Origin of the sequence: Micromonospora sp. NPDC005413, assembly GCF_040606435.1 — a bacterium.
Taxonomy (GTDB): domain Bacteria; phylum Actinomycetota; class Actinomycetes; order Mycobacteriales; family Micromonosporaceae; genus Micromonospora.
On record NZ_JBEXEV010000041.1, the window covers coordinates 1 to 54,380 of the forward strand.

The window sequence follows — 54,380 nt, forward strand, 5'->3', positions numbered from 1 at the left end:
GGGGGGGGGGGGGGGCTTCCGGGGGGGGCCCCCCCCGGGGCGCCCCCGCCGGCGGAGGCGGGCGGCGGCCCCGGTCTGTCCAGCGAGGGGTGGCACCAGCGAACGTGAACCGAATCGAGGAACCTGTGGATATCGCGGAGGTGGCAGCGGCACGGCCGGCGGCACCCGCCCGGCGAGCCGCCCCACTGCGCCGGGCGCTGCGCGAGCTGGGGCTCGTCGCCGCGCTGTTCCTCGCCTACAAGGCTGCTCGGGTGGCGGGAGCCGACCGGGTATCGACCGCGGTGGGAAACGGGGAATGGATCTGGCGTGTCGAGCGCCTGTTCCACCTGCCCAACGAGGCCGCCTTCCAACGTCCTGTGCTCTCCCACGACCTGTTGGTGCACCTCGCCAACAGCTACTACGCGTACGTGCACTTCCCCGCCACGGCCATCTGTCTGATCTGGCTGTACGTGCGGCACCCGGTGCACTACCTCTGGACGCGGAGGATGCTCGCCGGGCTCACCGCGGCGGCGCTGGCGCTGCACCTCCTGGTCCCACTGGCACCGCCGCGACTGACCGCCCTGACCGGCATGGTGGACACCGGCAGCCGTTACGGGCCCGCCGTCTACGGCCCACCCGACACGGACGCGTTGAGCAACCAGTACGCCGCCATGCCCTCCCTGCACGTCGGATGGGCACTCGCCGTCGCCGTCGCGCTCATCGCGGTGACCGGCGGGCGCCTGCGGTGGCTGTGGCTGGCACACCCGCTCGCCACCCTGCTGGTTGTCGTGAGCACGGGCAACCACTACTGGCTCGACGGCGTCGTCGCGGCGATGCTGCTCACCGTCGTCTGCCTGGTGCTGCCCACGCCCCGCACCGGCGGCCGGTCGATCCACCCGCCACCGCAGCGTCCGGCCGGATGGCCGCGCCAGCGCGTACGGTCCGGCCACCTGCCCGCGCGCGTCGACGCCGGTGCCGTCCTGAAAACGCCATCACCGGCCAGGAGCCGGCGCCGAGTACCGGCCGGCGCTAGCCTTGGGGCGGCTCGAAACCGGCATCCGACCGTCGTGGATACCGCGCAAACCGTCGGGCCGACGGCTCTGAACGGGGATGAGGATGCCTGCACCGCGCGCCTTCTGGCTCGACGAGCAGTTCGACCGCGAGCGCGGCGCTGACGGGCGAGGTCGCTACGAGGCTGAGGTGCTCGGTCGGCTCGACGAGTTCACCGACACCTGGGGCGACATCGCACCGGTCGCCTTCGCGGCGACAGCGTGGCGGCTGGCCAGCGAGTTGTCGCCTGGTTTCGTCCGCTGGCACCGGCGGATCGTCTCGGCGACCTGCACGCGCAGCCCGTGGGACGGAAGCATGGTCTGCGCGGTAACGGTGATCTCCCGCTGGCCGGCTGAACTCACCTGGACGAAGCAGTGGCAGCGCGACCGTGGCTGGCGGGACTGGCCCCAGTTGTTCGGCCAGTACACGACCCCCTCGGAGCAGGATCAGACGCGCAGCCCGCACCTACGCGCGATGCTTCAGGTGGACGCGCCGGTCCCACTCGACGATCTCCCGCCAGCTCCCGACGGTCCGGACGATTCCGTGGCGCTCGCGGCGCGCAGAGCCGTCACGGTGCTGACTCGGGAACTCAACGAACTCCTCGCGCCGATGATCGGCCAGCTCGAAGCCGGGGTGCCAGCGGGCTCCTGACCTGCACCCTGCACCCCTCAGGCTGGGAACCTGTCACTCGGGTTCTCGTGCCTGCCAGTTCAGGCGGTCCCGGTGGAGCCGTTCCATGACCATCCAGCCGAGCGAGAACGGTATGGCGCCCATGGCGACGACACCCAGGACGTCAGATCCGGTCACCTCGAAGACGGCCCCCACGTCGCCGAACGAGCCGGAGGACGTCCGGGTAGCAGACACGTCAGGCTCGCTCTCCCACACCGCACGGCGGACCTCTCGGCAAGGCGCAGCGTAGCCACCGGCGTCAACGGGGGACCGTGGTCACGGCCAGCAGTCGGCGTACCAGCGGAGCATGGTCTGGGGCCGTCAGCGACCGAGGACGAGGTAGGCGAGGCCGACGACCTCGCGATACCCGCCGACGTACTGGCGCAGCCGGTCGTCGAGTTCCGCGCGGACGTCGGCGGCGCGGGGATCCTCCGGGTACGTCAGCAGCCACTCCTGCCGGCCCGCGAGCCAGGTGGACTCGAAGTCGTCCCACTCCCGCTGGTCGGCGGTGCTCAGGTGCAGCACTCGCCAGCCCCGTTCGCGGGCAGCCTCGATGAGACCCGGGAGGTCCATGACGTCCGTGCCGAAGATCTGCTCGACCTCCGCCGTGGGGGGACGTTCCCAGAACGCGTCGCCGAACAGCAACCGCCCACCGGGTCGGACCACGGTGGCGAGCGCGTCGAGGGCCGCGCCGGTGCCACCGAAGGCGTGCGCCGAGCCGATGCAGAGGACCCGGTCGGCGGGCTCCTGCCAGGCCGCCGCTTCCCCCATCACGAAGGCGACGTGCCGGTTCAACGACCGACCGGTGGCCAGCCGTCGCCCCCGGGCGAGGGCGGCGTCGTCGGTGTCGACGCCGACGCCCCTCGTCGCGACCGGGGCGGCCACACCACCGGCGGCGACCGCCCGCAGCAGCAGCTCACCCCAACCGCAACCGAGGTCGAGTACGCGCGCACCCGGTCGGACGTCGAGTCGTTGCAGCAGCAACGCCGCGTGCTCCTGTGACAGCGGCGTGTTCCAGCGCATCCGCGCGTAGCGGCTGGCGGCGAGGTGGTCGGTTGGCTGCATCCGTTGAGGGTGTCAAGTCGTGATCGTCGTCGTGCGCCGGGTCCGGCACCCCGACGTACGGCAGGATCGGTGGGGTGGGCGCGGAGCATGCGGGGCCGTTGCGGCGACCAACCCCGCAGGAGGTGGCGGCGGCTGCCGGGCAGGGCCTGGTGGACGTGATCGGTCCCGGCCTGCGCGTGCTGTTCTGTGGCTTCAACCCGGGTCTCTACTCGGCCGCGGTGGGGGAGCACTTCGCCCGCAGGGGCAGCCGCTTCTGGCCGGCGCTGCATGGTTGTGGCTTCACCGACCGGGAGCTGTACCCGTGGGAGCGTGACGAGTTGTTGCGGCAGGGCCTGGGCATCACCAGCCTCAGCAACCGGGCCACCGCCCGCGCCGACGAGCTGACATCGGCGGAGCTGGTGGCCGGGGTCACGGGGTTGGCGGTGAAGGCCGAGCGGTACCGGCCGCGGTGGGTGGCGATCCTCGGGGTGACCGCGTACCGGATCGCCTTCGCCCGGCCCCAGGCCGGGCTGGGGCCGCAGCCGGATCGGCTGGGCCCCGCCCGGGTCTGGGTGTTGCCCAACCCCAGCGGCCTGAACGCGCACTTCCCGCTGCCGGCGTTGACCGCCGAATTCGCCAAGCTGCGGCGGGAGATCGATCCTTAGGCGCTCAGTGTGGTGGCAGCCTCGGCGGCCAGCGCCTGGTAGTAGGGCTGCATCGCGGGGTGGTAGTCGTCGAACTCGGGCCGGGCTGAGCCGTCCCGCGAGGCGACCAGCATGTCCAGGTAGTACTCCCAGCCCGCGCCCACCTCGGCGATGCCCTCCAGGCTGCTCAGGTGCTGGACGAACCGCAGCTCGGTGGTGCCGTCGGTCTCGGTCAGCGTCAGCTCCAGGAGCCAGGTGCCGTAGCTGTCGATCATCGACACGGCGAGGCGCTGCCGGGGTTCGCACGCCTCGATGCGCACGTCACACCAGGGCTGCTGCTCCTCGTACGCCATCTGGACCCGGATGGTCCGTCCGGGCGCTGAGTCGCCCTCCCAGGGGCCGAACCAGCGGGCCGTGCGCTCCGACTCGGTCAGGCTGGCCCAGACGTCCGCCGCCGGGGCGCGGAACGTCCGGCTGAGGACGAGGTCGTGACCGGTGGCGGTGCGAAACAGGCGTCCGGCGGGTGTACGGGTCATGCCGTGTGCTCCCTTCGGTGCTCCGCCGGGCCGCGGCTGCGGCGCTCTCGGCGGGTGCGATAGACCTCGGTTTCCAACGCGTCGAGGTGCCGCTCCCACCGGTCGGTGGCGGCGAGTGCGGCAAGCCAGTCGACCAGCGGGGCGAGCGGGCGCGGATCGAGCCGGTAGATCCTCTTGCGGCCGATCAGTTCGTCGAGGACCAGCCCGCTCTCGCGCAGCAACCGCAGGTGGCGGCTGATCGCGGGTCGGCTGATCACGAACCGCTGGGCGATGTCGCCCGCGGACATTGGTTCGTCGCGCAGCAGGGTCAGGATGTGCCGCCGCACGGGGTCCGCGATCGCGGTGGCCACCTCATTCACCCCGGAAGCGTAACTGATGAGTTACGGATTAGCGTGGCGAAGACCACCGACACCTGTATATCGCTGCTTCGATGGTGGGCACATGATCACTTGACCTGGCACTCTGTATGTCATGGCCGCCCTCCTTCGCTCCCGCATGACCGACTGGACTTTTGTCGTACCCGTGCTCGCCGTCCTGGTGCTCATCGTCACCTGGGGGCGGAACCTGCCCGGGCCTGTCATCGTGGTGGTCGCGGTGCTGCTCGGCGGCGCTGTGCTCGCGGCCGTGCACCACGCGGAGGTGGTGGCCCACCGGGTGGGGGAGCCGTACGGCTCGCTGGTGCTCGCCGTCGCGGTCACGGTGATCGAGGTCGCCCTCATCGTCACGCTGATGATCAGCGGGCCGGAGAAGACGCAGTCGCTCGCCCGGGACACCGTCTTCGCCGCCGTCATGATCACCTGTAACGGGATACTCGGCCTCTCCCTGCTACTCGGGGCGCTGCGCCGACGGGTCGCGGTGTTCAACCCGGAGGGCACCGGCGGGGCGCTGGCCACCGTGATCACCCTGGCCACCCTGAGTCTGGTCATTCCGACCTTCACCACGGCTCGGCCCGGCCCGGAGTTCAGCCCGGCCCAGCTCGCCTTCGCAGCCGTCGCGTCGCTGGCGCTGTACGGGCTGTTCGTGCTCGTGCAGACCGGCCGGCACCGCGACTACTTCCTGCCGGTCGACAGCCGGGGTGAGGTCATCGAAACCGAGGAGCACGCGAGGCCGCCGACGACCCGCGCGGCGCTGGTCAGCCTGGGGCTGCTTCTGGTGGCGCTGGTCGCGGTGGTCGGCGACGCCAAGACCGTCTCCCCGACCATCGAGGCCGGCGTCGCGGCGGCGAACCTGCCGCACGCGTTCGTCGGCGTGATCATCGCCCTGCTCGTGCTGCTGCCGGAGACCCTGGCCGCCGCCCGCGCGGCCCGCCGCGACCGGGTGCAGATCAGTCTGAACCTCGCGCTCGGCTCCGCGATGGCCAGCATCGGCCTGACCATCCCGGCCATAGCGATCGCCTCGATCTGGCTGGACGGGCCGCTGCTGCTCGGCCTCGGTGGCACCCAACTCACGCTGCTCGCGCTGACCGCGGTGACCGCGGTGCTGACCGTCGTGCCGGGCCGGGCCAACGTGCTGCAGGGTGGCGTACACCTGGTGTTGATGGCCGCCTTCGTCTTCCTGGCCGCGAGCCCCTAAACCGTTCTGCCGCACGGAAGGGCCACGTGTTGACGCCAGGCGGCGTCAACACGTGGCCCTTCCTTCATCAACTGCCGATGGGTCGTCGACCAGGCGGTCCGCGCGGGCGTGCAGGTAGCGCTGCTGCGCCAGGTTCGTCGACCGGGAGGCCGCCATCCGGTACGCCTCCCGCGCCGCGACCCGCTCGCCGATCAACTCCCACAGGTGGGCGCGGGCGGCCGGCAGTCGGGGGTCGTCGGCCAGTCGGGTGTCATCGGCCAGGTCGGCGAGCAGCGCCAACCCGGCCGACGCGCCGCGGCTCATCGCGACCGCCACCGCGTGGTTGAGCGCCACGACCGGGTTGTCGTTGATGCCCAGCAGCACCTCGTACAGGGCGGTGATCTGCGCCCAGTCGGTGGCCGCCGCGCTGGGCGCCTCGTCGTGCACGGCCGCGATGGCCGCCTGGAGCTGGTACGGCCCGACGACCCCGCGCGGCAGCGCCCCGGTGATCAGGTCGACCCCCTCGGCGATCTGGTCGACCCGCCACCGGCCGCGGTCCTGCTCAGCCATCGGCACCAGCTCGCCGTGCGGGCCGATTCGTGCCGGAGCGCGGGCGTCGGTGAGCAGCATCAACGCGAGCAGCCCGGTGACCTCGGGATCCTCGGGCAGCAGGCGGTGCACCAGGCGGGTCAGCCGGATCGCCTCAGCGGTCAGGTCGGCGCGCAACAACCCGGGGCCGGCGGTGCGCGCGTACCCCTCCGTGAAGATCAGGTAGAGCACGTGCAGCACGGTGGCGAGCCGGTCGGCGCGCTCCGCGCCGGTGGGCGGCGCGAACCGCAGCCCGCTGTCGCGGATGCGCTGCTTGCCCCGGCTGATCCGCCGGGTCATCGTCGCCTCCGGCACCAGGAACGCGCGCGCCACCTCGGCGGTGCTCAACCCGCCCACGGCGCGCAGCGTGAGCGCGATCTGCGACGCGGGCGACAGCGCCGGATGGCAGCACAGGAACACCAGGATGAGCGTGTCGTCGGCGTCCGCCGGCGGTCGATCGGCCGCCGGGGCACGCCACTGCTCGGGCAGCACCCACCGGGCCACGGTGTCCTCCCGCCGCATCCGAGCCTGCTCGCGGCGCAGCAGATCGGTCAGCCGGCGGGACGCGACGGTGATCAGCCAACCACGCGGATTCTCCGGTACGCCGTCGCGCGGCCAACCGCCCGCAGCGGCGATCAGCGCCTCCTGCACCGCGTCCTCGGCGGTGTCGAAGTGCCCGTAGCGGCGGACCAGCGCGCCGAGGACCTGCGGCGCCAGTTCGCGCAGCAGGTCCTCGACAGATGTGTCCACCGGTCAGCCGGTCAGGTCCTCGAAGCCACCCACCACCGGCCGTACGTCCACGTACTCGCCGGGGGCATCCGGGTTGACCAGCCCGGCGGCGATCTCGGTGGCCCGGTCGAAGCTGGCGCACTCCACGATCGTGTAACCCGCGAGGACCTCCTGCGTCTCCGGGTACGGGCCGTCGGTGACCACGGGCGCGCCCTCGCGGACCTGCACCCGGCGGGCGTGCACCGGCTCGCTCAGGCCCCGGCCGTCGACCAGCTCCCCGGACTCGGCCAGCGCCTGGTGGAACGTCTCCATGTGCTTGTGCATGGCCGCGATCTGCTCGGCCGACATGGCCGGTCGGTCGGTCGCCCGGCCGGACAGCACGTCGTAGTCCTGCTGCGACCCATAAAGCAAAATCATGTACTTCACAGCGCTCTCCTCCTGTCGCTGGTGCCGCCCCCGGCACCGCCTCACAGAAACGTCGAAGCCCAAACCCCCACCCGGACACGCCCACCCCGACCCGATCTGTCGATCAAGAAGTTTGCGTCACGACACGCCGGGCGGGGTGACGCCAACCTCTTGATCACGCGCAGGGGAGGGGTGGTGGTTGGGGGTTAGGTTGGCGGGATGGGGACTGTGTGGGTGGTCGTTGGGGTCTTTGCGGCGGTGGCCGGTGCGGCGTTTGGGGTTGTGCTTTGGCGAGGGCGAGGGCGAGGGCGAGGGCGGGGGCGGGGGCGGGGGCGGGAGGCTGGGCGGGTTGGCGACGATCGTGCGGCTGGGCGGGATGCCCGGGGCCGGCAGCAGCGGTACGAGGCCGAGCGACACGGCGACCAGGGCGACACCTGGCAGCGCGGCCGTGAGTCCAGTGGCTGACCGAGGTCACTGACCGTAGGAGCGGCGGAGCCGGCCATTGATCAGGTAGTTGACCCGGTACCGCAGGTACCCGAGGGTGCTCTCGCTCGGCAGGTCCCCGTCGGTGGTGAGCGTCCAGCGCAGCGCGCACTCCTGGCCCTGCGGCGCGGCGGCCAGGTCGAAGCGGAGGCGGTCCCGTGGCCGGTGCGGCCACAGCGATGACCACACCAGCAGCACGGGCGCGTAACCCGCCACCACCCGGGGCGACACCTCGTCGTCGCGCAGCTCCAGCCACGGCCGGCTGCCGGCCTCGTACGGGTCGCGCAGCGACCGCCACACGATGTGCGGTGGCGCCGGCTGACGTCGCAGGCGGCTGCCCAACTCGTGCACGACGACGCTCCTCCCCGGACGGCCGCACCCGCCCCCGAGCCATTGTGGCGGCCCGGCGCCAGCGCCGTGAACCGTCCGGCCCGGCCGTGCGTGAATCCGGTGCGTGGGCGTGGCGGTCGTATCGTCGGGGTACTGCGCAGCGCGAGCACCGATGTCAGGGGAGGCACAGTGGGGACACGGTCAGGACGCGACGCCCGGGTCCCGTTGGCGGGCCTGCTGGTCGCAGCGCTGGTGTCGCTCGCCTGCGCCGGAGGCGGGTTGGCCGAGCCGGAGGGTGAGCGCCCGGCGCCGGACCGGTCGCAGGCATCCCCGGGGCCGGGCACCACCCGGGCCGACAGCACCACCAGCGTCGCCGAGTTCGAACAGGACGTCGCCGACGCGCAGGCGATCGCCGAGCGGTACTGGGCGGCCCAGTTCAAGGCGTCCGGGCAGAGGTTCCAACCCGTCCGGCGGATCACCCCGTACCAGCGGGCCGGTGAGGTGTCCTGCGGCGGCCAGCCGTTGCCCCGCAACAACGCGGTCTACTGCTCGCAGGGCGACTTCATCGCGTACGACGTCGCCTGGTCGGTCGCCGCGTTCCGTCAGGTCGGCGACGCGTTCGTGTTCTACCTGCTCGGCCACGAGTACGCCCACGCCATCCAGGTGCGGCTCGGTATCAACTACAGCTTCACCATTCAGCAGGAGTTGCAGGCCGACTGCATGGCCGGGGCGTACCTCGGCGACTCGGTCCGTTCCGGCACCCTGACCCTGGCCGAGGGCGACCTGGACGAGTTCCGGGAGGGGGTGGCGGCAGTCGGCGACGACCCGGACCAGCCGTGGTTCGCGGAGGGCTCGCACGGCACCTCCGAGCAGCGCACCGATTCGTTCTTCCGCGGCTACGAGCGCTCACTGGAGGCCTGCGACCTGGGCTGAGCGGGTTGCCCGGATCACGTCGGGGCCCATCGCGGTCACCGGCGATGGTCGGGCCTGGCAGGATCGCCGGTGTCGGCCACGACCCTGGAGGATCCGCTGAACAGCCATCACCCCGCCGCCGTGCTCTTCGACATGGACGGCACGCTGGTCGACAGCGAGAAGCTGTGGGATGTCGCGCTGCAGGAACTCGCACGGGAGTACGGCGGTGAACTCTCCGCGGACGCCCGCCGGTCGATCGTCGGCACCAGCATGGCCGACTCGATGCGCATCCTGCACGACGACCTGGGGCAGCCCGAACGGGACCCGGCGATCAGTGCGGCGTGGATCAACACCCGGATCCTGGAGCTGTTCCGCACCGGTCTGCGCTGGCAGCCGGGCGCGTTCGCCCTGCTGAGCGCGGTCCGCGCGGCGGCGATCCCCACCGCGCTGGTCACCTCCAGCGGTCGGGCGCTGGTCGAGATCGCCCTGGACACCCTGGGCCGGGACAACTTCGACGTGGTGGTCTGCGGTGACGAGGTGGTCGCGGCCAAGCCGCACCCCGAGCCCTACCTGACCGCTGCCCGACTGCTGGGCGTGCCCATCGAGCGTTGCGTGGCGATCGAGGACTCGTCGACCGGGGTGGCCAGCGCGGTCGCTTCCGGCGCGGCGGTGCTGGCCGTACCGGCGGAGGTGGCACTGCCGAGCACTGCCGGCGTACACCAGGTGGAGAGCCTGGCCGGCGTGGACCTGGAGTTGCTCGCCGAGCTGTTGACCGACCGGGCCGCAGCCTGAGAAAGACCCCTGCCACGCACATGGCGCAGCAGGGGCCCTTCTTCCACCTCAGTCGTGGGCGATCGCGCCCAGGACGTTGATCCGAGCCGCCCGGATGGCCGGGAGCACCGCGGCGACCACGCCGATGATCGCGGCGAGACCGAGGAAGACACCCATCTGCCCCCAGGGCAGGACCAGGTCGGTGATCCCCTCGTCCTTGAGTGCCTCGACCACCGCGGCACCGAGGCCGGTGCCCACCACCACGCCGAGCAGCGCGCCGAACACGGAGATCACCACCGCCTCCACGGTGATCATGCCCATGGTCTGCGACCGGCGCAGGCCGATCGCCCGCAGCAGACCCAACTCGCGGGTCCGCTCCAGCACCGACAGCGCCAGGGTGTTGATGATGCCGAGCACGGCGATCACGATGGCCAACGCGAGCAGGATCTGGATCATCGTGAGCAGCCCGTCGAGCGAACTCATCTGCTGCTCGATGAACGCCTCCCGGTCGGCCACCGACACCTCGGGGCTGTCCGCGAGCAACGTCTCCACCTGCGGCTGCACGTCGGCTACCCGGGCTCCGGGGGCCAGTTGGATGAAGCCCTGGATGGGCTGCGGGATGGCGAAGTCCTTCGCCGCCGTCACCGGCAACGTCACAGGATTGGTCAGCTGGGACGACTCGTAGATGCCGCTGATCGTGAACGTGCGCTCCTCGCCCCGGGTCAGCTGCACCTTCACCGTCGAGCCCAGCGACCAGCCACGGGATGTGGCCGTGTCCGAGCTGGCCAGCATCTGCGTCGGCCCGAGCCGATCGATGTCACCTGCGGTGGCCTTCGCGCCGAAGATCTGCCGCAGCGACGCGACGTCGCTGCTGGCCGCCACCCAGGTGGCTTCGCCGTCGATCCTCGCCATGTCGCCGTACTCGCCGTCGACCATCCGCACACCGGGCAGGGCCTTGGCCTGGTCCAGCACACCCGGGTCGAAGGTCGGCGGACGCGGGCCACTCTGCTGCCCGGCGATCACCAACTCGGCCTTGATGGTGTCCTGGGCGAGCGCGCTGATGCTGCCCTTGGCCGAGTCGAGGATCACCGTGACGCCGGTGACCAGCGCGATGCCGACCATCAGCGCGGCGGCGGTGATCGCGGTACGGCGAGGGTTGCGCCCGGAGTTGAGCCGGCCCAGCTTGCCCGGCACCGACCAGGAGAAGATCGCGCCGAGCAGGCTCACCACCGGCCGGCTGATCAGCGGGGTCAGCAACGCCACGCCGATGAAGGCGAACAACACCCCGCCGAGGATGGTCGACAGCGTCTGACCGCCGGCGTTGCCGCTGAGCCCGAGGAAGAGCAGCACCGCGCCGACACCGGTGACCAGCGACCCGGCCACGGTGACCTTGGTCAACGGCCGGTCCGGCGTGGCCACGTCCTGCATGGCCGCGATCGGCGGGATGCGGGATGCCCGCAGCGCCGGCAGCAACGCCGCCACCACGGTGATCACCAGACCGACGGCGAACGACCCGATCACCGCGGCCGCCGGCACACCGATCCCGGCCAGGGTGAGCCCACCGGCCAACTTGCCGAAGAGGAACGCCAGCAGGGCGCCCACCCCGATGCCGGCCGCCAGGCCGAGCACCGACGCGATCAACCCGACCGCGATCGCCTCCAGCACCACCGAACCGATGATCTGCCGGCCGCTGGCCCCGATGGCACGCATCAGCGCCAACTCCCGGGTCCGCTGCGCCACGATGATCGAGAAGGTGTTGAGGATCAGGAACGTGCCCACCAGCAACGCCACCGCGGCGAAACCGAGCAGAATCTTGTTGAAGAAGGACAGGCCCTCCTTCAGGCTGGCCGAGGCGTCCGCGGCCACCTGCTTGCCGGTCTTCACCTCGTAGTCCGGGCCCAGGGTGCGGGCCACGTCGTCGCGCAGCGTCTCGTCGGAGACCCCACCGGCGGCCTGCACGGTGATGCTGCTGAACACGTCCTGTTCGCCCAGCATCAGCCGCTGCGCCACCGGCGTGGTGAAGAAGACCTCGTTGACCCCGCCGATCGAGTCCCGGTCACCGCTGTAGCCGAACACGCCGACCAGGGTGAAGTCCCGCTTCTTCGACTCGAACGCGGTGAGTACGCCGACCTTCTGGCCGACCTGCACCTTCGCCGCCGTGGCCAGCGCCTTGTTGATGACGATCTCGTCCTCGGCCTGCGGCGCACGCCCCTCGCGCAGTTGCAGCAGCTCACTCTCGCCGGTCCAGTTCTCGCCCAACTGCGGCGGACCGAACGACGTGACGACCTTGCCGTTGCTGCCGATCACCCGGGCGCCGTCGGCGTTGACGACGCCCGTCGCCGAGGCCGCCCCCGGCACCTGCTTGACCCGGTCCACCATGGCGGCCGGCAACGCGGCGGCGGTCTGCTCGCCCTCCATCTCGTTGATCTCCACCTTCGGCTTCGCCGCGACGTTCACGTCGATCTCGGAGAAGCCGTCGGCGAAGACCGAGTCGAAGGAGCGGCCCAGCGTGTCGGTGAGCACGAAGGCACCGGAGACGAACATGACCCCGAGCACCACCGCCAGCCCGGACAGGATCAGCCGGACCTTACGGGCCAGCAGACTCTTCATCGTCGCGCGGAACATCAGTTGCCCACCTCGGCCGCAGTGTCCAGCTTCTTCATGGTGTCCAGCACCGTCTCGGCGGTCGGCTCGATCAGCTCCGAGACGATCTCACCGTCGGCCAGGAAGACCACCCGGTCGGCGTACGCGGCGGCGGTCGGATCGTGGGTGACCATCACGATGGTCTGGCCGTGCTCCCGCACCGAATCGCGCAGGAACTTGAGCACCTCCGCGCCGGAGCGCGAGTCCAGGTTGCCGGTCGGCTCGTCCGCGAAGATCACCTCGGGGCGGGAAACCAGCGCCCGGGCGCACGCCACCCGCTGCTGCTGCCCGCCGGAGAGCTGCGCCGGCCGGTGGTCCAACCGGTCCCGCAGGCCGACCGTGTCGATCACCGTGTCGTACCAGGCCGGGTCGGGCTTGCGGCCGGCGATCGACAGCGGCAGCAGGATATTTTCCTTGGCGGTCAGCGTGGGCAGCAGGTTGAACTGCTGGAAGATGAAGCCGACCTTGTCGCGGCGCAGCTTCGTCAGCCCCGCGTCGCCCAGCCCTGTGACTGTCGTCTCACCGATCGCCACCGTGCCCCGGGTCACCGAATCCAGGCCGGCCAGGCAGTGCATCAGCGTCGACTTGCCGGAACCGGACGGCCCCATGATCGCGGTGAAGCGACCGCGTTCGAACTCCGCGCTGACCCCCCGCAGCGCGATGACCTGCGCCTCGCCGCTGCCGTACACCTTCCACACGTCGTTCGCCCGGGCCGCGGCCTGCGCCTGCTGGCCTACCGTCGCGGTCACGTCATCTACCTCTTCCGTCTCTGCCAATACGCGCCGCCCCCCGATGGTCCGGCGCGACTGTTCCCATCATCGGCGCTGCACGCGCCCGACCCGTCCGCCCACGGGGGGACCCGGCGCGGATTTCCCGCTGCGGGTGCACCCCGATGCCGGGTCAGGGTTGCCCCTGACCCGACTGCCGGTCGACCTGTTTTCTCGACCGGCGAAACGCTGCCGGACCCGACGCTAGGAGCTGACCCCACGAGAGGGTCAACCGCGCCAAGCCATCTCCGGTCACGGTAGGTGACGACGGCAACGGCAGCCGTCCCCCCACGGAGGGATCTTCGAGTACGCCGTGGGAGGTATCCGGACCGGCGGAGGCTACGCCCGGGGACGGACCAGCCCCGACTCGTACGCCAGCACCACCGCCTGCACCCGGTCGCGCAGCCGCAGCTTGGTCAGCACGTGCCCGACGTGAGTCTTGATGGTGGTCTCGCTGACCGACAGCACCGCCGCGATCTCGGCGTTGGACAGCCCTCTGGCGACCTGCACCAGCACCTCACGTTCCCGGTCGGTGAGCCCGTTGAGCGCCGCCGACGGGGTCGCCGACGGGTCGGGCAGCAACTCGGCGAAGCGGTCCAGCAGTCGCCGCAGGATCCGGGGCGCCACCACCGCGTCGCCGCCGGCCACCGTGCGGATCGCGGTGATCAACTCCTCGGCCGGCACGTCCTTGGCCAGGAACCCGCTGGCCCCGGCGCGCAACGCGCCCACCACGTACTCGTCCAGGTCGAACGTGGTCAACACCAGCACCCGCACCGGCAGGCGGGCGTCGACGATCGCCCGGGTCGCGGCCACCCCGTCCATCCGGGGCATCCGGATGTCCATCAGAACGACGTCGGGCAGCAGCCGGCGGGACAGCTCCACCGCCTCCAGGCCGTCACCGGCCTCCGCCACCACGTCCAGGTCGCCCTCGGTGCCCAGCACCATCCGGAAGCCGGTACGCAGCAGCGGTTGGTCGTCGGCGAGCAGGATCCGTACCGGCCGCGCCGAGGCCACCCGATCGGTCATCTCGTCTCCCGTCCCCGCGCCGACGCCGTGCTGCCGCACCGGTCATCCTCGCGCACCCAGGCCGGTGCGTCGCGGACCACGGTAGAGGCCGGCCCGTCGCCCTGTCCCGACCGGCGCGGGACAGCTTCGGTCGGGTTGTGTGGCGTCGGCGTGGGGCACGCTCCCGCGGCCGGCGTGAGCGGTCAAGGCCGTCGGGGCCGGGCCGCCCTCACCGCGCCGGGCGTGAGCGCCGCCCAAAGGCTGTCACTCGTCGGCGCCCGGGGCCAGCCGTCACTCGTCGGCGCCCGGGGCCACCGGAGCGGATCGGGAGTCACGCAGCGGATCGGCGTTCGCCGCCGCGACCGGGAACGGCGGCGGGGTGCCGCCGAAGGTGGGGCACAGGGCCTGGTGGCTGCACCAGTCGCAGAGCCGGCTCGGCCGGGGCCGGAAATCCTGCCGGGCGGTGGCCTGCTCGATCGCCCGCCACAGCGCGACCACCGTGCGCTCGAAGCGGACCAGCTCGTCGGCGTCCGGCGTGTAATCCAACACTTCGGCGTCGCGCAGGTAGAGCAGCCGCAGCACCTTTGGCACCACCCCCCGGGTGCGCCACAGCACCAGCGCGTAGAACTTCAGCTGGAACAGCGCTCGCGCTTCGAACGCCTCCCGTGGGGCGCCACCGGTCTTGTAGTCGACCACCCGCAGCGCGCCGTCCGGAGCGACGTCCAGCCGATCGAGGTAGCCCCGGATCAGCAACTCCTCGTCGACCACCGCCGAGATCAGGCTCTCCCGTTCTGCCGGCTCCAGCCGGGTCGGGTCCTCCACGGCGAAGTAGCCCTCCAGCAGCCCGGCGGCGGACCGCAGGAACTCCACCGGGCCGGCCGGCTCCGCGCCGTCGAAGAGCCCGGCCAGCTCCGGCTGCTCGGTGACCAGCCGGTCCCACTGTGGCGCCACCAGATCGCCGGCGGCCGCTGGCGTGCGGCCCTGCGCGGGCAGGTCGAACAGGCGCTCCAGCACCGCGTGCACCAGCGTGCCCCGGGCCTGCTCGACGGTGGTGCGTTCGGGTAGCCGGTCGATGCTGCGGAACCGGTAGAGCAACGGGCAGGTCTTGAAATCCGCCGCGCGTGACGGGGACAGCGAGGCCCGCACCGTCGGCGGCGCCTGCGCCGGGGAGGAGGGTTGGGAGGTGGTGACCGATTCCGCCGTCATGTCGGCAAAGGTTAGGGCACCGGTGTGACACCGACCGCCGCCCGCCCCGCACAGCGACGGTCCGTAGCATCGTGCCGATGGAGCAGACATCCCGGCCGCCGCGCCGACCCGACCGGCGTCTCGGCCTGAACGTCGGCCGGGTGTTCGGGGTGCCGCTGCACCTCAACGGTTCCATGGTCCTGCTCGCGGTGCTCATCGCCGTGTTGTACTCCGAGTTCGCCCGCCGGCAGCTGGACCTGTCGCAGATCGGCGGCTACCTGATCGGCTTCGGCTTCGTGGTGTCGCTGCTCGGCTCGGTGCTGCTGCACGAGCTGGGCCATGCCCTCACCGCCCGGCGGTACGGCATTGGTGTGCGCGGAATCACCCTGGAACTGCTCGGGGGCTACACCGAGATGGACCGGGACGCCCCGTCGCCCCGCGTCGACCTGCTGGTCTCGCTGGCCGGCCCGGCGGTCTCCGCGGTGCTCGGCGTCCTCGCGGTCGCCGCCACGCTCGCCCTGCCCGAACAGACCGTGGCCCACCAACTCGCCTTCCAGCTCGCGCTCAGCAACGTCATCGTCGCGCTGTTCAACAGCCTGCCCGGGCTGCCCCTGGACGGCGGCCGGGCGTTGCGCGCAGCCGTGTGGGGGTTGACCCGTGACCGGCACCTCGGCACCGAGGTCGCCGGCTGGGCCGGCCGCGTCGTCGCCGTCGGCACCGCAGCCCTGGTCCTGCTCCTCACCCTCGCCGACTACCTGGCGCCGTTGGCGCTGCCGCTGATGCTGCTGGTCGCCGTCACCCTCTGGCGCGGCGCCGGGCAGTCGATCCGGGCCGCCCGGGTCAGCCGCCGCTTCCCGTTGATCGACCTGGCCCGGCTGGCCCGGCCGGTCTGGCCGGTGGCCACCGGTACGCCCCTGGCCGAGGCCCAGCGCCGACGCGCCGAGGGCGGGCGGCCCGGCTCCGCCCTGCTGGTCACCGACTCCACCGGCCGGCCGGTGGCGCTGGTCGACCCGGCCGCCGCCGGGGCGGTGCCCGTCGAACGCCAACCGTGGCTGGCGGTGGACGCCGTGGCCCGGTCGCTGGGCACACTTCCCACGCTGCCGGTCGGGCTGGACGGCGAGCGGGTGATGGAGGCCGTACAGACCCACCCGGGCGCGCAGTACGTGGTGACGTCAGGCGAAGATGTCGTCGGCATTCTGCACATCGCGGACCTGGCCCAGCTCCTCGAACCCAACCGGAAGATGACACCGTGACCGCAACTCCCTCCACCGTCCCGGCCGACCCCGCCACCCCGGTGCTGACACCCGTGCACCGTGGGCCGTTCCGGCCCGGCGACCGGGTCCAGCTGACCGACCCCAAGGGGCGGATGCACACCGTGACGCTGGAGCCGGGCAAGGAGTTCCACACCCACCGCGGCATCCTGGCGCACGACACGCTGATCGGGCTCCCCGACGGCAGCGTGGTGACCACCTCCGGCGGCGGCACCGCGTTCCTGGCCCTGCGGCCGCTCCTGTCGGACTACGTGCTGTCCATGCCGCGCGGCGCTCAGGTGATCTACCCGAAGGACTCGGCGCAGATCGTCGCGATGGGCGACATCTTCCCCGGCGCGAAGGTCCTCGAGGCCGGCGCCGGCTCCGGCGCGCTGAGCTGCTCCCTGCTGCGCGCCGTCGGCACGGAGGGCGAGCTGCACTCGTTCGAGCTGCGCGACGACTTCGCGCAGATCGCCAAGCGCAACGTCGAGGCGTTCTTCAACGGGCCGCACCCGTCGTGGAACCTGCACGTCGGTGACGTCGCGCAGTGCCAGGAGACCGGCTTCGACCGGATCATCCTGGACATGCTGACCCCCTGGGAGACCCTCGACATGGTCGAGCGGGCGCTGGTGCCCGGCGGGGTGTTCATCGGCTACGTCGCCACCACGCCGCAGCTCTCCGAGCTGGTGGAGGCGCTGCGCGAGCGCGGCGGCTGGACCGAGCCGCGGGCCTGGGAGTCCATGGTGCGCGACTGGCACGCCGAGGGCCTCGCCGTCCGGCCGGATCACCGGATGATCGCGCACACCGCGTTCCTGGTGTCCGCGCGCAAGCTGGCCCCCGGGGTCACCGCGCCACCGCGTCGCCGCAAGCCCAGCAAGGGCACCGAGGCGTACGTGCAGCGCCGCCAGGACCTGCGCGAGGCGGAGGCGGCCCGACAGGCCGCCGCCGCCCAGGCGGCAGGCGCGCAACCCAACGGTACGGGGGAGATGGACCGGCCGTGACCAATGAGCTGGGCGTCGGCACCGCCGAGCAGGGGGAGGCGCTGGCATGAGCCGACCGGGCTATGGCGGCGGTGACCTCCCCGCGGTCTTTCCCGACTGGTCGCCCTACCAGGACCTGGAGTCGGCGGCGCGGGCCTACCTGCGCGACCCGGACGTCGCCCTGGAGGCGCTCGGCGGCGTGCTGCGCGGCGCGTCGGTGCTCGGCTTCACCCTCGAACGCTTCGTCAACGAGGTCAACGGCGTGTGGCAGGAGGTCGTCGTCTGCGACGGCAGCCGGCTGATCCTCTGGCACGGCGAGGACGTGCCGCCGGAGGAGGGCCCGCCGGGCTCGATGACCTCGTCGCTGCGGGTGGTGCCGGTCTCCACCGTCACCGAGGTCGGCTGCCGGCGGCGGCTCAACCGCTCCGACAGCGGTGAGATCCGGGTCGACAGCATCGACGTCTACCTGCTGCTCACCTCGTTGGACGAGGCGCCGCCGAGCGAGGAGATGGTCGGCACGCCACGGCACGACGCGCTGCGCTTCGGCAAGACCCTCGACGACGGCGGGGCTGGGCAGATCGCCCGGCTGGAGGAATTCGCGCGGCTGGTCGCCTCGGTGGTCGGCCGTCCGATGCTCTGAGGCGTACCCCTCTCGGGTCCGGCCGGGCCGCGCGGCCCGGCCGGCGGGTGGTTCAGTCGTCCTCGGCGTCCGGGCCGGCGACCTCGACGCCGTCGCCGCGCACCACGTGGATGCAGTCGCCCGGGCACTCCTTCGCGGAGTCGATCACTTCGAGTCGCAGGTGCTCGGGCACGTCGACCCGGCTGCCCGGTGCCATCAGCAGCTCACCGTCGGCGCCCTTGACGTATGCCAGGCCGTCGATGTCGAACTCGAACACCTCCGGCGCGTACTGCACGCAGAGCCCATCGCCCGTGCAGAGATCCTGGTCCACCCAGACCTGCAGCTGGTCAGTCGCGACCTCGGCCACTGGTGCACCCCCCATGTTCTCGCGTCCTACGCTTCGACGGTACCTGAACGCCGGTACCGGCCCGTCAGGCCACCCTTGGCGATCAAGGTTCGGTGACGAGGGTGTTGCGTGGGACCGAATCGGCCTCATAGCGGCTAGTGTTAGGGCAGAACGTTCAAGCCCCCCGGGGAGGTGGGACGTGGCACGCAGCGACGACGCGGACTCGCGCGCCGCACGGTGGGAGAAGGAAGCCCACGATCTCTCCACGCAGGTCGCGTTCCTGCAGGAGGAACTCGCCCTGGTGCGGCGCAAGTTGACCGAAAGCCCCCGACACGTCCGTCAGCTCGAAGAGCGGCTGGCGGCCACCCAGGCACAGTTGGCGCGGCTGACCGAGAACAACGACCGGCTGGTGAGCACCCTCAAGGAGGCTCGCACGCAGATCGTGACGCTCAAAGAGGAGATCGACCGCCTCGCGCAACCGCCGAGTGGCTACGGTGTCTTCCTCGCCAAGCACGACGATGGCACGGTGGATGTCTTCACCGGCGGCCGCAAGCTACGGGTCTCGGTCTCGCCCTCGCTGGACGTGGGTGACCTGCGCCGCGGCCAGGAGGTCCTGCTCAACGACGCACTCAACATCGTCGACGCGTTCGGCTACGAGCGGGTCGGCGAGGTGGTAATGCTCAAGGAGATCCTGGAGGGGCCAGACGGCGGGCCGGGTGACCGGGCGCTGGTGGTCTCCCACTCCGACGAGGAGCGCATCGTGCACCTCGCCGAGACGCTCATCGGCTCGGCGATCCGAGCCGGCGACTCGCTCATGATCGAGCCCCGCTCGGCGTACGCGTACGAGCGGATCCCGAAGAGCGAGGTCGAGGAGCTGGTCCTGGAGGAGGTGCCCGACGTCGACTACGGCGACATCGGTGGCCTCCAGTCGCAGATCGAGCAGATCCGCGACGCGGTGGAGCTGCCCTTCCTGCACGCGGACCTGTTCCGTGAGCACCAGCTCCGCCCGCCCAAGGGCATCCTGCTCTACGGCCCGCCCGGCTGCGGCAAGACGCTCATCGCCAAGGCGGTGGCCAACTCGCTGGCCAAGAAGATCGCCGAACGGCAGGGCAAGGAGAAGCACACCAGCTTCTTCCTCAACATCAAGGGCCCCGAGCTGCTCAACAAGTACGTCGGCGAGACCGAGCGGCACATCCGGCTGATCTTCCAGCGAGCACGGGAGAAGGCCGGCGAGGGCACCCCGGTGATCGTGTTCTTCGACGAGATGGACTCGATCTTCCGGACCCGCGGCTCCGGTGTCTCCTCCGACGTGGAGAACACCATCGTCCCGCAGCTGCTCAGCGAGATCGACGGCGTGGAGGGGCTGGAGAACGTCATCGTCATCGGCGCCTCCAACCGGGAAGACATGATCGACCCGGCGATCCTGCGTCCCGGTCGGCTCGACGTGAAAATCAAGATCGAGCGACCGGACGCCGAAGCGGCCAAGGACATCTTCTCGAAATACATCCTCGCCGGGCTGCCCCTGCACCCGGACGACCTGGCCGAGCACGGGACCGACCCCCAGGCCACCGTCGCGGCAATGATCGACGCCGTGGTGCTGCGGATGTATTCCGAAACCGAGGAGAACCGCTTCCTTGAGGTCACCTACGCCAACGGTGACAAGGAAGTGCTCTACTTCAAGGACTTCAACTCCGGCGCGATGATCCAGAACATCGTCGACCGGAGCAAGAAGATGGCCATCAAGGAGTTCCTCACCTCCGGCCGCAAGGGGCTGCGCCTGCAGCACCTGCTCGACGCCTGCGTCGACGAGTTCCGCGAGAACGAGGACCTCCCCAACACCACCAACCCCGACGACTGGGCGCGCATCTCCGGCAAGAAGGGCGAGCGGATCGTCTACATCCGCACGCTCGTCTCCGGGGGCAAGGGCGCCGAGGCCGGCCGCGCGATCGAGACCGCCAGCAACACCGGCCAGTACCTCTGACCGCCAGCGGCGGCACCGGACCTGTCCGGTGCCGCCGCTGCGTGCGTTTCGCCGCGTCGCTGCTCTCCCCGGTGGTCCGGCCCGGCACATCTACCGTCGCTGTCTTCGGCGGGCCCGCCCGGCCCGAGGCGATCCCGCGTCGTGGCCCAGCCCGCCGTGGCCGACCCTGCCGCCCAGCAGGCCATCGACGGGATCCGCACGGTGCACCCGCCCCTCCGGGCGGGCCTGACCGTGGTGCCACTCAAACCCGCCAAAGCCCGGTAGTCACGCCGCGCCGACCGACAGCGACGGGCGGTGGGCCACCGCGCAGACTAGTCTCGATGGTGTGAGCGGCGGGCACGCCGGCTCCGTGGGCGAGCGAAGCGAGTGGTCGCATGACGGTACGTCGGATCATGGGCACCGAAATCGAGTACGGCATCTCCGTGCCCGGGCAGGCCGGAGCCAACCCGATGGTCACCTCATCGCAGGTGGTCAACGCCTATGGCGCACGCCCAGAACTCAACCGGGGCGGGCGAGCCCGCTGGGACTACGAGGAAGAGTCGCCGCTGCGCGACGCGCGCGGCTTCACCTACTCCGGAGCCGCCTACGACCCGGCGGAGGCGTTGGCCGACGAGGACCTGGGCCTCGCCAACGTGATACTCACCAACGGTGCACGGCTCTACGTCGACCACGCCCACCCCGAATACTCCACCCCGGAGGTCACCACCCCCCGGGACGTGGTGCGCTGGGACAAGGCCGGCGAGCGGGTGATGGCCGAGGCGTCCCGCCGGGCCGCCACGATCCCGGGCAGCCAGCCGATCCACCTCTACAAGAACAACACCGACAACAAGGGCGCCAGCTACGGCGCTCACGAGAACTACCTGATGCGCCGGCAGACCCCGTTCGCCGACATCGTGGCGTACCTGACGCCGTTCTTCGTCACCCGCCAGATCGTCTGCGGCGCCGGCCGGGTCGGCATCGGCCAGGACGGCGGGCAGAACGGCTTCCAGATCTCCCAGCGCGCCGACTTCTTCGAGGTCGAGGTGGGCCTGGAGACCACGCTCAAGCGGCCGATCATCAACACCCGCGACGAGCCGCACGCCGACGCCGACAAGTACCGCCGGCTGCACGTCATCATCGGTGACGCCAACCTCTCCGAAATCTCCACGTACCTCAAGGTCGGCACCACCGCGCTGATCCTCACCATGATCGAGGAGAAGGCGCTCGGCGCCGACCTCGGCATCGCTGACCCGGTCAGCGAGCTGCGCGCGGTCAGCCACGACCCCAGCCTGTCGCACCGCATGCGACTGCGCGACGGTCGCCGCCTCACCGCACTGGACCTGCAATGGGCGTACCTGGAGCGGGTGCGGTCCTTTGTCGACGACCGGTACGGCACCGACGTCGACGAGCAGACCGTCGACGTGCTCGACCGTTGGGAGAGCGTACTGGACCGGCTCGGCCGTGATCCGATGCTCTGCGCCGACGAGTTGGACTGGGTGGCCAAGCTGCGGCTGCTTGAGGGCTACCGGGAGCGTGAGAAGCTCGGCTGGGGCTCGCACAAGCTCCAACTGGTCGACCTGCAGTATTCCGACGTCCGGCCGGAGAAGGGTCTCTACCACCGCCTGGTCGCCCGGGGGGCGATGAAGACGCTGCTCACCGACGAGGAGAGCCGCACCGCGATGACCGAGCCGCCGGAGGACACTCGGGCCTACTTCCGCGGCCGCTGCCTGGCCCAGTACGCGTCCGAGGTCGTTGCCGCGAGCTGGGATTCGGTGATCTTCGACGTGGGTCGGGAGTCGCTGGTCCGGGTGCCGATGATGGAGCCGGAGCGCGGCACTCGCGCGCACGTCGGAGCACTGTTCGACCGCTGCGCCAGTGCCAAGGACCTGCTGGAGACGTTGACCGGGCGCTGAACACGCGTCCGGATGCCCGTCGTGTGCCGCAGGCCGGCGCGCGGCGGGCTTTTCGTCGCCCGCGCGAGGTAAGTTCATCGCAGACGATCGTGGAGGAGGCAGCAATGGCCACTCATGACAGCGGCGGCCAGTCGCAGTCCGGCAAGTCCCGTCAGGGCGAGGAAATCGAGGACGTCACCACCGAGGCCAACCCTGAGGTGGCTGAGCGGCACGCCGAGATCACCGAGGACGTCGACGACCTCCTCGACGAGATTGACTCCGTCCTCGAAGAGAACGCAGAGGAATTCGTGAGGGGATACGTGCAAAAAGGGGGCGAATAGAGCATGCCTGCATAAATCAGACATGCTCGTCCTCTCGATGATCGAGACGGCCACCGCCGCTGTCGCGACTGCGGCGAGTGGCTGCCCCTCGATCAGTTCTGTGGCACCAGCACGCGGCCGGACGCCGCACCGGATGGCCACCGGCGATGCCCGGGCTGTGGTGCCACCAAGCCCCTTGCCGACTTTCCGCGGAACGGCTCCGGCCGTGGAGGTTACGGCCGATACTGCAAGCCTTGCCGCAACGAAATGGGCAGGGAGAGCACGCTCCGTCTGCATGGCGGGTTCCGCGAGCACCACCGGCGGCGGCGGGGGAGAAGGAGTTTCCGGAGCTCCTGGCCGAGCAGGGCGGGGTCTGCGTGATCTGTGGCGGCGCCGACCCGCAATATCTGGACCACGATCATCGCACCGGATGGGCGCGCGGGATACTCTGCTTCAACTGCAACGGTGGTCTTGGCCAGTTCCGTGACAGTCCCATGAGGCTGGCCAGGGCGATCACGTACCTGAGAGGAACCACGTGGCAGCGGGCTTTGATCCATCCGGGCGTCTACCAGATGTGTTCACCAACGCGGGGACGTCCTCCTTCACCACGTTTCTGAGCCGGGTGGCCCCCGAGATGCTGCCCGGCCGACGACCGCTGCCGCCGGGCATGGCCGCCGACCTGGCACCACACGCGACGACCATCGTGGCCATCGCGGCCGCGGAGGGCGTGGTGATGGCCGGCGACCGACGGGCGACCATGGGCAACCTGATCGCCCAGCGCGACATCGAGAAGGTGCACCCCGCCGACGCGTACTCGCTGGTCGGCATCGCGGGCACCGCGGGCATCGGGATCGAGCTGATGCGACTGTTCCAGGTGGAGTTGGAGCACTACGAGAAGATCGAGGGCGCGATGCTCTCGCTCGACGGCAAGGCCAACCGGTTGGCCTCGATGATCCGGGGCAACCTGGGCGCGGCCATGCAGGGGCTCGCCGTGGTGCCGCTCTTCGCCGGCTTCGACCTGGCTGCCACCGACCCGGCGAGGGCCGGTCGGATCTTCAGCTTCGACGTGACCGGTGGTCCGTACGAGGAGACCGGTTACGACGCGATCGGCTCCGGCTCGCTCTTCGCGAAGTCGGCGCTGAAGAAGCGCTTCCGGGCTGGTCTGTCGGTCGATGACGCGACCCGGCTCGCAGTCGAGGCGCTCTACGACGCGGCCGATGACGACACCGCGACCGGCGGACCGGATCTGACCCGCCGGATCTATCCGGTGGTGATGACCGCTACCGCCGAGGGCACCCGCCGGCTGACCGACGCCGAGACGGCGGCGATCGCCGAGGGCGTGGTCGCCGGCCGGATGGAGAACCCGGGCGGTTGAGCCCCGTCCACCCCCACCAGTCAGCAGTCGTCAGCACCGCGCCGTAAGGAGAACCGCCGCCGTGGCCATGCAGTTCTACGCCTCGCCCGAACAGATCATGCGCGACCGCTCCGAGTTGGCCCGCAAGGGCATCGCTCGGGGTCGCAGCGCGGTGGTCCTCAGCTACTCCGGCGGGGTGCTCTTCGTCGCGGAGAACCTCTCCAGCGCCCTGCACAAGGTCAGCGAGATCTACGACCGGATCGGCTTCGCCGCGGTCGGCCGATACAACGAGTTCGAGAATCTGCGCCGGGCCGGGGTGCGCATGGCCGACCTGAACGGGCTCAGCTACGACCGCCGTGATGTCACCGGCCGGGCCCTGGCCAACGCGTTCGCGCAGACGCTCGGTGCCATCTTCACCGAGCAGTCGAAGCCGTTCGAGGTGGAGATCTGCGTGGCGGAGGTCGGGGCCACTGCCGACGAGGACGAGCTGTACCGGTTGACGTACGACGGCTCGGTCAACGACGAGCCGGGGCGAATGGCCATGGGTGGCCAGGCCGAGGCGATCACCGGCGTGCTGAAGGCGCAGCACCGGGCGGACATGTCCCTCGCCGAGGCGGCCCGGGTGGCGGTGCAGGCGTTGAGCACGGTTGGTGGTGAGGGCGGCGCCGCCCGGACGATCGCCGCCAACCAGTTGGAGGTGGCGGTGCTGGACCGCCACCGGGTTGGGCGGACGTTCCGTCGGATCACCGGCGCGGCGCTGACCGCGTTGCTGGACGGCGATGTCGCGGCTGCCGAACAGCCCGCGTCGGCGGGTGGCCCGGACACGCCGACAGCGCCGGCGACGGAGTCGCACAAGCCGACGACGTCGGCGGGGTCCGCCGACCTGGAGGACAAGCCGGCGGACGGCAAGTAACACCGGCCAACGCGGCGGGCGGCATGAGTTCCTGGCTGCCCGCCGCAGCATGTCCAGCACGTGGGCGCCGGCGTATCCGGGTGGGCGAGGCCAACCACCGAGCTGCGGGCGGTCAGTGGCGCTTGAGCAGTGGCTTGGCGAGTGCCCAGTAGCTCCCGGCCAGCATGTTGAAGACGCCCAGGCCAGAGGCGGCGACGTTGGTGGGAGCGAGCCGGCCGGTCATCAGCTCGGCGATGACGCCGTCGGGCACTCGGCGTTCGGCCTGGAGCTGCCGGCGGCGGGTACGCAGCCAGCCCCGGTGCTGCCACAGCCAGCGCCACCCGCGGATCTTGTGTCGGGCCCAGCCGCCGGTCAGCGCCTTGGCGAGCATCGCGGCCTCGGTGAGCAGCAGGGCGGGGGCGAGCACCACCAGGGTGCGCGTCTGGTACGTGGTGAGCAGGGTGACCAGCCGGTTGCGTTCGAGCAGGTAGAACTTGAGCGCGTTGCGGGAGAACTCGTAGTGGTGACGCACCACGGCGTCCGGCACGTACTCCAGACGCAGGCCGCGCTGGCGCAGCCGCAGGCTCAGCTCGGTGTCCTCGTGGTAGGCGAAGTACTCGCTGGCGAAGCCGCCGAGCTCGCGCCAGAGGCGCCGGTCGATGACGAAGCAGCAGCCGCTCAGCGATGGCACGGAGCGCCGGTGAGCGTGGGCGGTTGCGGGTTCGCCGTTGCCGCCGGCCCAGGAGAGGCCGGCGAAGTGCAGGGGGTTGCCGGCGGTGTTGATCAGGTCGGGTCGGTCGGCGAGGCGGATGGACGCCATGGCGGCGCCGACGCCCTCCTCGGCGGCCACGGCGGTGGTCTTGGCGAGGGCGTCGGGCGCGACGATCGCGTCGGAGTTGACGAAGGCGAGCCAGTCGCCGGTGGCCTCGGCGGCGCCGACGGCGCAGCCGCCGGAGTAGCCGGTGTTGTGCTCGGGCCGCAGCACCCGTACCCCGGGGAGATTCGTGACGGTGTCGATGCCGTCGCCGGTGCAGCCGTTGTCGACGACGATCAAGTCGACCGTGACGTCGGTGCTGGCGAGCACGGCGCGGGCGGCGTCGACCAGGTACGGCTCGGGGCCGTAGGCCAGCATGACCACGGTGATCCGAGGTGGCGCCATGATCAGGTCCCTCCGGTCACTCCAGGCGTGACAGCCTCGCGGGGAGGGGCCTGGGCGGGGGCCGAGCCGGCGCTGCGGGTGCGCAGCAGGACGATCATGGTGGCGGCGACCACGACGGAGCCGACGGCGTAGCCGAGCTCGACCCGCAGCGCGGTGGCGACCGGGGCGAGAGTGGCGACGACCAGCGCGGCCACGCCGATGGCCCACGCGGCGGCCTGCGCCCGGTGCCGGTCGAGGGCGAGCAGTCCCTGGCCGAGCACCATCGCCCACAGGTAGGCGAGGGTCGCCGCGGCGAGCCAGGCGAAGTCCCCGTGGCCGAGGACGTCCGGCGCGTCGAAGAGGGTCTGCACCAGCCAGGGGCCGAGCAGCACGGCGAGCACGGCGCCGGTGAGGCCGAGCGCGGTGACGATGCCGAGTGCCCGGCGCAGCAGGTTGTGGAAACCGGTCACGTCGCCGGTGGTGGCCGTGGTGGCGAGACCGGGCAGCAGCGATGCCTGCAGCGACGCGAAGACGAACAGCGGGATCCGGACCAGCACCAGCGCGGAGAGCAGCGCGCCGGCGGTGGCCACGTCGGACGGGTCCAGCACCTTCACGTTGATCACGCCGATGTTGACGACGACCTGGGCGAGCAGGCTGGACAGGGTGAGCAGGCCAAGGCCGCGCAGCAGCGGGGCCCAGGCCACGGGGGCGCCGCCGCCGATGGCCCGCAGCACCGGCGGGGCGGTGAGCAACACGCCGATCAGCGGCGCGACGATCAGCACCGCGCCGAACCAGACGGGGGAGGTGACCCCGGTCAGGCCGAGCACGGCGACGAGGACGATACGCAGACCGCCGTCGACACCGAGTTGGGTGCCGTACCAGGGGAACAGTTGCAGGCCGGAGAGCACGCCACGGGTGGTGTGCGCGACGGCGAGCGCGACCAACGACCCGATCAGCACGGTGACCATGCTGCTGTCGCCAGCGAACAGCCGGTCGGCGAGCGGCGCCCGGACGACGATGATCAGCGCGACGATGGCGACGAGCAGGCCGAGGGCCAGGGCGGCCCCCCGGGCCAGTACCGGCCCGGGAGGTAGGCCCTGGCTGTGCCGCCCGGCGACGAGCCGGGCGACCTCCTGCTCCACGGGCATGAACAGGCCGATGCCGAGAGTGAAGACGATCGACCAGAGCACCGAGAGGGACGAGTAGTCCGCCTCGGTGAGGCTGTGCCCGGCGACGGCCAGGTGGACGTATGAGGCCAACCCCAGCAGGGCGAGGCCGGCGCCGACGGCGACGGTGCCCGGTGGGACCAGATTCAGGAGCCGACGGATCACCGGCGAATGAGCGCCAACGTGAGGACGGCGAAGGCGCGGCCGAGATAGATCATGGCCTTGGCGGGGGAGTGGCTGGGGGTGCCCGCCATCCGCTTGCGCATCGCCACCGGCACCTGGCGGATGGTGTAGCCGCGTCGGGCGGTGTGCACCAGCGTCTCCACGGTGTCGCCCAGGTACTCCACCGGGTACCAGGTGGCGAACATGTCGATCACCCGGCGGTTGGCGGCCCGGAACCCGGAGGTCGTGTCGGTGAGCTTGGTGTGGGCGACGCGGGACAGCACGGCGGAGAGCATGACCATGGCCCAGCGGCGGGGGCCGCGGACGTTGTAGTCACCCTCGCCGGCGAACCGGGCGCCGATCACCAGGTCGGTCTCGTCGAGCAGGTCGACGAGCTTCGGTACGTACCGGGGGTCGTGCTGGCCGTCCGCGTCGACCTGGATGGCGACGTCGTAGTCGTGGTCGCGGGCGTACCGGTAGCCCAGCCGCATGGCGCCGCCGACGCCGAGGTTGTACGGCAGTTTGGCGACCCGCGCGCCGGCTGCGGCGGCGACCGCTGCGGTGCGGTCGGTGGAGCCGTCGTCGACGACGAGCACGTCGACGCCGGGCAGTTCGCCGCGGACCTCTTGGACCACCTCGGCGATCGAGCCGGACTCGTTGAGCGCCGGAATGATGATCAGGACCCGCTTGCCGTTAACCATCGGTGGGCACCAGTTCGTCTCGGGCCGCCCGGTCCGCGTCGATTTCCGCGCGGAGCAGGGCGAAGTCTTCTGCCAGGGTGCGGGTCTCTTCTTCCAGGTGGCTGACCTCCCAGCTGAGGTGCACGCAGACCAGCAGCAGGAAGACGATGCCGAGGAAGAGCACGAGGCTCACGCCGGAGGCGACGCCGAGCAGTTCGGCGACGTTGTCCAGCAGGCGGGGGAAGAGCGACAGGGGGATGACGATCACCAGGACGCCGAGCCAGAGCATGCCGTACTTTTCGCGGAGCTGGCGGCGGCGCAGCAGCTCGACGATCGTGGCCAGCAATATCAGGCCGGTCAAGCCGGTGACGAGGGTGAGCTTCATGCGACCTTCCACGGGGCGGGCGGAGCGGCGGAGGCGAACGCAGCGGCCAGGGTGGTGTGCCAGTCCGAAAGGGGTGGCAGACCCGCGGCGGCCCAACGGCCGTGCCCTAGCACACTGTACGCCGGTCGGGCGGCGGAACGGGGGGACCGGTCGCTGGTGATCGGCCGGATCCGGTCGGGGTCCAGGCCGTGCAGCGCGAACACCGATCTGGCGAGGCCGTACCAGGTGGTTCGGCCGGAGGCGGTGCCGTGATAGACGCCCGGCGCGGCCCGGCCGCTGAGCGCGGCACCCACCAGCCGGACGAGTTGGCTGGCCAGCGCCCGGGACCAGGTGGGCTGGCCCTGCTGGTCGTCGACCACGTCGAGGTGCTCGTGCTGCTCGGCCAGGCTCAGCACGGTGGCGACGAAGTTGGACCCGTGCGCGCCGTAGAGCCACGCGGTGCGGACCACGTAGCCGGCGTCGGGCAGCAGCCGGACGACGGCGTGTTCGCCGACGAGCTTGCTGCGGCCGTACGCGTTGATCGGGGCGGGCGGGGCGTCCTCGGCGTACGGGGCGCGGGAGTCGCCGGGGAACACGTAGTCGGTGGAGATCTGCACCAGGAGGGCGCCGGTGGCGGCGCAGGCCTGCGCCAGGTGGGCGACGCCGGTGCCGTTGACCGCGGTGGCGGCCGCCTCGTGCCGTTCGGCGGCGTCGACGTCGGTCCAGCTCGCGGTGTTGATCACCACGTCGTGTCCGGCGACGGCGGTCGCCACGGCGGTGGCGTCGGTGATGTCGAGGTCGCTGCGGATGGCGGCGGTCACCGTCACGCCCGGCTGGGCGCGCAGCTCGGCGAGCAGGTCCTGACCCAGCATCCCGCCGGCGCCGGTGACGAGCACCCGGATCATGCGGCCGGTGCCGCCTTCAACGGCTCCCACCAGGCCCGGTTGTCGCGGTACCACTGCACGGTCTGCGCCAGGCCGTCGGTGAGATCGATGCTCGGGGCGTACCCCAGCTCTTGATTGATCTTGGTGATGTCCAGCGAGTAGCGGCGGTCGTGGCCCTTGCGGTCGGTGACCGGTACGACCCGGTCCCAGCCGGCGCCGCAGGCGTCGAGGAGGAGGCCGGTGAGCTCCTTGTTCGTCAGCTCGGTGCCGCCGCCGATGTTGTACACCTCGCCGGCGCGGCCCTTCTGCTGGACCAGCGCGATGCCCCGGCAGTGGTCGTGCACGTGCAGCCAGTCCCGGATGTTGCCGCCGTCGCCGTAGAGCGGAACGGTGCCGCCGTCGAGCAGGTTGCTGACGAACAGCGGGATGACCTTCTCCGGGAACTGGTACGGCCCGTAGTTGTTGGAGCAGCGGGTGACCACCACGTCCATGCCGTGGGTGCGGTGGTAGGACAGGGCGAGCAGGTCGGAGCCGGCCTTCGAGGCCGAGTACGGGGAGTTCGGGGCCAGCGGCCAGGTCTCCGTCCACGAGCCCTCGTCGATCGAGCCGTAGACCTCGTCGGTGGAGACGTGCACGAAGCGACCGGTGCCGTGCCGGAGCGCGGCGTCCAGCAGCGTCTGGGTGCCGAGCACGTTGGTGGTGACGAACGGCGCGGCGCCGGCGATCGACCGGTCGACGTGCGATTCGGCGGCGAAGTGCACGATCACGTCGTGCCCCGCGACCACCTCGTCGACCACTGTCGCGTCGCAGATGTCGCCCTGCACGAAGCGCAGCCGAGGGTCGTCGCGCACCGGGTCGAGGTTGGCGAGGTTGCCCGAGTAGGTGAGCTTGTCGAGCACGGTCACCCCGACGGGCTCGACCGCGGGCACGCCAGAGGCGCTGCCACCAGGCACGCCCAGCAGCATGCGGACGTACTCCGAACCGATGAAGCCGGCACCGCCGGTGACGAGGATCCTCACGGGTCCAGGAGTGTACGCGAAGCGGTGGGCCGGTTGTCGGCGGCGACCGGCGACATGCCGGCGGCGATGGTTGCGGCTAAGCTCCCCCGATGCGCGGAATCCTACTCGCCGGCGGCACCGGTTCCCGGCTCTGGCCGATCACCCGGGCAGTGTCCAAGCAGCTGATGCCGGTCTTCGACAAGCCGATGATCTACTACCCCCTCTCCACCCTCGTGATGTCCGGGGTGCGGGAGATCCTGGTGATCACCACACCGGAGGACCAGGACCAGTTCCGCCGCCTGCTCGGCGACGGCAGCCAGTTCGGGTTGCGGCTGGAGTACGTCACGCAGGCCCGCCCGGAGGGCATCGCGCAGGCGTTCGTGCTGGGCGCGGACTTCATCGGCGACGACTCGGTGGCGCTGATCCTCGGCGACAACATCTTCCACGGCGTCGGCCTGGGGCGGCAGCTGGCCGCGCACGGTGACCTGGTCGGCGGTCGGGTGTTCGCGTACCCGGTGGCCAACCCTGAGGCGTACGGCGTGGTGGACTTCGACGCCGACGGTCGGGTGCGCTCGATCGAGGAGAAGCCGGTCCGGCCGAAGTCCCGCTACGCGGTGCCCGGCCTGTACTTCTACGACAACCGGGTGGTCGACATCGCCGGCAAGCTCACTCCCAGCGCCCGGGGCGAGCTGGAGATCACCGCGGTCAACGAGGCGTACCGGGAGACCGGTGAGCTGTCCGTCACCGTGCTGGACCGGGGCACCGCCTGGTTGGACACCGGCACGTTCGCCTCGATGATGCAGGCGGGCGAGTTCGTGCGGGTGATCGAGGAGCGGCAGGGCCTGAAGATCGGCTGTGTCGAGGAGGTCGCCTGGCGGGCCGGCCTGATCGATGACGCGCAGCTGCGTGCGCTCGCCGAGCCGCTGACCAAGAGCGGCTACGGCGACTACCTGTTCGGCCTGCTGGCCGAGAAGCACGGCACGGAGGTCGGCCGATGAAGATCCGGGAGCTGAGCATCGAGGGCGCCTGGGAGATCACCCCCCAGCAGCACGGCGACCCGCGCGGCATGTTCATGGAGTGGTACCGCTTCGACAAGCTCGCCGAGGCGGTGGGGCACCCGCTGCGGCTGGCCCAGGCCAACCTGTCGGTCTCCGCGCGTGGTGTGGTGCGCGGCATCCACTTCGCCGACGTCCCGCCCGGGCAGGCCAAGTACGTCACCTGCGTCCGCGGCGCGGTTCTCGACATGATCGTGGACCTGCGCGTGGGTTCGCCGACCTTCGGCCGGTGGGAGGGCGTCCGGCTGGACGACACCGACCGTCGGGCGGTCTACCTCAGCGAGGGGCTGGGGCACGGGTTCTGCGCGCTGACCGATGACGCGACGTTGAGCTACCTCTGCTCGGCCACCTACAACCCGACCGGTGAGCACGCGGTGCACCCGCTGGACGAGGAGTTGGGCATCGAGTGGCCCGCCGACGTTCCGCTGCTGTCCGCACGCGACGACGCGGCGCCGACGCTGGCGCAGGCTCGCGAGCGGGGCCTGTTGCCGGAGTACGACAGCTGCCGGCGGTTCGTGGCGAGCATCGGGCCGGACGGAATGTCGCACTCAACCGGTATGTGACCGCGTCGGGGCACGACCTGTGGTCTGACAGTGACGAACCGGGCCTCCGGGCGGCTAATGTCACACCATGGAGCGGCGAATCTTCGGCCTCGAGACCGAGTACGGCGTCACCTGCACCTATCGCGGGCAGCGGCGGCTGTCCCCGGACGAGGTCGCGCGGTATCTGTTCCGCCGCGTGGTGTCCTGGGGTCGGTCGAGCAACGTCTTCCTGCGCAATGGGGCCCGGCTCTACCTGGACGTCGGGTCGCATCCGGAGTACGCCACACCGGAGTGCGACTCGGTGACCGATCTTGTCGCCCACGACCGGGCCGGCGAGCGGATCCTGGAGGGCCTGCTCGTCGACGCGGAGAAGCGACTGCACGACGAGGGCATCGCGGGTGAGATCTACCTGTTCAAGAACAACACCGACTCGGCCGGCAACTCGTACGGCTGCCACGAGAACTACCTGGTCTCCCGGCACGGCGAGTTCGGCCGGCTCGCCGACGTACTCATCCCGTTCCTGGTCACCCGGCAGTTGATCTGCGGGGCCGGCAAGGTCCTGCAAACCCCGCGCGGCGCGGTCTACTGCCTGTCGCAGCGGGCCGAGCACATCTGGGAGGGCGTCTCCTCGGCGACCACCCGCAGCCGTCCGATCATCAACACCCGCGACGAGCCGCACGCCGACGCCGAGCGCTACCGGCGGCTGCACGTCATCGTCGGTGACTCCAACATGAACGAGGTCACCACGCTGCTCAAGGTCGGCACCGCCGACCTCGTGCTGCGGATGATCGAGGCCGGGGTGGTGATGCGCGACCTGTCCCTGGAGAACCCGATCCGGGCGATCCGGGAGGTGTCACACGACATCACCGGCCGGCGCAAGGTGCGGCTGGCCTCCGGCAAGGAGGTCAGCGCCCTCGACATCCAGCAGGAATACCTGGCCAAGGCCACCGAGTTCGTCGAGCGCCGCGGCGGCGACCAGGCCGCCAAGCGGGTCGTCGAGCTGTGGGGCCGGGTGCTGCACGCGGTGGAGACCGGAGACCTCGAACCGGTCTCCCGGGAGATCGACTGGGTCAGCAAGCTGCGGCTGATCGAGCGCTACCAGCGCAAGCACGACCTGCCGCTGTCGCACCCCCGGGTGGCACAGATGGATCTGGCCTACCACGACGTGCGCCGCGGTCGCGGCCTCTACGGGCTGCTGGAGCGCCGCGGCGAGGTCGACCGGGTGGCCACCGACCCGGAGATCTTCGAGGCCAAGGAGACCCCGCCGCAGACCACCCGGGCCCGGCTGCGCGGCGAGTTCATCCGGCACGCACAGGAGAAGCGACGGGACTTCACCGTCGACTGGGTGCACCTGAAGCTCAACGACCAGGCGCAGCGCACCGTGCTCTGCAAGGACCCGTTCCGGGCGTACGACGAGCGGGTGGAACGGCTGATCGCCAGCATGTGACGGGTGCGTCGGCCCCGGCGGTGGTGTCCGCCGGGGCCGACCGGCCCGGTCGGCTCCGCGGCCCGGTAGGCTGGGCGCGCCATGACGACTTCTGGACCTTCCGACCGCTCCGAGCGCGGCACCGAGCGGCTGAACTGGGTCGAACGCCGCCGGGAGAAGATCCGCGCCGAGATCGACCGTAACCGGCGCGGTGAATACACCGTGCCGACGTGGGTGCTGGCCCTGGCCCTGGTGCTCATCGTGGGCGGCTGGCTAGCCCTGATCTTCCTCGTCTGACCCGCCCCGCCCCCGCCGCCGCCCCACCCATCCCCGCGTCGATCATGGAGTTGTGGTGGGGGAGGAAGGCCGCAAATCGCCAGAGGCCGGGCACCACAACTCCATGATCCACGGGGCTGGGGGTGGGGGGTGGGGTGGGGCTAGGGGAGCAGGGTGACCGCGTGGCGGCCGGCTGCGGCTGCGGTCAGGAAGTACGCATGGTCGGCGTCGAGGCCACGGCCCATGGTGGACAGTGGCACGGCGCTGGCGCGCAGCGCGGCGTCGAGACCGGTGGTGGGCACCCGCACGATCCGGTGCCGGTCCGTGAGGGGTGCCAGTGACTTGTCCACCTCGGCGGCCAGCGCCGGGTCCAGGTCGTCGGGCACCACCAGCTCCGCCGGGGCCAGCGCCACCCGGCCGTACGCCGTGAGGCTGTGGTGCGACACGCCCCGGTGCCGGGGGCGGGGGTCGGCGTCGGAGATGCGCAGCGACCCGACCGGCCGGCCGCCCAGCGTGGCGATCGCGTTGACCGCGTCACCGACGGCGACGCCGGAGAAGCCCCACCGGGTGCCGGTGCCCAGGTTGCCGGGGCCCTGGGCCACGATGGCCACGTCAGCGCCCAGCACGTACCGGGCGGCGAGCAGACCGCCGTGCAGGGTGGTGGCCTCCAGGTCGCCGCCGAAGGCCTGCCCGACGGTGATCGTGCCGATCAGCTCGGCGCGCAGCCCGGCGAGGGTGCGGGAGAACCACGCTGGCAACGCCCCGCCATCGGTGAGCAGGTACGCCACCCGCGCCTGCGGAGCGTCGGCCCGGATGCCGGCCAGGATCGCCGGCAGCGCCGAGTGCAGGTCGGCGGTGACCACCGGCAGACCGCCCAGGTCATCCGCGTCGGCCAGCACCTCGCGGTGCGGCGACGCCTCCTCGTCGACGCCGAGCAGGATCGGCTGCAACGGCGTGTAGCGGGCCTTCACCAGGTGCCCGGCGTCGCGGGTGTCGCCGACGTCCGGCGGGTCCGGCGGCAGCCGGTCGGGCAGGGCCACCACCAGGGCGTACCCGCCGGTGCCCAACCCCATCAGCAGCGCACCGGCGTTGAGCAGCACCCGGTCGCCCGGCTCGGGCGTGCCGACCAGCTCGGGATAGGCCAGCGCCCGCATGCGCGTGCCGTCGGGCAGGTCCACGTCCAGCTCCACCGCCCCGGTCCACTGTCGTCGCAGCGTCGCCACCGTCCCCGTACGCCATCGCACCATGACGGGCACGCTAGCCGCGCGGGCCCGGTGGCCCGCGCCCGGGTGCTGCCGCGGAGGTGGTTCAGGGGTGGTCGGGCTCGTCGCCGGCGTCCGGGTCCGGTCCGGCCTGGGTGTGCCGGGCCCGGCCGGTGGCGCCGGGCAACGAGCGGGTGGGGTCGAGGAAGACGTAGCGGATCTCCGGGTACCGCCCGGTGAGCCGTCGTTCGGCCTCGTCGGCGGTGGCCTCGATGGCCGCGCCGGTGGCCTCGTCGCGGAAGTCGACCTTCGCGGCGACCAGGACGTCGTCCGGGCCGAGCTGCATGGTCAGCAGGGTGTCGATCCGCTCCACCTCGGGCAGCCCGGTCAGTTCCCGCTCGATCTCGTGACGCAGCCGTTCCGGGACCGACCGGCCGACCAGCAGCGACAGGTTGTTGCTGGCCAGGATCCCGGCGACCGTCAGCAGCAGCAGCCCGATCAGGATCGACGCGATGCCGTCCCACACCTCGTCGCCGGTGGCCTCGGACAGGCCGACTCCGAGCCCGGCCAGGAGCAGACCGATCAGGGCCGCGCTGTCCTCCAGGAAGACCGCCTTGACGGTGGTGTCGGCGGTCAGCCGCAGGAATCGCCGGGGCGTGGTCCGCCACCGCCGGGACTCGCGGCGGACCTGCCGCACCGCCCGCGTCAGCGAGATCGACTCGATGACGAAGGACACCCCCAGCACGATGTACGAGATGAGGTAGTTGCCGCTGTGCTGGTGCACCAGGATGGTGGTGACGCCGTGGGTGACGGCGAAGCCGGCGCCGGCGACGAAGGTGAACATGGCGGCGAAGAACGCCCAGACGTAGCTCTCCTTGCCGTACCCGAACGGGTGCCGCTGGTCCGCCGGCCGGGCGCCCCGGCGCAGCGCCTGGTAGAGCAGCACCTCGGTGGTGGTGTCGGCGACCGAGTGCGCCGCCTCGGAGAGCATCGCGGCCGAGCCGGAGATCACCCCGGCGACCAGCTTGGCGATCGCGATGGCGAGGTTGGCGGCGCCCGCGACGATCACGGTGCCAACGCTCTCGCTCTCGGTCCTGACCTCCGCCTGCGACATGAGGGCCACCCTATGACCGCAAACGGTCACGCGCCGGGGAGCGGCCCGGAGTGGGCCCGATCCGAACAGATGTGCGGCACGCCCCGCGTGGGTGCACGACGCGGGCGCGTCGGCTGCTAGCGTCTACCCGTGTCGCGGACCCGCACCGAACGCCTGGTCAACCTGGTGATCTGCCTCCTGTCCACGCGACGGTTCCTGACCGCCGCGCAGATCGCCGCGACCGTGCCCGGCTACGAGCACGATCCCGACGACGCGCGCGACCACGAGGCGTTCCAGCGCAAGTTCGAGCGGGACAAGGCCGAGCTGCGCGAGCTGGGTGTGCCACTGGAGACCGGCACGGCGAGCGCCTTCGACGCTGAGCCCGGCTACCGGATCGCCCACCGCGAATACGCGCTGCCCGACATCCTCCTGGAGCCGGACGAGGCCGCCGCGGTCGGCATCGCCGCACGCCTGTGGCAGCACGCCGGGCTGGCCGCCGCCGCGTCGTCGGGGCTGGCCAAGCTGCGTGCCGCCGGGGTGGACGTGGACCCGCAGGCCACCCTCGGCCTGGAGCCGATGGTCACGGTCGACCCGGCGTTCGCGCCGTTGACCGCCGCCGCCCGGGACCGCCGCGAGGTCGGGTTCGACTACCGGGTGCCTGACCGGGACGCGCCCAGCCGCCGGCGGCTGCAACCGTGGGGTGTGGTCTGCTGGCGCGGCCGGTGGTATGTGGTCGGCCACGACCAGGACCGGGAAGCGACCCGATGCTTCCGGCTGTCCCGGGTCGTCGGCACGGTTCGCGTGCTCGGCACGCCCGGCGCGTACGAGCCGCCGGCCAACGTCGACCTGATCAGCCACGTGGCCCGCTGGTCGGGCCCCGTGGAGCGCACCGGCCGGGCCACCGTGCTGGTCGCACCGGGCCGTGCCGCAGGGCTGCGCCGCTGGGCGGTGGAGGTGACCACCGGGCCCGACGGCGACCGGCTGCTCCTTCCGTACGCCGACCCGGACGGGCTGGCCGGCCACCTCGTCGGCTACGGCCCGGACGTGCGGGTGCTCGACCCACCGGAGGTCCGCGAGGCGGTCATCCAACGACTCAAGGAGATCGCCGTCCGACACGACGAGCTGGCCGTCACCGGGGGTGCCCGGTGACCCGCCCGGCCGCCCGGAGCGGCTCCCGCGCGTCCGCCGACCGGTTGGCCCGACTGCTCAACCTGGTGCCGTACCTGCTGGCCCGGCCCGGCATCGAGATCGCAGAGGCGGCCGGTGACCTGGGCGTCACCGAGCGGCAGCTCCGCGAGGACCTGGAGCTGCTCTGGGTGTGCGGGCTGCCCGGTTACGGCCCCGGCGACCTGATCGACATGGCGTTCGATGGTGATCGGGTGACCATCACCTACGACGCCGGCATCGACCGGCCGCTGCGGCTCACCCCCGACGAGGCCCTCGCGCTGGTGGTGGCGCTGCGGATGCTCGCCGAGACACCCGGCGTGGCCAACCGTGAGGCCGTCGAACGGGCCTTGGCGAAGATCGAGGACGCGGGGGACCTGGTGGGCGCGCCGGTGGCGGTCCGGCTGCCCGGGGACACCCGGCGGGTCGAGGCGCTGCGCGCCGCCGTGGAGGGCGGAAAGGCGCTGCGGATCACCTACTACACGGCGGCCCGGGACGAGACCACCGAACGCGTCATCGACCCGCTGCGCATGCTGATGGTCGGCGGCCGGGCGTACGTGGAGGCGTGGTGTCGGCGCGCGGAGGCGGTCCGCCTGTTCCGGGCCGACCGGATCGACGCGATCACCGAGCTGGCCGAGCCAGCCACCGTTCCGCCGCAGGCCGTCCCGCAGGATCTCACCGAGGGTGTCTTCCGCCCCTCGCCCGACCTGCCGCTGATCACGCTGCGGGTCGGTCGGGGCGGTCGGTGGATCACCGAGTACTACCCGTGCGAGCGGGTCGAGGCCGGCGACGGCGACCAGTGGCTCGTCTCCCTGCGGGTGACCGACCTGGGGTGGGCCCGTCGGTTCGTGCTCGGCCTCGGCCCGGACGCCACCGTGGTCGCCCCGGTCGAGTTGGCCGAGCAGGTGCGGGCGACCGCCGCCGCAGCTCTGGACGCGTACGCCGTGCCCGCCCCCACGGCCACGCCCCGGCGGCCCGCGGCTGATTCCGTGACGGCTGACCCCGCCGGTCCGGTCGGCGCGGCGTCGGGTGACCCGGCAGTGGCTGGCCGCACCCAGTAGGCTGACCGCCGTGCTGATCTGGATCGTGCTCGCCCTGGTGCTGCTCCCGCTCGTGGCGTTCGCGCTGGCCGTGCGCCCGGTGCTGACCCGACTGCCCGGACTGCGCCGCGCCGCGGTGGCGTTGCAGCGGCGGGCCGCAGAGGCCGAGGCGCTGCGGGAGACCACGGACGCGTTGCAGGAGCGCGCCGAGGGTGTCCAACGACAACTCGACACCACCCAGCAGCGGGTCGCCTTGATCAAGGCCAAGCGCGGCTGATCGACTTCCCGTCCGGGTGCGCACCCGGGCGATGGTTGACGGATCATCGCGGGTTGGTCAAGACTTCACCCTTCGGGCCAGACCACCACCACCCGGCGAGTGGCAGGCGGCCGATCCGCACGTACGATGGGCTGCGTACCACCCCCCGGACACAGAGCGACTGGAGCTTCTCATGGGTGCCCTCAAGCCGTGGCACATCGCTGTTCTCGTGGTTGTGCTGATCCTGCTCTTCGGTGCGAAGCGGCTCCCCGACGCGGCCCGTTCGCTGGGTCGGTCGCTGCGGATCATCAAGGCCGAGACCAAGAGCCTGCAGGACGACGACCGCGACCTCGCCGAGAAGGCCGACGCGCAGGCCGGCTACCAGCCGCTGCCGCCGCACACCGGGCAGCAGGCGCCGTACGTCGGGCAGCCGCAGCAGGCGCCGTACCAGCAGGCGCCGGCGCAGCAGCCGGTCGTCGACCCGGTGCACCGCGTCCGCGACAACTGACCGAAGGGCCCCACCACCGTGGCCTTCGCACTGCGTAAGCGCGCCCCGAGCACCTTCGAGCGGGCTTCAGACGGCTCGATGACGCTCATCGAGCACGTCCGTGAGTTGCGCGACCGGTTGTTTCGCGCGTCACTGGCAATCGTCGCCGGCCTGATTCTCGGCTTCTTCCTGGCCCAGCCGGCGTTCAACCTGCTGAAGGAGCCCTACTGCAGCCTGCCGGATGCCACCGACGCACTCGGCAACTGTCGGTCGTTCCTTCAGCTGTCGCCTGCGGACGGCTTCATCCTGAAGCTGAAGCTGGCGCTCTGGATCGGCCTGATCGCCGGGGCGCCAGTCTGGCTCTACCAGCTCTGGGCGTTCATCGCTCCGGGGTTGCACCGGAACGAGCGCAAGTGGGCGTACGTCTTCGTCGCGATCGCGGCCCCGCTGTTCGCCGGTGGTGCCGTCCTGGCCTACCTCGTCGTGGACAAGGGCCTCGCGTTCCTGTTGGAGGCGGGCGTAACCGGCCTCTCCACCCAGCTGGAGGTCACCCGCTACATCGGGTTCGTCACGAACATGATCCTGTTGTTCGGGGTGGCGTTCGAGTTTCCGCTCATCCTGTTGATGCTCAACTTCACCGGGGTGGCCAGCGCCCGCCGGTTGTTGAGCTGGTGGCGAACGGTCATCTTCATCTCCTTCGCCTTCGCCGCCATCGCCACCCCGGATCCGGGTCCGTTCGGCATGACGCTGCTGGCGCTCTCCCTCTCCCTGCTGTACTTCGTGGCGGTGGGCGTGGCGTTCATCAACGACAAGCGGCGTGGGCGCGGCAAGGAGGTCTACGCCGGCCTGGACGACGACGAGGTGTCGCCGTTGGAGCACGACGCGGATCCGGTCGTGGCCGGGCAGCGGGTCGACGCGACCGCACCGATCGGCGTACCCGATCCGATCGCCCCACCCGCACCGATCGAGCGTCGCTACGACGACATGACCTGACGGCCCCGCGCCGCCCGTTCTGCCGACGCCGTCCCCGTTTCCCGGGGGCGGCGTCGTCGTGTGGCGACCTCACCCCGAGCGCTGAGCGCGGGACTGATCGTGACGGTGCCCGCCCCTGGTGACCGACGGGTGTCCGACCGGTACGGTGCTGCCCGTGACCGCAGACGATCATCTGCCCGGCCCGGTCGCCGTGCTCGCCAACCCGACCGCTGGTCGGGGGCGGCATAGCGCCCTGCTGCCGCGGCTGCTGGACGGGTTGGCCGCCGCAGGCCGGCCGGTCCGGCTGCTGGAGGCGTCCAGCCCCGCGGAGGCGGAGGCGGCGTGCCGTGCCGCGGTCGTCGACGGCGCTGGCGCGCTGGTGGCGATCGGCGGGGACGGCACCGTGCACCGGGCGCTGCAGGCGGTCGCCGGCACCGACGTGCCGTTCGGTCCGATCCCCGCCGGCACCGGCAACGACTTCGCCCTGGACACCGGTTTTCCGGCCGATCCGGTGGCGGCGGCGGAGGTGATCGCGTCAGCGCTGCGCGACGGCCGGAGCCAAGCCGTCGACCTGGCCCGCATGACCGGGGTCGATGGCATCGAGCGTTGGTACGGGGCGGTCCTCGCGGCCGGGTTCGACTCGATCGTCAACGAGTTGGCCAACCGGATGCGCTGGCCGCGTGGCCGGCGCCGGTATGACCTGGCGATCCTGGTCGAGCTGTTCCGGCTGCGGCCCCGCCGTTACACGCTGCGCCTCGACGGGGTGCCGCACGAGCTGGACGCGGTGCTGGTGGCGGTGGGCAACTGCCCGACGTACGGCGGCGGGATGCGGATCTGCCCCGACGCCGACCCGACCGACGGGCTGCTGGACGTGGTGGTGGCCGCTCGGGTCAACCGGCGGACCCTGATCCGGGTCAAGCCGCGCATCTACCAGGGCACCCACGTCAACCACCCCCTGGTGAGCAGCTACCGGGCCCGCACGGTGGAGCTGACCGCCGAGGGCATCACCACGTACGCCGACGGGGAACGCTCGCTGGAGTTGCCGGTGACGATCAGCGCCGTCCCGGGCGCCCTGCGGCTGTTGCGTTGACCCGTACCGCACCGATGCTGGCCGCGATGACCAGCACGATGGCGGCGCACTCCAGCAGGGTCAGCGCCTGCCGCAGCACCAGCCACCCGGCGAGCGTGGCGATGGCCGGGCCGAGGCTCATCAGCACCGCGAAGGTGGCGGTGGGCATCCGCCGCAGCGCGAGCAGCTCCAGGGTGTAGGGCAGCCCGGAGGCCAGCACCGCGAGGCCGGCGCCGAGCGCCAGCACCGGCGGGTCGAGCAGCACCGCGCCGCCGTCGATGATGCCGAGGGGCAGGGTGACCAGCGCGGCGAGCGTCAGCGCCAGGGCCAGCCCGTCCGCGCCCGGGAACCGGTCGCCGACCCGGGCGCTCAGCACGATGTACGCGGCCCACATGGCGCCCGCGCCGAACGCGAAGGCCACCCCGGCCGGGTTCAGCCGGTCGAAGCCGCCCTGCCCGAGCAGCGCCACCCCGGCCAACGCCAGCCCCGCCCAGCCCCAGCTGGCCAGCCGCCGGGCGCTGAACACCGACAGCGCCAACGGGCCGAGCACCTCCAGCGTCACCGCCGGGCCCAGCGGGATGCGGTCGATAGCCTGGTAGAACAGCGAGTTCATGCCGGCCAGCGCCAGCCCGAACGCGCCCGCCGCGAGCCAGGCCGACCGGTCGTGGCCGCGCAGTCGGGGTCGGCACACGATGAGCAGCAGCACCGCCGCGATCGTCAGCCGCAGGGTCACCGCGCCGGCCACCCCGGTGCGCGGGAAGAGCAGCGCGGCCACGGCGGAGCCGAACTGCACCGACAGCGCCCCGCCGACCACCAGCCCCACGGCGACGACGCCACCGCGCCGGGCCGATGGCGCGTCGGTCGGCGGTGGCGTGGGCAGCAGGGTCTCCGTCACGGCACGACGGTAGGCGGTCCGTCCCGGCCACGCTCCGGCGGTGTCCACCTGCCGAAACCCGCCACTCGCGCCGACACGGCCGGCGTTGACGGTCGCCAACGCGGTGCTACCGGCGTACCGTCCGAGGTATGACCAGCGGCATGCGAAAACTGTCGATCTCCGTGCCACCCGATGTGGCGGAGCGCCTGCAGCACGAGCCCAACGCCAGCGCCTACGTCACGCAGGCTGTCCGTGACCGCATGCGTCTGGACGCCCTGGACGCGGAGTTGGCCCACCAGGGTATCCACATCACCGAGCAGGGCGTGGCCGAGGCGCGCGCCCGCCGCGCCGCCGTTGAAGCCGCGTGGTCGCCGGAGCGCCGCGACGCCCTTCGTGAGCGGGCACGCCAGCACGCGCTGGACGCCGCCGCCGGCACTGTCGAGCAGCCGGCCGCATGACCGCCGAGGACGACCGGCCGATCCGGCTTGTGCTGGACCGGTCGGCACTGCTGGCGTACCTCGCGGGGTCGGTGCATGTCGGTGAGCCGCTGCACGAGGTCATTCAGGACCGCAACAGGTTCGGTGTCACCGCGGTGACCGCGGCGGAGGCCCTGGCGATCGTCAGCGACCCCAAGGAACGGGCGAGCCTGCACCGGCTGCTGACCCTGGACGCCTGCAAGGTGCTCTCCACTGAGGGGCACTCCTGGCACGAACTCAGCTTCTGGCGCACGCTGACGGGCCGTGTCGATCTGGCCACCACCGTGCTGGCCGTCCTCGAACACGACGCCGCGATCCTCAGCGGCGAGGACCGGTACGGCGACGGCGATCTACCGGTGATTCACATCCCGGACTGACAGCGGCACGGCGCGGGTCGGGCCGGTGCCGGTCAGCCCGGCAGGGCGAGATCGAGCACGGCACCCAGCCCGTTTTCCCGGCCCGGGTCGGCGGCCGGGAGCACCAGCACCGCGCAGCCGGCGGCCACCGCGCCCGCGTCCGCCGGTGTGTCGCCGACCATCAGCGTCTGCTCCGGGTCGACGCCGAGCATCCCGCAGGCCCGCCAGAAGATCGCCGGGTCGGGCTTGCAGCGCCCCACCTCGTACGAGAGCACGAACGCGTCGACCAGGTCGGTGAGCCCCCAGGCGTCGAAGTGCGGCCGCAGGTCGAACCCGATGTTGCTGACCACCGCCACCCGCACCCCGGCGTCACGCAGCGCGGCCAGCGTGGGCGCGGTGTCCGGGTAGGGCAGCCAGCCCTCGGCGATCAGCAGCCGCTCGTAGAGCGCGTCGGCGAAGCCCTCGATGCCCGCGTCGACGGTCTCGGCCAACCCGGTGTACGCGCCCCGGTGGGCGTGTTGGTAGAGATCCCGGTCGGCCCACAGCTCGGCCAGCCGGGGCGGCACCCGCGCTGGCAGCGGCCCGCCGGCGCGCCCCGCGGTCAGCAGCCGGTCGGCCAGCGAGGTGGCTCGAACCCGGTCCAGGGTGACCCCGCACGAGGCCGCGGCCTCCAGCACCCACTGCCGGGGCTCCTCCACCTGGGCCAGGGTGCCGTGGAAGTCGAAGAGCACCGCCTTGACGGGCCGTCGGGACGCCCGGGGGGCGGCGGCGGCCTCGGCGCTGCCCGTCGGACGGGTCTGAGGCGGTTCGGCATGGTCCGGCACCCGTGCACCCTACCGACCGCCCCCGATGGCACATCCGGACGGCCTTGACGGGTGTCGTGTCCCGGCACGCACTAATCTTGGTGCCATGTCGAGCCCCGCCGAGCGGTACGCAGCGGCGCGCCGCCGAGCCGCACAGGCCTCACAGTTCCCGGCGCTGGACGAGTTCGCCCTTGACCTGGGGTTCGACCTCGACGACTTCCAGCGGGAGGCGTGTCAGTCCCTGGAGCGGGGCAGCGGTGTGTTGGTCTGCGCCCCCACGGGTGCCGGCAAGACCGTGGTGGGGGAGTTCGCCGTCCACCTGGCGCTGCGCGGGCGACCCGGCGACCCGGCGGTGGCCGACGACCCGGCGACGCCGCCGGTCCGGCGCAAGTGCTTCTACACCACGCCGATCAAGGCGCTGTCCAACCAGAAGTACCACGACCTGGTCGCCCGGTACGGTGCCGAGCAGGTCGGCCTGCTGACCGGCGACAACGCGATCAACGGTGACGCGCCGGTGGTGGTGATGACCACCGAGGTGCTGCGCAACATGCTCTACGCGGGCTCAAGCACCCTGCAGGGGCTGGCGTACGTGGTGATGGACGAGGTGCACTACCTCGCCGACCGGTTCCGCGGTGGGGTGTGGGAAGAGGTGATCATCCACCTGCCCGCCTCGGTCACCCTGGTCTCGTTGTCGGCGACCGTCTCCAACGCCGAGGAGTTCGCCGACTGGCTGGTCACCGTGCGCGGCGAGACGGCGGTGGTGGTCAGCGAGCACCGGCCGGTGCCGTTGTGGCAGCACATGCTGGTCGGCAAGCGGATGTTCGACCTGTTCCACGACGCCGACGCCGCCCGCAAGCACGACGTGCACCCGGAGCTGCTGCGCTACACCCGGGAGACCGCGCGACGGTTGGAGCTGGGCGAGGGGCGCAGCGCGGGGCCCGGCGCCGGCCGGCGTGGCCCGCGCTGGCGTGGCCCGATGCGCCCGGACATCGTCGACCGGCTGGACCGGGAGGGTCTGCTGCCGGCGATCCTGTTCATTTTCAGCCGGGCCGGTTGCGCCGCCGCGGTGCAGCAGTGTCTCGCCGCCGGGCTGCGGCTCACCTCGCCCGAGGAACGGGCCGAGATCCGCCGGGTCGTCGAGTCCCGGGTCACCGCCATCCCCGGTGAGGACCTCTCGGTGCTCGGGTACTGGGAGTGGCTCGACGGCTTGGAGCGCGGCCTGGCCGCCCATCACGCCGGCATGCTGCCGGTGTTCAAGGAGATCGTCGAGGAGTTGTTCGTCCGCGGCCTGGTCAAGGCGGTCTTCGCCACCGAGACCCTCGCGCTGGGCATCAACATGCCGGCCCGTTGCGTGGTCCTGGAACGGCTGGTCAAGTACAACGGCGAGGCGCACGTCGACCTGACCCCGGGGGAGTACACCCAGCTCACCGGGCGCGCCGGGCGTCGTGGCATCGACGTGGAGGGGCACGCCGTCGTGGTGTGGTCCCCGGAGACCGACCCACGGCAGGTGGCCGGGCTCGCGTCCACCCGCACCTACCCGCTGCGCTCCAGCTTCCGGCCCTCGTACAACATGGCGGTGAACCTGGTCGGCACGGTCGGCGTGGAGCCGGCCCGGGCCCTGCTGGAATCCTCGTTCGCCCAGTTCCAGGCGGACCGGTCGGTGGTTGGCCTGGCGCGGCAGGTGCAGCGCAACACCGAGACCATCGAGGCGTACGGCACGGAGGCCGCCTGCCACCACGGCGACTTCGAGGAGTACTTCGCGCTGCGGGTGGCGATCGCCGACCGGGAGAAGGCTATCGCCCGGCAGGGGCAGACCCAGCGTAAGGCCGCCGCGGTGGAGTCGTTGGAGCGGCTGCGGATCGGTGACGTGATCCGGGTGCCGTCGGGCCGGCGGGCCGGGCTGGCCGTGGTGCTGGACCCGGCGACCGGTGGGTTCGGCGAGCCCCGCCCGCTGGTGCTCACCCAGGACCGTTGGGCCGGGCGGGTCAGCCCGGGCGACTTCACCACCCCCGCCGAGGTGCTGGCTCGGATCCGGGTGCCCAAGCACTTCAACCACCGATCCCCGGGTGCCCGGCGCGATCTCGCCGCCGAGGTCAGCGGCACCGGCCTGGACCGGCACGGCGGCCGACGCGGTGGCCGCTCCCGGCAGGTGGCTGGCGAGGACCACGGGATCGCCCAGCTCCGCACCGAGCTGCGCAATCACCCCTGCCACGCCTGCCCGGAGCGGGAGGAGCACGCCCGCTGGGCGGAGCGTCGCCGGCGGCTGGAGCGCGACACCGAGGAGCTGCGCGAGCGGGTCTCCGGGCGTACCGGGTCCCTCGCGCGGACGTTCGACCGGATCGTGGCGTTGCTGACCGAGCGCGGTTACCTCGCCCGCGACGGCGCCGTCACCGACGCCGGCCGGATGCTCGGCCGGATCTGGACCGAGGCGGACCTGCTGGTCGCCGAGTGTCTGCGCCGGGGAGTGTGGAACGGCCTGTCCCCGGCCGAGCTGGCCTCCGCGGTGTCCGTGGTGGTCTTCGAGGCACGCCGCGACGTCGACGAGCGGGCGTCGCTGCCGCGCGGGCCGGTGGCCGACGCGGTGGACGAGACGCTGAAGCTGTGGGGCGAGATCGAGGCCGATGAGGCGGCGCGCGGGCTGACCGCGACCCGGGAGCCGGATCTCGGCTTCGCCTGGCCCGTCTACCGGTGGGCCCGGGGCGAGACGTTGGCAAAGGTGCTCGGCAGCGGGCACGAGATCGACGGGGAGATGCCCGCCGGTGATTTCGTCCGGTGGGCGCGACAGGTCGTCGACCTGCTCGGTCAGCTTGCCGACTCCGGCGGGGCGTCGCCGGAGCTGCGGTCCACCGCCCGTCAGGCGATCGCGGCCGTCAACCGGGGCGTACTGGCCTACCACACCTCCGCCTGATCATCAGATTCGGTCACCATCCCTGACGAATCGACGCATCGGACGGTCACCACGTCAGCACCCCCCGGATAGCCCGGGGGGCGCTGTTGCGCCTGCTCACGGCAGCCCTGATCATTGCCCGAGCGCCTTGTTGACGCGCTGGTAACGAATGGGGAGAAGACCGCCGTGGCGGAGATCAATCACTTTGAGTACGGGTGGATCACGCCCGCGCTGAGCTACGCGCTGTCCGTGCTCGGTTCGATCCTCGGGCTGGTCTGCGCCGGGCGTATCCGCACGGCGCGCACGACCGGCCAACGGGCCTGGTGGGGCCTGCTGTCGGCCTGGGCGCTGGGTGGCACCGCCATCTGGGCGATGCACTTCATGGCCATGCTCGGCTTCGCCGTCGACGGCACCCGGATTCGCTACGACGTGCCGCTGACGGTGGCCAGCACGGCCATTGCCGTCGTGGCGGTCGGTATCGGCCTGGCCATCGTGGGTACCGGCCGGTTGAACCTGGTACGGCTGATCGCCGGTGGCGTCTTCACCGGTGCCGGTGTGGCCTCCATGCACTACACCGGGATGACGGCGATGCGCCTCAACGGCAGTCTCGGCTACGACACCACCCGGGTCGTGCTCTCGGTGGTCATCGCTGTCGTGGCGTCCACCGTCGCGCTGTGGCTCGCGATGACCGTCCGACGGGGGCTCGCGATCTTCGCCTCCGCGCTGGTCATGGGCGTCGCCGTGAACGGAATGCACTTCACCGGCATGAGCGCCCTGTCGGTGCACCGCCACGAACGTGCGGGTGAGGTGACCGGCACCGAAGTGAGCACGCTGCTGGTGCCGATCGTGCTGGCAGTGATCTTCGGGGTGGTTGGTCTGCTCTACGCCCTGCTCGCCGCTCCGACCGACGACGACCGGGCCGCCGCCGCGTACCTGGACGGGCGGCGGGTCCCGGAACCGGCGGCCGCGACACCCGCCCCGGACCCGGTCGGGTTGCGCGCCCGCTCCACCCTCGGCCAGCCGGGCACCCCGTTCCCGTCCCGCCGGGACACGCCGCCCCGGTGACACCGGTTGGCGTCGGCGGTCAGCCGTGCCCGATGCGGGGGTCCGTCGGCGGCCTACCGCGGTCGATGCTGAGGGTGGCCAGCAGCCCGGGGTGATCGGTCGCCCCGTGCATGGCCACGGCTCTGCGACAACAGAGCGTGATGTCGGTTGTCGCCATGATGTGTTGCAGCCTGCCGTCGTCGATCCGCTGATAGCCCGCCTGCGCACAGGGCCGCACGTCGAGGTCGCCGTCGGCCCGTAGGTTGAGGTCGCCGGTCAGCACGGTCGGCTCGTACCCGGCGCTTTTGCTGATCGTCGGCAGGATCGTGTCGAGCAGGTGGCCGCACTGGGCGAGCGCGACCTGGTAGCTGGTGGCCGCCAGGTGCGTGGTGCAGGCGAGCAGGGCGCCGTCGACGTTGACGCAGAGCCAGGCTCGTTCCTCGGGGTCCGCGACGTCCTGCGTCTGGTGGATGCCGCCGTACACGGCGCGCGGGGTGTCCGGCGTCTGGACGTGGGTCAGCAGCCCGACGCCGTACGGCTGGCCGTTGCGGCACCGGGTGTCCTCGCCGCTGGGGCGGTCGCCCGCGGCCTGGAACGCGGACACCACGGTCCGTCCGGTGTGGACGGTTTCGAACACGTACTCCAGGGCGGAAATGTCGTCCTGACAGATTTCGTTGAGGGTGACCAGATCGGGTGCCTCGGTCTTGATCACCTCGACGGCCCTGGTCATCGCTCGGCCGGTGTAGCAGCCGGCGCGGCCGCTGTTGCAGAGGTTCATCTGGAGCACCCGCAGCAGGAGGGGTTCGGGGGTGTCCGCAGCGGCGTCGGCGGCGACGGCGCCGACGACCGGCGGGCCGGCTGGCAGTCCGGCGGCCGCGATCAGGCAGCCGACGGCCAGGGCTCGGCGCAGAAATCGGTACGAACGGTCGGCCACGCGGACTCCGGGTGAAGGAGGCGACAGTCTTCGCCGAGGTGCCAGTGATCTTACTGGCGGCTGCTCGGCGACCGGACCCGCGAGGGCGGCCGAGGGGGCACACGCGGTGCGCGTACCCCCTCAGGTCGTTTCAGCGCGTGCGGACCGCGACGGCCGTGTACGGCGTGGTCGGGGTCGGTGGGGTCGTGAAGCGGGCGTTGGGCAGGTAGAGCTTGCCGCGCGCCGTGGCGACGGTCGTGGGTACGTCGAAGTTCGGGTCGGTGATGGTGTCGGTGACCGTTCCGGCGGTGCCGGCGCGGTTCAGCGTGACCATCGCGATCTGGTTGAGGCGGTTCTGCACGACGTAGAGGGTGTGGCCGAGCAGCAGCAGCCCGTCGCCGTTGGTGAAGGTGTAGCCGGGCACGTCCACGACGGTGCTCACGCCGGTCGCCGGGTCGACCCGGTACAGCGTGCCGGTGGCGGACTGGACGACGATCAACGCCCTGCCGTCCGGTGTGGTGGCGATGCCGTTGAGGTTCACGCCGGTGCCGACCTGCTCGTACGCGCCGGTCAGCGCGATGGTGGTGAAGCCGTCGGCGGGCGGCAGCGCGCCACCTCGGCCGAGCGGCAGCCGGTAGAGCACCGGGCGGTTGGAGTCGGTGAAGTACGCGGCGTCGCGGGTCAGGACGACGTCGTTGACGAACGTCGGGGCGCTGGCGAACTGATAGCGGGCCAGCACCTCGCCGGTGCGGGTGTCGAGCACGCGGGCGTCGCCGGCCGTGCCGCCGGAGACGAACAGCCGACCGCGTGGGTCGACCTTGAGGCCGAGCGACGGGGTGCCGGTGGCCGCGCCGATCGTCGTGCCCCGGCCGGTGACCAGGTCGACGCGCTGGATGGCACCGGTGGCGCGGGAGCCGAAGTAGGCGTAGCGGCCGGCGGTGGCGATGCCCTCGGGCTGGAAGCCGTCGGGTAGGGCGAGGACGGCGGGCGGCCGCCCGCCGGGGTGCGCCTGCGCTGGCGCGCCCGCGACGGCGACGGAGGTCAGCAGGGCGGCGGTCAGAGCACCGCCGAGCGTGGTCCGAAGGGGTCGGTTCACTGTGCTCCTTCTGGACGGAAAGGCGGCACGAGCCGACACATCCGCCACGATCACTGGGGCCAGGACCCTCCCCACTGTACGACCGGTGCCGGCCACGACGGGTCGTCAGGCGTTGCGGACGAGCCTCCACCGGTTGTCCGTGCTGCCGTTGTCCGCATCCTGTACGGCCTGCGCGCCCCAGGCGGTCGATCCGTTCAGGATGCCGAGCAGCTTGCCGCTGTTGACGTTGCGGATCCGGTAGGTGCCGTCGCCGTTGTCCACGAGAGTCCAACGGTGGTCGGCGGTGCCGTTGTCCGACCATTGCAGGACCCGGGCGTTGTCGGCGGTGGACATGTTCTCCACGCCCAGCACCTTGCCACTGTTGACGTTGCGGAACCGGACGGCGCTGCCGTCGGTGACGACGACCCAGTTGTGGTCGGCGGTGCCGCTGTCGCCCCACTGCACCGCAAGTCCACCGTCGGCGGTGGACATGTTCTGGATACCGAGGACCAGGCCGGTGCCGACGTTGACCAGGCGGCTGCTGCCGCCGGTGGTGCCGCCGCTGGTGCTCCAGTAGACGGTGTAGTTGTATCCGTGGGCATCCTGGAAGGGAGCGAGAGGCACCGTGGACCCGTTCGCGCTGGCGGTGAAAGCGAGCGAGGTGGTGCTGGTGCGGGTGATCGAGGAGGCGGTGAGTGACGGCAGGGTGCTGAGGGTGGTGTTGCCGTAGTTGCCGGCCAGCACCGCCGGGCCGTACGTGATCGCGGCGACGTTGGCGTTGTCGTTGGCGGCTCGGATGGCGACCTGCATCGGCAGCCGCACGCTGATGGTGTCGCCGGCGGCCCAGGTGCGGGTGACCGTGGCGTAGCTGCCCGGTGTGGTGGCGACGTTCTGCACCGTGCCGTTGACGGCGACCGTCGCACCGCTGGTCCAGGACGGGATCCGCACCCGGATGCTCCACGAGCCGCTCATCGAGCCGGACAGAGCCAGGGTGGTGGTGTCACTGACCGGGTAGCTGGTGCTCTGGGTGACCGTGATGCCGCGCTCCGACCAGCTCAGCACCGACGGGACGAACAGGTTGACGGTCAGCGTCGTCCCGTCGCGGAAGTAGATGGAGTCCATCAACCTCGTGTTGATCTCCAGGCCGGTGCCCTGACAGCACCAGAACGAGTTGTAGTCGGTGCTCCAGGTGCCGCCGCCCCACGCCGGGCCCACGCCCCGACGCCCACCCGGCCTCAGCGGGGTGAAATAGGTGATGTGGCCGTGGTTGTCGGCCGGGTTCTGCCCGCCGATCAGGTGGTTGATCAGGGCACGCTCGTAGTAGTCGAAGTAGTCCGCCCGGTTCGGGTCGAGCAGCCACAGCTCCCGGGTCAGCTTGAGCATGTTGTAGGTGTTGCACTGCTCGCAGGTGTCGTTGCTGAGGTAACCGGCGATCGCGTTGGGCGCCCGGAAGTGCTCGGCCTGGCTGTTGCCGCCGATGACGTAGGAGTGCGCGCCGACGGTGATGGTCCACGCGTTGCTGGCGATGTCCCGGTAACGGGTGGTCCCGGTGGCCTTGAACTCCCGGGCCGCGCCCACCCACTTGGGAACCTGCGTGTTGGCATGCAGCCCGGAGAGCTGGTCCTGGTTGGCGGCCAGGGGGTTGAACACCGCGGCGTGGTCGAACCGCTGCGCGGCGGTGAGCCACCGGCCGTCACCGGTCTGCTGGTAGATGTCGGTCAGCACCTCGTTCATGCCACCGAACTCGGTGCCCAGCATCGACTGCATCTGGCTGGAGCTCAACCGGGACGTGCGGGTGTCGACCCAACCCGCCAACGCCAGCAACACCGAACGGGCCTGTGTGTTGCCGGTGTAGCGCCAGACGTCGAGCAGCCCGGCGAGGGTCTTGTGGATGCAGTAGTAGGGCACGTTGCCGTTGGACAACGTCCGTGCCTCGAGCGCGGTGAAGTCGGACTCCGGGAAGCCGGAGAGGTATCCCGCGGCGAACCCGGCCGACCCGTTGTTCGCCTGGCACTTGGCCAGCTCGGCCACCATGTAGTTCGCCTTGTCCCGGCAGGTGGTGTCGCCCAGCACCGCGTACCCGTGCGCCCAGGCGGTCAGGAAGTGCCCCTGCATGTGGGTCCGGAACGGGAAGTTCGGCGCGTCCCAGCCCCCGTTGGCGGCGGCACCGTTGGTGGACAGCCGGTGGTTGGCGCGGAAGTTGTAGAGGAGGCGGTCGACGTCGACGAACCGCAGATAGTTCAGCGTCCGCGTCTGGTTGTCCATCCAGCGGCCGGTGGTCAGCCGGACCTGACCGAGGTCGAACGGATACGCCGAGACGCCGATGTCCGTACGGGCCGGCGGCACCACGGCCGCGGCCGCGCTTCCGGCGGCAATGGTGGTGCCGGTCGCGGAGAGCACCACGGTGGCTCCGGCGGTCTGAAGGAGGTGGCGGCGGCTGAGGGGCGGGGATGACATGGATCCTCCAGGGGATTGCTACGGGGTGATCCGGAAGGTGGCGTCCTGACGGTCAGCGGCGCTCGAGCTGCCGCTGAGCGGATCGATGCGCAACATGTAGTTGGCGTGTCGCAGGTAGCGGGTCGGGAAGTTGTACGAGCGGAACGACGTCCAGGCGGCGTCCGCGAGCCCTGCCGTCCGGTAGAAGGTGGCGTCGGCCCGGAACACTGAGGTGTTCTCGTTCGCGGCGAGCCGGACCTCGTAGTTGTAGTGCCGCAGGTAGGAGCCGGGATAGTTCACCGACTGGAAGGACACGCCGGTGGAGTCGGCGAGGCCGGGCACCATCCGCCACATCTGGTCCTGGTACGGGTCGAACGGGTACGCGTCCAGCCGGGCGACATTGTCGGCGTGCCGGACGTAACGGTCGGGCAGGTTGGAGGACTTCAACCGGACCCAGTTCGGTGTTCCCCAGCGGGCGATCAGGCCGTTGTACTCCGCGTCCGTGATACCGATCATCGAGCCGTGCTTCGCGTTCATCGGCGGCGTGTAGTCGCGCTGGTTCATCGGGGTCCACGAGTTGCCCCCGATGGTGGTGGTCGACCAGGCGTAGTAGTCGTTGTTGACCGGGCCGTACGAGTCGCCCCACAGCCGCCAGCCGCTGCCGTCGATCGCCTTGACCAGCAGCGGAGCCTCGATGCCGGTGCCCTGCATGAGCCCGCTGGTGTACGTGGTGAAGCTGTTCGGGGCGCCGGTGCTGGACCGGGCACCGTAGAGGTTCCCGTTGGCGAGATTCTTGTAGTAGAGGTACGTGGTGCCGCCGTCGATGACGACGTCTCCGTCGAGGATGCCGAAGCCGGGACTGAAGAACACCTGCGGCGAGCTGACCGTTTGGAAGTCGCTGGTGTAGTTGACCAGGAAGACGTCCTGGCCGTTGTTGGCCGAGTAGACGATGGCGTACTGGCCGCGGGCGGCGTCCCAGAAGGCGGTCGGGGCCCAGGTGTGGGTGTTCAGCGTGTGCATCCGGATCCGGCGGTATCCGGTGAAGCTCGTCAGGTCGAACGAGTCCCACACGTGCAGGTACTGACTGTTGAGGCCGAAGTTGGTGCCTTTGAGGTCGGTGGCGAGCACCACGAAGGTGCCGTCCTGCTTGCGGAGGACGAACGGGTCCCGCAGGCCCAGCTGACCGGCCGTCGGTGTGACGACCGGGTTGTTCTGGTTCAGCGGCGTCCAGTTCAGGCCGTCTCGGCTGACGCCGAGGTGCAGCCCGTAGTCCGCGCCCTGGAACTGGGGTGTCTCGGTGAAGTAGGCCATGACGTACGCGGTGTTGGGCGCGGCGAGGGCGGCGCGCGGAAGACTCAGCACGCCGGTGGCAGCGGCAGCGGTGGACAGGGCGCCCAGGGTGAAGGCGCGTCGGGTCATCGGCACGACAGGCGACCTTTCTGACAGCGGGGACCGTGGTGGTGGGCTCAGCGACGTAACGACCGAAACCGGCAGTCTGGGCCGGGCGGCCATTGACGGCGCTGCCGCCATGGGCCTCACGTACCGGCTCGGCTCATAGCGACGTGTCGATGTGATCGCTAACATAGTTGTTCGTTAACACGCCCGCAACCCCCCGGGTCTGCCCTTGCTGCCACACGGCGGTGTCAGCGCGGAACTGCGGAGCCTGGAGCGGTGTGAGACGACGCGCCCGCGACGGCACGTGACGTGCGGTCCTTGTTGGGAAAGTGGTCGTGCTCCCTTGGCGCTCGCCACGCCGCTCAGTGCGGTGCATCGCAAATCTTCGATGTCAGCGTTGATGCGTCATTGCTGCGGTGTGGTTACGACGTTCACCCCGCGAGGTGCAAACAACCAGGTCAAGCGAGTAGGCGAGCTTGGTCCGTCATCTGTTAGCGCTAACAGCAGCCCCCACGTGACCAACGGCAAGAACTACAACACCACCGTCTGGGTACGGTCGCAGAGCGGCACACCGTCGGCGAAGGCGACTCTCCCAGTGACTGCCAACGGCACGACGTACTACGTGCAGCTGATCCCGGCGGCGGGGGTGAACGCCAACGACTGGACCTTGCTCACCGGCACGGCGACCGTGTCGTGGAGCGGCACGCTGTCCAGCGCCACCTTCTATGTCGAGACGGCGGCGGGCACCGACAGGCTCCTCGTGGACGACGCCTCGTCGCGGGTGACGCGGGTGCCGGAGCCGTGTGCGCACGGTTCCGGCGCATGACTTGACGAACGGCATGTTATCGCTCACAGTCGATGTTTGAGGGCGGCCGCACCTGTGGTTCACCGGGCGAGCCTGCTGGTCGCACCTCGGAGCACGACGTCCGCCCAGGGCATGCCGGGCGTCGTGCCAGGACTCCCAGCACTGGTGCCGTGACGGCGACCGGGCTCTCGCTCGTCATGGTCTCGACAGTTGGGATGAATCCGCGGTCGAACCACCACAGAGAAGGAATTCGCATGAATCACAAGAGAGCCCTGCGAGTGGCGGTGACGCTCGCAGTCACTGGCACACTCGCCGCCGGGATGACGATGACGCTGACCACCGCGGCCAGTGCCGGGACGACCCTGAGAGCGTCGGCGGCCGAGAAGGGTCGTTACTTTGGCGCTGCTGTCGCGACGAACAAGCTTTCCGACAGTACGT

The 54,380-nt window shown here is 71.3% G+C and carries 56 protein-coding genes; 30 read left to right on the top strand and 26 right to left on the bottom strand.

The features are described from left to right. Positions 1 to 125: 125 nt before the first annotated feature. A complete protein-coding gene (locus ABZS37_RS29160; RefSeq protein ID WP_355174207.1) occupies positions 126 to 1,154 on the top strand; it encodes a phosphatase PAP2 family protein in 1,029 nt (342 codons plus the stop codon). Continuing rightward, positions 1,096 to 1,680, top strand: coding sequence for a hypothetical protein (locus tag ABZS37_RS29165; RefSeq protein ID WP_355174209.1), 585 nt, complete (start codon positions 1,096 to 1,098; stop codon positions 1,678 to 1,680). Before ABZS37_RS29160 ends, ABZS37_RS29165 begins: the two co-directional genes overlap by 59 nt. A gap of 33 nt (positions 1,681 to 1,713) precedes the next feature. On the opposite strand, the gene ABZS37_RS29170 is transcribed toward ABZS37_RS29165, so the two are convergent. Then, positions 1,714 to 1,893 carry a hypothetical protein gene (locus ABZS37_RS29170; protein ID WP_355174211.1) on the bottom strand — a complete coding sequence of 60 codons (180 nt, stop codon included), beginning with the start codon at positions 1,891 to 1,893 and terminating at the stop codon, positions 1,714 to 1,716. Positions 1,894 to 2,019: 126 nt separating this feature from the next. Next, positions 2,020 to 2,763, bottom strand: a complete 744-nt coding sequence (locus ABZS37_RS29175; RefSeq protein WP_355174213.1) for a methyltransferase domain-containing protein — start codon at positions 2,761 to 2,763, stop codon at positions 2,020 to 2,022. A 74-nt stretch (positions 2,764 to 2,837) separates the two neighbouring features. Between ABZS37_RS29175 and mug the strand changes: the two genes are divergently transcribed. Further along, positions 2,838 to 3,407, top strand: a complete 570-nt coding sequence (mug, locus tag ABZS37_RS29180; protein WP_355174215.1) for a G/U mismatch-specific DNA glycosylase — start codon at positions 2,838 to 2,840, stop codon at positions 3,405 to 3,407. Here the strand turns inward: mug and ABZS37_RS29185 are convergent. After that, complete coding sequence (locus ABZS37_RS29185; RefSeq protein ID WP_355174217.1) at positions 3,404 to 3,922, bottom strand: SRPBCC family protein; 519 nt, start codon at positions 3,920 to 3,922, stop codon at positions 3,404 to 3,406. The two genes, mug and ABZS37_RS29185, sit on opposite strands and share 4 nt — an antisense overlap. Continuing rightward, positions 3,919 to 4,281: a metalloregulator ArsR/SmtB family transcription factor gene (locus tag ABZS37_RS29190; protein WP_355174219.1), complete on the bottom strand. Its 363-nt coding sequence runs from the start codon at positions 4,279 to 4,281 to the stop codon at positions 3,919 to 3,921. The genes ABZS37_RS29185 and ABZS37_RS29190 overlap by 4 nt, the downstream gene beginning before the upstream one ends. Positions 4,282 to 4,393: 112 nt before the next feature. Between ABZS37_RS29190 and ABZS37_RS29195 the strand changes: the two genes are divergently transcribed. Next, complete coding sequence (locus tag ABZS37_RS29195) at positions 4,394 to 5,494, top strand: ionic transporter y4hA (protein ID WP_355174221.1); 1,101 nt, start codon at positions 4,394 to 4,396, stop codon at positions 5,492 to 5,494. Positions 5,495 to 5,539: 45 nt separating this feature from the next. Here ABZS37_RS29195 and ABZS37_RS29200 read toward each other — a convergent pair whose 3' ends face one another. The 3 genes from ABZS37_RS29200 to ABZS37_RS29210 all read right to left on the bottom strand — a co-directional run bounded on the left by ABZS37_RS29200 (position 5,540) and on the right by ABZS37_RS29210 (position 8,029). Next, entirely contained in the window at positions 5,540 to 6,811 is a 1,272-nt protein-coding gene (locus tag ABZS37_RS29200; RefSeq protein ID WP_355174223.1) for a DUF6596 domain-containing protein, read from the bottom strand. A gap of 3 nt (positions 6,812 to 6,814) precedes the next feature. Beyond that, positions 6,815 to 7,207 (bottom strand): YciI family protein, encoded by a 393-nt coding sequence (locus ABZS37_RS29205; RefSeq protein WP_355174292.1) that lies wholly within the window; start codon positions 7,205 to 7,207, stop codon positions 6,815 to 6,817. 459 nt (positions 7,208 to 7,666) lie between these two features. Beyond that, positions 7,667 to 8,029 carry a hypothetical protein gene (locus ABZS37_RS29210; RefSeq protein ID WP_355174225.1) on the bottom strand — a complete coding sequence of 121 codons (363 nt, stop codon included), beginning with the start codon at positions 8,027 to 8,029 and terminating at the stop codon, positions 7,667 to 7,669. A 168-nt stretch (positions 8,030 to 8,197) separates the two neighbouring features. Between ABZS37_RS29210 and ABZS37_RS29215 the strand changes: the two genes are divergently transcribed. Beyond that, complete coding sequence (locus tag ABZS37_RS29215) at positions 8,198 to 8,941, top strand: neutral zinc metallopeptidase (protein WP_355174227.1); 744 nt, start codon at positions 8,198 to 8,200, stop codon at positions 8,939 to 8,941. Positions 8,942 to 9,061: 120 nt separating this feature from the next. Then, a complete protein-coding gene (locus ABZS37_RS29220; RefSeq protein WP_355174294.1) occupies positions 9,062 to 9,712 on the top strand; it encodes an HAD family phosphatase in 651 nt (216 codons plus the stop codon). Between the two features lie 48 nt (positions 9,713 to 9,760). On the opposite strand, the gene ABZS37_RS29225 is transcribed toward ABZS37_RS29220, so the two are convergent. The 4 genes from ABZS37_RS29225 to ABZS37_RS29240 form a co-directional block, all read right to left on the bottom strand. Beyond that, positions 9,761 to 12,316, bottom strand: coding sequence for an FtsX-like permease family protein (locus ABZS37_RS29225; RefSeq protein ID WP_355174229.1), 2,556 nt, complete (start codon positions 12,314 to 12,316; stop codon positions 9,761 to 9,763). Beyond that, positions 12,316 to 13,083, bottom strand: a complete 768-nt coding sequence (locus ABZS37_RS29230) for an ABC transporter ATP-binding protein (RefSeq protein WP_355174231.1) — start codon at positions 13,081 to 13,083, stop codon at positions 12,316 to 12,318. The genes ABZS37_RS29225 and ABZS37_RS29230 overlap by 1 nt, the downstream gene beginning before the upstream one ends. Before the next feature lie 357 nt (positions 13,084 to 13,440). After that, complete coding sequence (locus ABZS37_RS29235) at positions 13,441 to 14,127, bottom strand: response regulator transcription factor (protein WP_355174233.1); 687 nt, start codon at positions 14,125 to 14,127, stop codon at positions 13,441 to 13,443. Positions 14,128 to 14,397: 270 nt separating this feature from the next. After that, the gene (locus ABZS37_RS29240; protein WP_355174235.1) at positions 14,398 to 15,312 is read right to left on the bottom strand and encodes a RecB family exonuclease; all 915 of its coding nucleotides are present in this window, start codon (positions 15,310 to 15,312) and stop codon (positions 14,398 to 14,400) included. Between the two features lie 77 nt (positions 15,313 to 15,389). Here ABZS37_RS29240 and ABZS37_RS29245 point away from each other — a divergent pair, with 77 nt between their 5' ends. The 3 genes from ABZS37_RS29245 to ABZS37_RS29255 are packed head-to-tail and all read left to right on the top strand — an operon-like array spanning position 15,390 to position 18,161. Then, positions 15,390 to 16,544, top strand: a complete 1,155-nt coding sequence (locus tag ABZS37_RS29245) for a site-2 protease family protein (protein ID WP_355174237.1) — start codon at positions 15,390 to 15,392, stop codon at positions 16,542 to 16,544. A gap of 41 nt (positions 16,545 to 16,585) precedes the next feature. Continuing rightward, a complete protein-coding gene (locus tag ABZS37_RS29250) occupies positions 16,586 to 17,542 on the top strand; it encodes a tRNA (adenine-N1)-methyltransferase (RefSeq protein ID WP_355174296.1) in 957 nt (318 codons plus the stop codon). A gap of 46 nt (positions 17,543 to 17,588) precedes the next feature. After that, a complete protein-coding gene (locus tag ABZS37_RS29255) occupies positions 17,589 to 18,161 on the top strand; it encodes a hypothetical protein (RefSeq protein ID WP_110567382.1) in 573 nt (190 codons plus the stop codon). A gap of 52 nt (positions 18,162 to 18,213) precedes the next feature. Here ABZS37_RS29255 and ABZS37_RS29260 read toward each other — a convergent pair whose 3' ends face one another. After that, positions 18,214 to 18,507: a ferredoxin gene (locus ABZS37_RS29260; RefSeq protein WP_355174298.1), complete on the bottom strand. Its 294-nt coding sequence runs from the start codon at positions 18,505 to 18,507 to the stop codon at positions 18,214 to 18,216. 178 nt (positions 18,508 to 18,685) lie between these two features. Between ABZS37_RS29260 and arc the strand changes: the two genes are divergently transcribed. The 6 genes from arc (at position 18,686) to prcA (ending at position 24,925) form a co-directional block, all read left to right on the top strand. Beyond that, positions 18,686 to 20,467, top strand: coding sequence for a proteasome ATPase (arc, locus tag ABZS37_RS29265; protein WP_355174240.1), 1,782 nt, complete (start codon positions 18,686 to 18,688; stop codon positions 20,465 to 20,467). A 374-nt stretch (positions 20,468 to 20,841) separates the two neighbouring features. Then, on the top strand, positions 20,842 to 22,359 hold the full coding sequence (gene dop, locus ABZS37_RS29270; RefSeq protein ID WP_354995971.1) for a depupylase/deamidase Dop: 1,518 nt from the start codon (positions 20,842 to 20,844) through the stop codon (positions 22,357 to 22,359). Between the two features lie 104 nt (positions 22,360 to 22,463). Continuing rightward, positions 22,464 to 22,679, top strand: coding sequence for a ubiquitin-like protein Pup (locus ABZS37_RS29275; RefSeq protein WP_088948111.1), 216 nt, complete (start codon positions 22,464 to 22,466; stop codon positions 22,677 to 22,679). Positions 22,680 to 22,825: 146 nt separating this feature from the next. Continuing rightward, positions 22,826 to 23,275 carry an endonuclease VII domain-containing protein gene (locus ABZS37_RS29280; protein WP_355174242.1) on the top strand — a complete coding sequence of 150 codons (450 nt, stop codon included), beginning with the start codon at positions 22,826 to 22,828 and terminating at the stop codon, positions 23,273 to 23,275. After that, positions 23,194 to 24,033: a proteasome subunit beta gene (gene prcB, locus ABZS37_RS29285; RefSeq protein ID WP_354995969.1), complete on the top strand. Its 840-nt coding sequence runs from the start codon at positions 23,194 to 23,196 to the stop codon at positions 24,031 to 24,033. The genes ABZS37_RS29280 and prcB overlap by 82 nt, the downstream gene beginning before the upstream one ends. A 61-nt stretch (positions 24,034 to 24,094) precedes the next feature. Next, complete coding sequence (prcA, locus tag ABZS37_RS29290; RefSeq protein ID WP_355174244.1) at positions 24,095 to 24,925, top strand: proteasome subunit alpha; 831 nt, start codon at positions 24,095 to 24,097, stop codon at positions 24,923 to 24,925. A 112-nt stretch (positions 24,926 to 25,037) separates the two neighbouring features. Here prcA and ABZS37_RS29295 read toward each other — a convergent pair whose 3' ends face one another. Genes ABZS37_RS29295 through rfbB form a run of 6 tightly spaced genes read right to left on the bottom strand, consistent with a single transcriptional unit; the run spans position 25,038 to position 30,317 of the window. After that, entirely contained in the window at positions 25,038 to 26,063 is a 1,026-nt protein-coding gene (locus ABZS37_RS29295) for a glycosyltransferase family 2 protein (protein ID WP_355174246.1), read from the bottom strand. 2 nt (positions 26,064 to 26,065) lie between these two features. Beyond that, positions 26,066 to 27,373, bottom strand: coding sequence for a polysaccharide biosynthesis protein (locus tag ABZS37_RS29300; RefSeq protein ID WP_355174248.1), 1,308 nt, complete (start codon positions 27,371 to 27,373; stop codon positions 26,066 to 26,068). Further along, positions 27,370 to 28,071, bottom strand: coding sequence for a glycosyltransferase family 2 protein (locus tag ABZS37_RS29305; RefSeq protein ID WP_355174250.1), 702 nt, complete (start codon positions 28,069 to 28,071; stop codon positions 27,370 to 27,372). Before ABZS37_RS29305 ends, ABZS37_RS29300 begins: the two co-directional genes overlap by 4 nt. After that, a complete protein-coding gene (locus ABZS37_RS29310; protein ID WP_355174252.1) occupies positions 28,064 to 28,435 on the bottom strand; it encodes a DUF2304 domain-containing protein in 372 nt (123 codons plus the stop codon). Before ABZS37_RS29310 ends, ABZS37_RS29305 begins: the two co-directional genes overlap by 8 nt. Continuing rightward, complete coding sequence (gene rfbD / locus ABZS37_RS29315; RefSeq protein ID WP_355174300.1) at positions 28,432 to 29,319, bottom strand: dTDP-4-dehydrorhamnose reductase; 888 nt, start codon at positions 29,317 to 29,319, stop codon at positions 28,432 to 28,434. Before rfbD ends, ABZS37_RS29310 begins: the two co-directional genes overlap by 4 nt. After that, the gene (rfbB, locus tag ABZS37_RS29320) at positions 29,316 to 30,317 is read right to left on the bottom strand and encodes a dTDP-glucose 4,6-dehydratase (protein WP_355174254.1); all 1,002 of its coding nucleotides are present in this window, start codon (positions 30,315 to 30,317) and stop codon (positions 29,316 to 29,318) included. The genes rfbD and rfbB overlap by 4 nt, the downstream gene beginning before the upstream one ends. 89 nt (positions 30,318 to 30,406) lie before the next feature. Here rfbB and rfbA point away from each other — a divergent pair, with 89 nt between their 5' ends. The 4 genes from rfbA (at position 30,407) to ABZS37_RS29340 (ending at position 33,616) form a co-directional block, all read left to right on the top strand. Then, on the top strand, positions 30,407 to 31,294 hold the full coding sequence (gene rfbA / locus ABZS37_RS29325) for a glucose-1-phosphate thymidylyltransferase RfbA (RefSeq protein ID WP_355174256.1): 888 nt from the start codon (positions 30,407 to 30,409) through the stop codon (positions 31,292 to 31,294). Next, positions 31,291 to 31,914: a dTDP-4-dehydrorhamnose 3,5-epimerase gene (gene rfbC, locus ABZS37_RS29330; RefSeq protein ID WP_355174258.1), complete on the top strand. Its 624-nt coding sequence runs from the start codon at positions 31,291 to 31,293 to the stop codon at positions 31,912 to 31,914. The genes rfbA and rfbC overlap by 4 nt, the downstream gene beginning before the upstream one ends. Positions 31,915 to 31,981: 67 nt before the next feature. Beyond that, a complete protein-coding gene (gene pafA, locus ABZS37_RS29335; protein ID WP_354995966.1) occupies positions 31,982 to 33,340 on the top strand; it encodes a Pup--protein ligase in 1,359 nt (452 codons plus the stop codon). 81 nt (positions 33,341 to 33,421) lie between these two features. Continuing rightward, complete coding sequence (locus ABZS37_RS29340; protein WP_355174260.1) at positions 33,422 to 33,616, top strand: hypothetical protein; 195 nt, start codon at positions 33,422 to 33,424, stop codon at positions 33,614 to 33,616. Positions 33,617 to 33,756: 140 nt separating this feature from the next. Here ABZS37_RS29340 and ABZS37_RS29345 read toward each other — a convergent pair whose 3' ends face one another. Beyond that, positions 33,757 to 34,842 carry a DUF3866 family protein gene (locus tag ABZS37_RS29345; protein ID WP_355174262.1) on the bottom strand — a complete coding sequence of 362 codons (1,086 nt, stop codon included), beginning with the start codon at positions 34,840 to 34,842 and terminating at the stop codon, positions 33,757 to 33,759. A 61-nt stretch (positions 34,843 to 34,903) separates the two neighbouring features. After that, on the bottom strand, positions 34,904 to 35,911 hold the full coding sequence (locus tag ABZS37_RS29350; RefSeq protein ID WP_355174264.1) for a cation diffusion facilitator family transporter: 1,008 nt from the start codon (positions 35,909 to 35,911) through the stop codon (positions 34,904 to 34,906). A 129-nt stretch (positions 35,912 to 36,040) separates the two neighbouring features. Here ABZS37_RS29350 and ABZS37_RS29355 point away from each other — a divergent pair, with 129 nt between their 5' ends. The 6 genes from ABZS37_RS29355 (at position 36,041) to ABZS37_RS29380 (ending at position 40,899) form a co-directional block, all read left to right on the top strand. After that, positions 36,041 to 37,039, top strand: coding sequence for a WYL domain-containing protein (locus ABZS37_RS29355; protein WP_355174266.1), 999 nt, complete (start codon positions 36,041 to 36,043; stop codon positions 37,037 to 37,039). Continuing rightward, entirely contained in the window at positions 37,036 to 38,115 is a 1,080-nt protein-coding gene (locus tag ABZS37_RS29360; RefSeq protein ID WP_355174268.1) for a YafY family protein, read from the top strand. Before ABZS37_RS29355 ends, ABZS37_RS29360 begins: the two co-directional genes overlap by 4 nt. Positions 38,116 to 38,125: 10 nt before the next feature. Then, a complete protein-coding gene (locus ABZS37_RS29365) occupies positions 38,126 to 38,371 on the top strand; it encodes a hypothetical protein (RefSeq protein WP_355174270.1) in 246 nt (81 codons plus the stop codon). 172 nt (positions 38,372 to 38,543) lie between these two features. Continuing rightward, positions 38,544 to 38,858, top strand: coding sequence for a Sec-independent protein translocase subunit TatA (gene tatA, locus ABZS37_RS29370; RefSeq protein WP_355174272.1), 315 nt, complete (start codon positions 38,544 to 38,546; stop codon positions 38,856 to 38,858). An 18-nt stretch (positions 38,859 to 38,876) separates the two neighbouring features. Next, a complete protein-coding gene (gene tatC / locus ABZS37_RS29375; protein WP_355174274.1) occupies positions 38,877 to 39,830 on the top strand; it encodes a twin-arginine translocase subunit TatC in 954 nt (317 codons plus the stop codon). 145 nt (positions 39,831 to 39,975) lie between these two features. Continuing rightward, positions 39,976 to 40,899 carry a diacylglycerol kinase gene (locus ABZS37_RS29380; protein ID WP_355174302.1) on the top strand — a complete coding sequence of 308 codons (924 nt, stop codon included), beginning with the start codon at positions 39,976 to 39,978 and terminating at the stop codon, positions 40,897 to 40,899. On the opposite strand, the gene ABZS37_RS29385 is transcribed toward ABZS37_RS29380, so the two are convergent. After that, complete coding sequence (locus ABZS37_RS29385) at positions 40,862 to 41,773, bottom strand: EamA family transporter (RefSeq protein WP_355174276.1); 912 nt, start codon at positions 41,771 to 41,773, stop codon at positions 40,862 to 40,864. The two genes, ABZS37_RS29380 and ABZS37_RS29385, sit on opposite strands and share 38 nt — an antisense overlap. 128 nt (positions 41,774 to 41,901) lie before the next feature. Between ABZS37_RS29385 and ABZS37_RS29390 the strand changes: the two genes are divergently transcribed. Both ABZS37_RS29390 and ABZS37_RS29395 read left to right on the top strand, forming a co-directional pair. Next, the gene (locus ABZS37_RS29390) at positions 41,902 to 42,210 is read left to right on the top strand and encodes a hypothetical protein (RefSeq protein WP_354995955.1); all 309 of its coding nucleotides are present in this window, start codon (positions 41,902 to 41,904) and stop codon (positions 42,208 to 42,210) included. Beyond that, positions 42,207 to 42,605, top strand: a complete 399-nt coding sequence (locus tag ABZS37_RS29395; RefSeq protein ID WP_355174278.1) for a hypothetical protein — start codon at positions 42,207 to 42,209, stop codon at positions 42,603 to 42,605. The genes ABZS37_RS29390 and ABZS37_RS29395 overlap by 4 nt, the downstream gene beginning before the upstream one ends. Positions 42,606 to 42,637: 32 nt before the next feature. Here ABZS37_RS29395 and ABZS37_RS29400 read toward each other — a convergent pair whose 3' ends face one another. After that, on the bottom strand, positions 42,638 to 43,315 hold the full coding sequence (locus tag ABZS37_RS29400; RefSeq protein ID WP_355174304.1) for an HAD-IA family hydrolase: 678 nt from the start codon (positions 43,313 to 43,315) through the stop codon (positions 42,638 to 42,640). A gap of 178 nt (positions 43,316 to 43,493) precedes the next feature. Here ABZS37_RS29400 and ABZS37_RS29405 point away from each other — a divergent pair, with 178 nt between their 5' ends. Further along, entirely contained in the window at positions 43,494 to 46,295 is a 2,802-nt protein-coding gene (locus ABZS37_RS29405) for a DEAD/DEAH box helicase (RefSeq protein ID WP_355174280.1), read from the top strand. 165 nt (positions 46,296 to 46,460) lie between these two features. Further along, a complete protein-coding gene (locus ABZS37_RS29410) occupies positions 46,461 to 47,339 on the top strand; it encodes an MHYT domain-containing protein (protein WP_355174282.1) in 879 nt (292 codons plus the stop codon). Between the two features lie 19 nt (positions 47,340 to 47,358). Here the strand turns inward: ABZS37_RS29410 and ABZS37_RS29415 are convergent, their stop codons facing one another. The 4 genes from ABZS37_RS29415 to ABZS37_RS29430 all read right to left on the bottom strand — a co-directional run bounded on the left by ABZS37_RS29415 (position 47,359) and on the right by ABZS37_RS29430 (position 53,161). Then, complete coding sequence (locus ABZS37_RS29415; RefSeq protein ID WP_355174284.1) at positions 47,359 to 48,252, bottom strand: endonuclease/exonuclease/phosphatase family protein; 894 nt, start codon at positions 48,250 to 48,252, stop codon at positions 47,359 to 47,361. Positions 48,253 to 48,382: 130 nt separating this feature from the next. Beyond that, positions 48,383 to 49,327, bottom strand: coding sequence for a superoxide dismutase (locus ABZS37_RS29420; RefSeq protein WP_355174286.1), 945 nt, complete (start codon positions 49,325 to 49,327; stop codon positions 48,383 to 48,385). Between the two features lie 105 nt (positions 49,328 to 49,432). Continuing rightward, the gene (locus ABZS37_RS29425; RefSeq protein WP_355174288.1) at positions 49,433 to 51,763 is read right to left on the bottom strand and encodes a beta-L-arabinofuranosidase domain-containing protein; all 2,331 of its coding nucleotides are present in this window, start codon (positions 51,761 to 51,763) and stop codon (positions 49,433 to 49,435) included. An 18-nt stretch (positions 51,764 to 51,781) separates the two neighbouring features. Continuing rightward, entirely contained in the window at positions 51,782 to 53,161 is a 1,380-nt protein-coding gene (locus ABZS37_RS29430; RefSeq protein WP_355174306.1) for a glycoside hydrolase family 43 protein, read from the bottom strand. 490 nt (positions 53,162 to 53,651) lie between these two features. Here ABZS37_RS29430 and ABZS37_RS29435 point away from each other — a divergent pair, with 490 nt between their 5' ends. After that, on the top strand, positions 53,652 to 53,963 hold the full coding sequence (locus ABZS37_RS29435) for a carbohydrate binding domain-containing protein (RefSeq protein WP_355174290.1): 312 nt from the start codon (positions 53,652 to 53,654) through the stop codon (positions 53,961 to 53,963). Positions 53,964 to 54,380 lie beyond the last annotated feature (417 nt).

Coding starts and splice junctions, on each gene's coding strand:
- ABZS37_RS29310 (WP_355174252.1), bottom strand. CDS start 28,435: ATGAAGCTCACCCTCGTCACCGGCTTGACCGGCCTGATATTGCTGGCC.
- ABZS37_RS29195 (WP_355174221.1), top strand. CDS start 4,394: ATGGCCGCCCTCCTTCGCTCCCGCATGACCGACTGGACTTTTGTCGTA.
- ABZS37_RS29235 (WP_355174233.1), bottom strand. CDS start 14,127: ATGACCGATCGGGTGGCCTCGGCGCGGCCGGTACGGATCCTGCTCGCC.
- ABZS37_RS29345 (WP_355174262.1), bottom strand. CDS start 34,842: ATGGTGCGATGGCGTACGGGGACGGTGGCGACGCTGCGACGACAGTGG.
- ABZS37_RS29185 (WP_355174217.1), bottom strand. CDS start 3,922: ATGACCCGTACACCCGCCGGACGCCTGTTTCGCACCGCCACCGGTCAC.
- ABZS37_RS29175 (WP_355174213.1), bottom strand. CDS start 2,763: ATGCAGCCAACCGACCACCTCGCCGCCAGCCGCTACGCGCGGATGCGC.
- ABZS37_RS29295 (WP_355174246.1), bottom strand. CDS start 26,063: ATGGCGCCACCTCGGATCACCGTGGTCATGCTGGCCTACGGCCCCGAG.
- rfbC (WP_355174258.1), top strand. CDS start 31,291: ATGAAGATCCGGGAGCTGAGCATCGAGGGCGCCTGGGAGATCACCCCC.
- ABZS37_RS29240 (WP_355174235.1), bottom strand. CDS start 15,312: ATGACGGCGGAATCGGTCACCACCTCCCAACCCTCCTCCCCGGCGCAG.
- ABZS37_RS29245 (WP_355174237.1), top strand. CDS start 15,390: ATGGAGCAGACATCCCGGCCGCCGCGCCGACCCGACCGGCGTCTCGGC.
- ABZS37_RS29390 (WP_354995955.1), top strand. CDS start 41,902: ATGACCAGCGGCATGCGAAAACTGTCGATCTCCGTGCCACCCGATGTG.
- tatA (WP_355174272.1), top strand. CDS start 38,544: ATGGGTGCCCTCAAGCCGTGGCACATCGCTGTTCTCGTGGTTGTGCTG.
- ABZS37_RS29305 (WP_355174250.1), bottom strand. CDS start 28,071: ATGGTTAACGGCAAGCGGGTCCTGATCATCATTCCGGCGCTCAACGAG.
- ABZS37_RS29275 (WP_088948111.1), top strand. CDS start 22,464: ATGGCCACTCATGACAGCGGCGGCCAGTCGCAGTCCGGCAAGTCCCGT.
- ABZS37_RS29405 (WP_355174280.1), top strand. CDS start 43,494: ATGTCGAGCCCCGCCGAGCGGTACGCAGCGGCGCGCCGCCGAGCCGCA.
- rfbA (WP_355174256.1), top strand. CDS start 30,407: ATGCGCGGAATCCTACTCGCCGGCGGCACCGGTTCCCGGCTCTGGCCG.
- ABZS37_RS29165 (WP_355174209.1), top strand. CDS start 1,096: ATGCCTGCACCGCGCGCCTTCTGGCTCGACGAGCAGTTCGACCGCGAG.
- ABZS37_RS29340 (WP_355174260.1), top strand. CDS start 33,422: ATGACGACTTCTGGACCTTCCGACCGCTCCGAGCGCGGCACCGAGCGG.
- ABZS37_RS29430 (WP_355174306.1), bottom strand. CDS start 53,161: ATGACCCGACGCGCCTTCACCCTGGGCGCCCTGTCCACCGCTGCCGCT.
- ABZS37_RS29280 (WP_355174242.1), top strand. CDS start 22,826: ATGCCCGGGCTGTGGTGCCACCAAGCCCCTTGCCGACTTTCCGCGGAA.
- pafA (WP_354995966.1), top strand. CDS start 31,982: ATGGAGCGGCGAATCTTCGGCCTCGAGACCGAGTACGGCGTCACCTGC.
- ABZS37_RS29255 (WP_110567382.1), top strand. CDS start 17,589: ATGAGCCGACCGGGCTATGGCGGCGGTGACCTCCCCGCGGTCTTTCCC.
- ABZS37_RS29225 (WP_355174229.1), bottom strand. CDS start 12,316: ATGTTCCGCGCGACGATGAAGAGTCTGCTGGCCCGTAAGGTCCGGCTG.
- ABZS37_RS29205 (WP_355174292.1), bottom strand. CDS start 7,207: ATGATTTTGCTTTATGGGTCGCAGCAGGACTACGACGTGCTGTCCGGC.
- rfbD (WP_355174300.1), bottom strand. CDS start 29,319: ATGATCCGGGTGCTCGTCACCGGCGCCGGCGGGATGCTGGGTCAGGAC.
- ABZS37_RS29395 (WP_355174278.1), top strand. CDS start 42,207: ATGACCGCCGAGGACGACCGGCCGATCCGGCTTGTGCTGGACCGGTCG.
- dop (WP_354995971.1), top strand. CDS start 20,842: ATGACGGTACGTCGGATCATGGGCACCGAAATCGAGTACGGCATCTCC.
- ABZS37_RS29350 (WP_355174264.1), bottom strand. CDS start 35,911: ATGTCGCAGGCGGAGGTCAGGACCGAGAGCGAGAGCGTTGGCACCGTG.
- ABZS37_RS29425 (WP_355174288.1), bottom strand. CDS start 51,763: ATGTCATCCCCGCCCCTCAGCCGCCGCCACCTCCTTCAGACCGCCGGA.